A 57,671-nucleotide genomic window follows, 5' to 3' on the forward strand; every position below is an offset into this window, starting at 1 on the left:
TTTAGCAAAAAATAATTCATAGTAATCACCCTTTTTAGTGAAGTCATTTTTAATAGAATTTATATATTTATCTATGGAAGCTGTATTTTGAAATGTATTTTCAGCTATGGATTGAATGTATTCTTTATAAGGAATATTAAAATCAGGAACTCTTGCAGAAACTGTTTCTAGAAAAGGTTTTTGCGCTATATATGAAAAAAGCAATGCAGGAATTAAAAGATTTCCTCCAGTATTATATCTCAAATCGATTACAAGGTTCTTAGCATTTTTATTTTTTATTTCGTCAAAAATAGTTTTAAAATATTCGTTAAAATCGTCATACTCACCTTTGAAAGAGTTTAATTGAAGATAATATGCAGACCCGTCTTCAAAATATTGAGTATTAGCAACATTATCTAACCCATTTCTTTGTAGTGGAAAAACCATACTATCATTAAATAATTTAACTCTTTCTTCTACAGTTAATGGCGATAATACTGTTTTTTGTATGGTTTTACTTTCTGGACTTTGATAAACTATCTCAAAATTATCTACTTTTCCAAATTCTATAAAGTAATGAATGTCGAATTGCATTTCTATTGATCGTTTTGAAACAGCATCATTTTCAGGTAACATTATAGATAATATATCATTTGTGTTTACCCCATTGATACTGGAAATAATAGATCCAAAAGGAATACTTAAGTTTTTAGCATTTACAATTAATCGATTCCCTATAATATTAACAGGTAATGGGAAAAGCACTTTTTTATCTTTTATTAAAGACATTATAGCTTCTTCAGGAAGTGAATACATGCCGTGTTCATCCGATTTTGTATCTGCTTCAGATTTAGATAAAAACTTCATAAACTCAAATAAGGTCAACGATTTATCTACTAACTTCTTTGATTGTTCATTAAAAACACTATCAAATTCATTCTTATCGGTTTCATTGAATCTGGGAGATAGCTCTCTAATGATTGTCTTAATAATATTGTAGTCTTCTAATAATATTTCTGTTTTTATTTTTTCTTGAGAAAATAGAACTGAAGATAAAAGTAAAGGTAGGGCGAGTACTAGTTTTTTCATTTTAAATTGAGATTTCGTTTACTGTATCAAGTATAGTGCCATAATTTTATTAAGATAAAAAAGAATTGTACCCGAGAAGGCTTAAAGTTTAATGTTATTAATTTTATATGCTTATTTTTCTTTTTTGATTTATAAGTTAACATGTTTAGAATTAAAATAATAACAATTCTATTTAAGTTTCGTTTTACCTTTTGAGTTGGTTTGCGAAAATCTGATATTAAAAATTAACTACACTACTCAAAGCATCATCTGCTTCTTTATGAATAAAATTAGCTTGATAGTTCAATGTGGTTTTTAAATCGCTATGGCGATACAGTTTTTGCAACATTAAAGGATGAATGGTATCACCAGCTATATTTCCGAAGGTATGTCTCGCAATATGCATTGTGATTTTCTTGTCTATTTTTGCCTTTTTAGCAATAGACTTTAGATTATCATTAAATTTCTTGTTAGCTGTCTTTCTTTTGTTATAAACATCTTTGGCATTATCGAGATTTGCTTTTTTCAGTTCAGGAAAAACAAAATCTGTTGCATATCTTTTATCTTTTCTGTAGTAGTCTAAAATTTTGAAAACCTTATCAGGTATTTTTAATGACAATAATTTTGAATTCTTATTCATTCTATAATGCAACCTTTTATCATAAATGTCAGACCACTTTGTTAACAATACATCGGTAACTCTCATTCCGGCAAAATTAAAACTGAAGAGCCAAACATTTCGCGTATGCACCTCGCTTAATGTCAAATTTTCAAGAGCTTCTATAGCTCTTACTTCAATAATATTCAGACCAACCTTACTCGTTTCTGGAAACTTAATTTTAATCTTGTCGCCGCCAAAAGGATATAATTCCCTACTAACTATCTTTAGCTTTATGGCTCTATTAAATAATAAGCGAATGAGAACTAAGACATTCATTATTGATGTTTCTGAGAGTCCGTGATTAGACTTCAAATATAGCATCAGCTTTTTAAGAAAGCGTTCATCTATTTCCTGAAATGCGAGCTGTTTTGATTTATTGAATTTTATGATATAGCTAATCAAAGCACTATCAGTTGATAGACGATTCAATTTTTTGCCAATTTCCAATTCGTCAAGATGCTCTTGAGCTAGTTCAAAAAAGGTAGAAGAATTTCCCGACGCATAAATCTCTTTTTTGATTTGATTGGCAGACGCATCTTTATATTCGGATTGCAAGTCAATCAGTGCTTTGTTTGCATTTGAGAGTTCTTTTGATAGCAGTTTATTTAAACTATCAGCATTTGGATTAGATTTTCTTACTCGAATATTTTTTTCGTCCCAATCTTCTAAATCGATATAATGACCAACGTATTGATATGTTGAACGACGATTTTTTGTGATTCGAATAGCTAATGGATAGAGTCCTTTACTGTTCGGTTTTTTGCGAAGAACTATCTTGGCGTTTGATGACATAATTGACCTATTTTGAGTACGAAAGTCAAATCAGGTACAACATAGGTACAACATTGTGATTTTTGCTTAGCTTTTGATTTATACCTTTGATAAAGGTACGAAATTATTGGGCTTTTTAGGTACAACATAGGTACAACAAATGTTGGTATTAACTGATATTAATTGACTTTAAATAAAATGATTAAAAACATAAATCATTGAAAATGAGTTATTTTGTGTTTTATTGGTGCAATATATACCAGACTTAGGATCTGGTGCCGTGAGGTGTGAGAGTTCGAGTCTCTCCGCCCGTACTAATTTAAAGATAAAACCTTAATTCGTTTAGAATTAAGGTTTTTTGTTTTTAATACTGTAAAAACTAACTATTTCGGTTTTATTAATAACCTTTAGTTATGCAGTTGTGTTAGTTGAATTTTTTTATAACTGAGTCTCTTAGGTGTTAATATTTTAAATACCTTTAGCAGAAAAAGATACTTTTATTTTGATAACTACACTACTTATAATTTTATATGTAGCTATTATTGCTACAGTTGCTGTTATTATTATTAATACTTCAACACCACCAAAAGCAATAGCTTATCTATTTTTGCTGATTCTGTTTCCTGTAGGAGGTATTATTATTTATTTAATGGTTGGAATAAACCATAGAACGTATAAGTTATATAATAAAAAGTTAGAAGTAGACAAAAACATTTTCTTCGACCTTAAAGAGAAGCTAAAAAAGTATAATGAAAAAATACTATCAACGTCTAAAAGCCATTTAGGACATTTTTATAATCTGACGAAGTTTATACATAAAGAAAATATTTTAACTAGTAATAACAAAGTTAATTTACTAATAAACGGGGAACGTAAGTTTCCAGAAGTTATAAAAGTATTAAAAGCTGCAAAAAATCATATACATATAGAATATTATATTTTTCAAAATGATACTATTGGTAAGCAAATAGGAGATGTTTTAAAAGAAAAGGCTAAAGAAGGAGTTAAAGTACGTTTTATTTATGATGATTTTGGAAGTAAAGATATTCGTAAATCGTTTGTGAAGTCTTTAATTGATAGTGGGGTGGAGGCGTACCCTTTTTATAAAATTAAATGGTTATTGTTAGCTAATAGAATTAATTATAGAAATCATAGAAAAATAATTGTAGTTGATGGAAAAGTTGGTTTTGTAGGAGGTGTTAATGTTTCTGAAAGGTATGTTAATCCTAATAAATTTAATTGTTATTGGAGAGATACACATATTAAAATAGAAGGACTCGCTGTTTTAAACTTACAACGAGTTTTTTTAGCGGATTGGAATTTTTGTGCTAATCAAAATGTTATTATAGAGGAAGAGCTTTTTCCAGCGGGAGATCAAGTAAAAACAAATGAACATAAGCAATTAGTTCAAGTAATTTCTAGTGGACCAGATTCTGATCATCCAGACATTATGTATGCACTTATTCAAGCAATACTGTTATCAAAAAAAGAAATATTAATTACTACTCCATACTTTGTGCCCAGAGCTTCTTTTTTAGATGCTCTTAAAATAGCTAGTTTAAGTGGAGTTACGATAAAATTATTGGTGCCAAGTGTTTCAGATTCGAAATTAGTAAACGGAGTGTCGAATTCTTTTTATAAAGAAGTATTAGAAATAGGAGTAGAGGTGTATAGATATAAGAAAGGGTTTGTACATGCAAAGACGATGGTGTTTGACGAGTTGGTTTGTTCTGTAGGAACAGCAAATTTAGATGAACGTAGTTTTGATTTAAATTTTGAAATTAACGCATTAGTTTATGATAAACATTTTGCAAGTCAGTTGAAAAATGCTTTTATGGAAGATTTAAAAAACAGTGAGAAAATAGACTTACATCAATGGAATAATAGACCTGTTTTAATACGTTTTACAGAGAGATTAGCTAGATTGTTAGCTCCTATTTTGTAGTGAAATTTAATAAAAACAGCAGTAAAACTTCTCAAGGATAAGAAGTTTTACTGCTGTATATCCAACAAAAAGAGCTTTCTTAAATTATTTTATTCTTTAATTATAAACATGGATCTACGGTTGAGTTGATGTTCGTCTTCACTACACGTAGTTTGGTTATTACATTTGTTAATAAGTTCCGATTCTCCATATCCTTTTGCAGTTAACCTTGTTATACCAATTCCTTTTTTTAGAAACCAATCTAATGTAGCTTGTGCTCTGTTTTCAGATAATTTCGAATTGTATAAATCATTACCTCTAGAATCGGTATGAGATTCAATATGGATTTTTAAAGTAGGATATTCTTTTAATGCGGTCAGAATTTTAGCTAATTCAATTTCAGCATCTGGACGAATATTAGATTTATCATAATCGAAATAGATAGGCTGTAATGTTAATCTACACCCTAAATCATTTGGAGGACAAGGGTCAGAGAGCTCTAAAGCTAAAGGCATGTTTAGCTTAATAGGCATTTTTATAGTTTTCGGGTTATTTGGGGTTTCTATAACTTTTTCTTTCGGGTGGTATTTTTCTTTCTTAGCCCTCAAAGTATACTGTTCTTGACAGTTTAATAGAAAAGTAAAGGTAGCATCGTTACCAACAGTAACTGTTTTTACTTCTTTATTGTTACTATCAATCAAAGTAACTTCTGCATTTGGAATTAATTCACCAGTATTTTTATCCATTACAGGTCCTTGAATTGTAATTTCACAACGTTCCCAAATTTGATAAATATCGTCACTTTTACTACCTTCTTTACCATCACGATTAGATGTAAAATACCCTATTCTATCTTCTTTTATAATGAAGCCAAAATCGTCTTTTGAGCTATTTATAGGTTCTCCAAAAGTAGATATTTCACCATGAGAATCTTTTGTTAGTTTTGTTACAAAAATATCTAAGCCTCCCATACCTGATGAATGCCCATCACTAGAAAAATACAAATCGTTATCGTCACTTACAAAAGGGAAAGTTTCCCTTTCAACAGTGTTAATCTTGTTACCAAGGTTTATAGGATTTGTATAAATGTCTTCTCCTAAAATTTTGACATACCAAATATCGGACATTCCTAAGCTACCAGGCATATCTGATGAAAAGTAGAGTTTGTCTTCTTCAGGGTTAAGGGCTGGATGTCCAACAGAGTAATTATCGTTGTTAAAAGGAAGTTCTTGTATATTTCCCCAAGTATTACCTTTTTTAGTGGCTTTATATATTTTGAGTCTAACAACATGATTTTTATCTTTTTTCTTTTTACCATTTAAATAATTATTCCTAGTAAAATACATAGTGTTTCCATCTTTTGTAAAAATAGCGGTAGATTCATGGTAAGGTGAGTTAATACTTCTGTTAAAAGCTTTTACTTTACCAAAGTTCATATCCTTATCTAAAGGAACTTGATATAAGTTAAGAAAAGGTTGTTTATCCCATCCAGCAAGCTCGGTAGGATGTTCTTTTGATAAAGTTGGATCTTTTCTGCTTGAAGCAAAAACAATATTATTGCCATAAAAGGCTGGACCAAAATCTGAATACTCTGTATTAACAGGAATTTTCTCTATTTCAAAAAGTTTATCCTGAACACCTTTTTTAAATAAAGTGTCAGCAACATTTCTATAGGATTCTAAAGGGATGGCTTTACCTCCTTTTAATCTATAAATTTCCATGAGCTTTTCAGCCTCTTCAGGTTGATTAATGCTTTTTAAGCATTGAGCTGCTCTAAAATAATCAACTGTAAGGGCTTCATTTGGAAATCGGTCTATTAAATTGTAATACCATTTTGCAGCACTTGAATAATTACTATTAAAATAGTACGTATTTCCCAGTTTTCTATAAATTTCAGCTGATCCATAGTCTTCTTCAACGACTTTTAAATAGATTTTTTGTGCATCTATAAAATCATACGTATTGTATTTGATGTTTGCCTTTTCAACTAGTGCAATTTGAGTAAAAGCGTTTGTATTTGTTAAGGCAGTTAAAAAATAGAATATTAAATAATGCTTTTTCATGATATTAAGAGTTTAAAAGAATCTTGGTGTTAGTATACGTTCAGGGTTATTAAAGATGTCAAATCTTAAAAAGAATTCATAAGAACCATTACTATGGTCTTCGATATCTGTAGTTTGAAAATCATATCCCATTCCTAAGAATAACTGATTAGTTATTTGAAATCCTGCCATGGCGCTAATTGCAGCATCCCATCGATAAGAGGCTCCAAGGGTAAATTTATTGTTGAAAAGAAAATTTGCAGATAAATCGGCTTGCAGAGGAGATCCATTAACCCACTTAAACATAGTTGCAGGCTTGAGTTTTAGGTTTTCACTAATATCAAAAACATAACCCGCTATAAAGAAGTAATGTAAACGTTCTATGGCTATGGCATCTTCATTGTTGTTATTGACGCTATCTGAATTATAATGTTTTGAATTGAAAAAATTAGGTACTGATAATCCAAGATAGAGTCTGTCGTTATTATAGTAAATACCTGCACCTATTTGAGGTTGTACTTTTTTGTCAATGTTTTCTGCAAATTGCCAATCGTTTTCATCATATATGTTTAGTTTTGAGTAATCTACGTCTAGTATACTCAGTCCTCCTTTAATACCAAACGATATTCTTGAACGACCTGATAAAAGTAATGAGTATGCATAATCTATTGTAATACCTGTTTCGTTAGAAGGACCTATTTTATCATTAATAATAGAAAGTCCTATTGCGTTTCGTTTTAAGGTACCCAAAGGCATATTAAAAGTAAAAGTTCCGGTATTTGGAGCTCCATCAAATCCAGCCCATTGTGTTCTGTATAGTAACCCTAAACCAAGAGCATTTTTTGAACCAATATAACCCGGGTTTACAACTTGGGTGTTATACATGTATTGTGTATACTGTGGGTCTTGTTGAGAAAAACACACATTTACACTAATAATTATTAATAGTAATATAGAATAATGTTTCATTAGGTTTAGTGGTTTTTAGTTTCTTTTTAGATATAAATATCCTTTATCAGTCATGGCTTCTTGATCGGAGTTCCATCGTGTTAGTATATAGAAATAGGTACCTGTGGGTAGTTTTTGATCTTTACTAACTGTTGTACGTCCTTCAGAGATTCCTCTAAATAAATTTCCGTTAATTCCATAAGCATCAGTTTGATAAACTAAAACACCCCATCTATTAAAAACTTTTAAATTATTGTTAGGATAATTTTCAATACCATTAATGCGGAAGAAATCATTAGCCCCATCTTCATCTGGAGAAACAGCATTAAAAATTTCAAAAGGAATTTCTTCGACGGGTAGGTCTGTTATTGTAGGATCATCTGGATCACCATCATTGTCAATATCAATATCATCTAAATTATTTGGGTCGTCAGAAGTATCAGTTACAGAACCTCCTGAAGAGTCTTCAGCTGTAACCAATGCTTGATTGGTAACAGACTCGTTTGTTAAGTCTTGTTCAGTTATAACATAAATAGCAGTAAAGGTTGTACTATCAACTTCGCCAGGTAATAGTTGAGGAATGGTGCTACCGTTAATTGTAATTCCAGGTAAGTTATCTTGTAAAGTAATATTATATAAAACTGAATCTCCAGTATTGTATATGATAAAACTATATGTTATGGTTTCTCCAACATTAGCATATCCATTTCCATTAGCATCATTAAAGGTGCTTACTTTTTCAAGAGAAATACTGTTATTAGGTTGACACAGTGTAGTTTGGGTTTGATCGTCTTCAAGAATACTATTGTCATCAGATAAATCACTTACATTGTTACCACTAATACTTGTACCTGTAACAGTTGCTTGATTACTAACTGAACCATTATCAATATCAGATTGTGTAATAGTGTAACTAGCAGAATAACTCCATGTTTCATTTATATCAAGTTGGTTGTTGCTATTGATATCACCTGAGGCAAGGGTAATTGCCCCGCCTAACATTGGGTCAGTTAGGATCACATTTGTAATAGTAGTGTTTCCTGTGTTTGTAAGAGTGAAATTATAAGTTATTGTTTCTCCTACATCGCTACAACCATCAGTGTCTTCATCATTGAAAGTAGCAGTTTTAATTAAGGCAATTCCATCAGACTGACATAGATTGGTTTGTGTTTGGTCATCTTCAAGAGTACTATTGTCATCAGATAAATCACTTACATTGTTACCACTAATACTCGTACCTGTAACTGTTGCTTGATTACTAACAGATCCGTTATCAATATTTGCTTGAGTAATTGTGTAATTAGCAGAATAACTCCAAGTTTCATTAATGTCAAGTTGGTTGTCACTATCGGTATCACCTGAGGCAAGAGTAATTGTACCACCAAGCATTGGATCAGTAAGAACTACGTTGGTAATGGTAGTGTTTCCTGTGTTTGTAAGGGTAAAACTATAGGTAATGGTTTCTCCGACATCGCTACATCCATCTGTGTTTTCATCATTGAAAGTAGCCGTTTTAATAAGAGCAATACTATCTGATTGACACAGTGTAGTTTGTGTTTGGCCATCTTCAAGTATACTATCATTATCAGATAAGTCGCTTACATTGTTGCCACTAATACTTGTACCCGTAACTGTTGCTTGATTGGTCACTGAACCATTATCAATATTTGCTTGAGTAATTGTGTAATTGGCAGTATAACTCCAAGTTTCATTAATGTCAAGTTGGTTGTCACTATCGGTATCGCCTGAGGCAAGGGTAATTGTACCACCAAGCATTGGATCAGTAAGAACTACGTTGGTAATAGTAGTGTTTCCTGTGTTTGTAAGTGTGAAGTTGTAGGTTATCGTTTCTCCTACATCGCTACAACCATCACTGTCTTCATCATTAAAAATAGCCGTTTTTATAAGTGCAATACTATCGGATTGACACACTGTATTTTGTGTTGGGTCGTCTTCAAGCACACTATCATTATCAGATAAGTCTGTAACAACGACAGCTTGCGATGACTCTCCGCTTGCGGTAGCTTGATTCGTAATTGACCCGTTATCAATATTGGTTTGAGTTATGGCATAATCAGCTGTATAAATCCATATTTCACCTACATCAAGTGTGTTGTTTGTGTTCAGGTCTCCTGAATCTAATGTAACAGGTCCGCCTAATAAAGGATCATTTACAGTTACATTAATTAAACCAGTATTACCTTGATTTGTAACCGTCATTGTGTAGGTTATTGTTTCTCCGACATTGCTACAACCATCTGAGTTTTCATCATTAAAAGTGGCTGTTTTAACAATAGCAATGTCTGGTGCTTGACATAAATCAATCGTAGTGATATCATCTTCCAGGATACTATTGTCATCAGATTGATCACTAACTGTACCTCCAGAAACAGTACTAGCTTGGGCTGTAGCTTGATTTTGAACAAAAGTGTTTGTAATATCTAGCGGAGTAACAATATAAGAACCTGTATATATCCAAATTTCATCAACATCTAACTCATTGTCAGAGTCAGTATCTCCTGAGCTGTAAGAAACTGTAAGTAAAGGGTCGGTTACAACTATTGAGTTTAGTGTTGTGTTTCCTGTATTTATAACAGAAAGGGTAAAAGTTATTGTTTCTCCGTTATCGCTACAACCATCACCATTTTCATCATTAATGGTTCCTTGCTTAATAAGTGCAATACCTTCATTTTGACATAAATTGGTTACTGTAGGGTCGTCTTCTAGAGTACTGTTGTCATCAGACAAGTCGCTTACGTTAGTTCCTCCTGTACTTACTCCTGTTACAGTGGCTTGACCAGTAACAGAGCCATTGTCAATATCGTCTTGAGTGATAATATAGTCTAATGAGTATATCCATGTTTCATCAACATCTAGTTCGTTATCGCCATCAGTATCACCAGACTCTAATGTTAAAGGAGATGGAGAAATAGGGTCGGTTAATTCAACGTTTGTAATACTTACATTACCAGTATTGGTTACGGTATACGTATATGTAATTGTTTCACCTGGATTTGCGCATCCGTCACTGTCTGTATCATTAAAAATACCTTGTTTTAATAAAGCAATGCCTGCTTGTTGGCAAAAGGTTGAGTTAGTAGCATCTATATATCCACCGTAAACTTCAATTGAATTTACAGCGGCAACTAATGAGTTTACTGTTAATTGGATTTCGTCAAAACCTGTACTAGTATCAAAAGCTACAACGTAAAAACTATCTGTACTAGTAGGAGTAATATTAACTAGCCCTAGTGCTTCAAGAGCTAACAAATTATTTGCTGTTTGTTGTTCTTGTTGAACACCGTCAAGATAAGTTATGATGGTGAGTGTGTTTAATAAGTCTGCTTGAAGTAAGTCGTTTGTATCTCTAATTACAAATCCAGCTTGTGTGCCAGCAGGGTAATCAACAAGTACATCTTGAACTGAAATAGAAGCATTTCCTGCTACACCAGCCACAATGTTTATAAGCGCATAATCAGAATTGTCTTCAGATATAACATTTACAGCATTATCAACTTCACAAGCGATACAAGCAACACCGTCGGTTCCTGTATTTTCGTTGTTAATAATAACCGAACTACTAGGATTTGATATTACGTAAGGTTCATCACAATTAATTATTCCTGGACAGAAAGATTGAAGTACCATTCCGTAAATTCTGGTACTACCTAAATCTAATGAAAGAGTTTGTGTCATAGAAAGTTGTACTTCATCAAAAGGAGCGGTAGTAATAAACCCTAATCTTACAGATTCACTTCCTGTTAATAATAATCCAGAATATACAGGAAGTAATTCAGTTGTGCTTGTTTTAGATTCAACAAGTGTTCCGTTTAAATAAGTTGAAATGGTTATAGCATCAAACAATTGAGTGTTTAAAAGTGTAGTATTTTCAATATCAAAACCAGCAAAAGTATTTGCGGTGTAATCGGTAATTTCATTTTTATAGGCTATAGTAGCTGTACCTGCAACACCTGCTAATAAATCTATAGAAGCATAGTTTGAAGTATCAGAATCAATAGCATTATTAACGTTGTTAACACTTCCTAGTGTTAAAAGTCCTCCAGTTCCTGTGTGTTCCTCTACAGCTCTTACAGGAAAGTTTGGCTTAGTTAGTTGTGTAGCGGTGTTACAGGCTAATTCAGGACCTTCACAAAATCTATTTGTTACAGCAGCATAAACATTAGTTGTTGAAGCAACTCCTGCTAAACTTGAAATAGAGATTTCAACAGCATCATAATTCATAGAGGTGTAAAAGCCGACATAAAATTGATCTTGACCTAAAATAGGACTGTCTAAAGCAAGTAAAGAAGTACTTGTGTTAGTTTCTTGTTGTACACCATCAAGATAGGTTGTTATTGTAATAGCATTTAAAAGATCGGCTTGAAGAATGGAAGTGTTTTCTATTAAGAAACCTGCATAGCCACCCGATTCGATAAACTCGCTAGCTGTATTGTCAGTTACAGTTAATGTATGTGTTACTCCAAGACCAATAAGTGTTGATACAGAAGCAAAGTTAGAAAAATCTGTGTCTATAATATTGCTAGCATCTGAAATACCACAACCTATTACACAGAGTCCAGAAGTGTTTTCATCTACTGTTAAATCTGTAAAATTATCATTTGTTATTGCTACAGGATTTTCTGTATTACAGGGAACAGGGTATTGTACGCCATCTGTATAAATGATATACTCTGTTGTAGATTGACATCCGTTAGCATCTGTTACTGTTACATTGTAACTTCCTTGAGTTAATCCAGAAATAGAAGAAGATGTTTGGCCTCCGGGGTTCCACAAATAAGAGTAAGGAGGAGTTCCTCCAGATACGGATAAAGAAATATTCCCATCTGAAGCTCCGATAGAAGTTTCTTTTATTGTGTTACCTGATATTTTTATGGAATTGTCTACATAACTACCATAAACCTCAATGCTATTAATAGTAGCAGCGAGTGAACTAACTGTAAGTTGAATTTCATCATATTCAAGTGAAGTAGAAAAGCCAACCAAATAAAAACCATTAGTTGTAGAAGGAGTTATATTTATTAAACCTAATGCTTCGAGAGCTAATAAATTGTTTCCAGATTGTGTTTCTTGTACTGAACCATCTAAATAAGTTGTTATGGTTATAGAATTTAATAAATCTAATTGTAAAAGGTCATTTGTATCCCTAATAACAAAACCAGCAGCGCTTCCAGAAGGAAAGTTACTTAGAACATTTTCAACTGAAATAGAAGCTGTACTTGCAACACCAGCAGTTATATTTATCATAGCAAAGTCAGATTCACTTTCGCTAATAACATTTGTTGCGTTATCTACTTCACAAGCTACACAAGCTACTCCGTTTACACCAGTGTTTGTGTTATTAATTATTACAGGTTGAGAAGGATTGTTTAATAAAGTAGCAGTATCACAGTTTAAATTCCCTTCGCTAAAAGTTTCTAATATAAGACCATAAACTCGAGTACTCCCTAAGTCTAAAGTAAGAGTTTGTTGAATGGATAATTGAGCTTCATCAAAAGGTAATGAAGTAACAAAACCTACTTGAGAGCGTTCAGTACCAGTAAATAATAAACCACTGTCTACCGATAATAATTCAGAGCTACCTGTTTTTACTTCCTGTTGAACACCATCTAAATAAGTTGTTATGGTAATTTCATCAAGTAGTTCAAGATTTAAAACAGAAGCATTTTCAATGTCAAAGCCTACATACGTTTGTGCAGGATAATTTGTCAGCTCATCTTTTATAGAAATACTTCCAGTAGCTATAACACCTAAAGTAAAATCAATACTAGCGTATGAGTTGCTATTAGAGTCTACCGCAGCATTAGTATTGGTTACGCTACCAACATTTAAAACACCTCCCATTCCAGTATGTTCGTCAACTACACGAGCAGGAAAATCAGGTTTATTAATCAAAGTAGGAGTATTGGGTTCTAAATTAGGGCCAACACAAAAACTATTAGTAACCGGATAATAAATATTAGTACTAGAAGCAATACCTGCTAAACTAGCTATTGAAACTTCAATGCTATCGTAGTCTAAAGTAGTGTAAAACCCCGCGTAGAATTGATCATTATTTAATAGAGAACTACCAAGTGTTACTAACGAAGCTCCTGAATTAGTTTCTTGAGGAACACCGTTTAGGTAGGTTCTTATGGTAATAGCTCCTAGTAAATCTATTTGAGCAACAGAGCCATTTTCTATTAAAAAACCGGCATAGCTTCCTCCTTCAAAAAATTCATCCGTGGTATTATCTGTTACTGTTATTGTATGAGTTACACCTAAACCTAAAAGTGTAGAAATAGTAGTGTAGTTTGAAAGATTTGTGTCTGTCAAATTGTTGAGGTTTGAAATACCGCAACTCAATAAACAAAGTCCACTAGTATTTTCAGTTACAGTTAAATCAGTGAAACTAGATGAAGAGATAGCAACAGGAGCATCGGTATTACAGGGAACAGTAATAGGAGGAGAATAATTAATATTATTATTACTCGAATTTTCTTTTTTGACAAAAGAGGATAATACTAAGAGCAATAATATTAATTCAACAAATTTGAATCTTTTATAATTTTTTAGTAAGAGTAAATACGTTAGAGTAATTCTTTTCATAATAGTTGATTAGTTAGGTGTTATAAATAACTATCAAGCTTTAATTAGTGGTTGGTAAGCAAGGATAGTATTATGCGATTTGTAGTTTAGTAAACATGTTTAGTTTTTATTTACTAATACAACAAATAGTAATTCAGGTTTCTTTTTACAGAGCTATTAATAATTCTAAATAATAATTACTTATGAATTTCAGGTTAATGAAAATCTTAAAAGTAACTGTATAGTTAATTATTAGTATAGCAGTATGTGGAATACGGATTAAGGAAAAACTAATAGTTTAATTATAGCTAACCTTTTGAATAAGAAAAAAAATAAATAATCATAACACGAGAGACTTAAATTAAAAATAGCTTAAACATATTCTCAGTAAAACTTAAAAAAGCTTACCTAGTTTACAACAGTTAATAATGCATTATTAACAGTCAACAGTATTTTAACTTTAAGGGGAGAAAAAATTATAACTTTTAATTACATTATAATAAATTTCTTTTAGATCTTTTGTGAAGATAGTGAAAAAAATATTATAAACAAAAGAAAAAGAGCTTGTTAGTAGCTTTTGTAAGCTTTGAAAATAGAGATGATAGAATAAAGGAAAGTGTATTAAGAATGTATTAACATTTTTTTAACTTCGATTAGTTCGGTTTGTTCCGAACTGAGGTTATTTTTGCATGGCAAATTTTTTATGGAGATGAATCAAGTAGAAAAGAAAAAATGTGAATTGGTAGAGAAATTGGGAATTTTTTTAGAAAAAAAAGAACAGTTAGCCCCAGTTGCAGCAAGAATACTTTCACATATTATTTTAACAGGAAAACAAGGAGCAACCTTTGAAGATTTAGTATCTGGTCTTTGTGCTAGTAAAAGCACAATTTCAACACATCTTAATCATTTACAAGGTTTAAAACAAGTGAGTTACTTTACAAAAACAGGTGATAGAAAAAAATACTTTATTCTAAATAGCGATACAATGCTAAAAGGAATAAGTAATATGATAGAAGAGTGGGAAGGAGAAAAAGAACTACACATAGAAGTTAAAGAATACAAAGAAGACATTAACAAAACTCTAAAAGAAGAAGATAGATTTGATCTTGATTTCCACGATAGTTTTATTGAGTTTTTAGATGGAGCAATTGCGTCTGTAACTAAATTAAAAGAAAAAATTATAAACCACAAACAATAACTATATATACATAAAATGAAATATCAACACATATACGGTATTGCTATTCTTAGCATTGTTGCATTATTTTTTACAAGTTGTGAAAAACAACAACAAAAACAACAACAAATGCCAACGCTACCTTTTCCAGTAGTAAAGGTTGCAAAAAAATCAATAACAAATTACCAACAATATCCTGTAACTATTGAAGGAGAAGTAAATAGTGAAATAAGACCTAAAGTTTCTGGATATGTAAAAAACGTTTTGGTAAAAGAAGGTCAAAAGGTTAAACAAGGACAATTGTTGTTTAAGTTAGAAACGCAATCATTAAGTCAAGATGCTGAAGCGGCAAAAGCAGTTGTAAACACAGCACAAGTAGAAGTTAATAAGCTAAAACCATTAGTAGAAAAAAATATTATTAGTCCAGTACAATTAGAAACGGCAAAAGCTAATTTGGCACAGGCTAAAAGTACATATAATAGTGTTATAGCTAATATTAACTACGCAAATATAAAAAGTCCTGTAAACGGGTTTGTAGGTTCAATTAATTATAGAAAAGGTGCTTTGGTAAGTGCACAAAGTGCAATGCCACTTACAAAAGTAGCTTCTATAAAAAATGTATATGCATATTTTTCTATGAATGAAAAAGAGTTTTTAAACTTTATCTCTTCCGCTGAAGGAGAGACAATGGATGAGAAAATAAAAAAGTTACCACCAGTAAAATTATTATTAGCTAATGGTAAAGAGTATGAGCAAACAGGAGCCATTGAAACCATTGCTGGTGATATAAATCAGCAAACAGGAACTATCAGTTTTAGAGCAAAATTTGATAATAAAGCAGGTTTGCTACGTAATGGAAGTAGTGGTACAATTTTAATACCTCAAGAGCATAATGATGCGTTGGTTATACCATCAGAATCTACATTTGAGCGTCAAGGTAAGGTATATGTTTATATCGTAAATAATGATTCTTTGGCAGAAAAAACTATTGAAGTTGAAGCCCAAATAGGAAAGCTTTATGTAGTAAAATCAGGGTTAACAACAGAACAAACAATCTTAGCTAAAGGCTTAAATAAAGTTCGATCTGGAGCAAAAATAAAACCTATTCCTACGCCTTTAGATAGCATAGTAAATTCATTCGATACGGTATTTAAATAATTAATAAAACCAGTTATGTTACAAAAATTTATAGAGCGTCCGGTACTCTCTACAGTAATTTCTATTATTATAGTAATATTAGGAGTACTGTCATTAACACAATTACCGGTAACGCAATATCCAGATATTGCACCACCAACGGTGCAGGTTACTGCTTCTTATCCAGGAGCTAGTGCCGAAACAATTTTAGAAAGTGTTATTGTTCCTATAGAAGAACAAATAAACGGAGTAGAAGGAATGACCTACATGACTTCTACTGCAAGTAATACAGGTACAGCAAGTATTCAAGTTTTCTTTGAACAGGGATATGATCCAGATATTGCAGCTGTAAACGTACAAAACAGAGTCGCTAGAGCCAATGCGTTATTACCTTCTGAGGTAACAAGAGCAGGAGTTATTACAGCAAAACAACAAAACTCAGCATTATTATATGCTGCAGTTTACTCTACAAATCCTGAGTATGATGATGTTTTTATTCAAAATTACTTAAATATAAACGTAAAACCAGAATTACAACGTGTATCAGGGGTAGGAGCAGTAAACGTGTTTGGGGCAAAAGACTATTCGATGCGAGTGTGGTTAGACCCAGCAAAAATGGCATCTTATAAGTTAGAACCTAGAGAAGTAATTGCAGCGATTAATGAACAAAGTTTAGAGGCAGCAGCTGGGTCTTTAGGACAAAACTCAGGAGAGTCTTTTGAATATGTAATTAAATATAAAGGACGATACAAAACTGCAAAAGAATACGAAAACGTTGTTGTAAAAGCTCTAGGGAATGGGCAGTTTTTACGTGTTAAAGATGTAGCAAAAGTAGAGCTAGATGCATTTTCATATTCGTCATTATCACGTACAAACGGGAATCCAGCACTTAACTTTGGTGTTTTTCAAACACCTGGATCTAATGCACAAGAAATTATTGAAAACATCTATGTAAAACTAGAAGATTTAAAGAAAGATTTTCCTGAAGGATTAGATTACATTATTAATTATGATACCAATAAATTCTTAACAGCATCTGTAAACAAAGTAAAAAGTACTTTAATAGAAGCCTTTTTATTAGTGTTTGTAGTAGTATTTATCTTCTTACAAGATTTTAAGTCTACCTTAATACCCGCAATAGCGGTTCCAGTATCAATTATTGGTACCTTCTTTTTCTTAAATCTATTTGGGTATTCTATTAACTTATTAACCCTATTCGCTTTAATTTTAGCAATTGGAATTGTGGTAGATGATGCTATTGTAGTAGTAGAGGCGGTGCATGCTAAACTGGAAGATGGAGCAGAAAGTGCAAAAAAAGCATCAATTTCAGCGATGAGTGAAATCAGTGGTGCTATTGTGTCTATTACGTTAGTAATGGTGGCGGTTTTTGTACCAATTACGTTTATACAAGGTCCATCAGGAGTATTCTATGAGCAATTTGGGGTGACACTAATGGTTGCTATTTTAATTTCAGCAGTAAACGCACTAACACTAACACCAGCTTTAAGCGCATTACTATTAAAACCACATAACGATACTCACAAGAAAAAAGGACTATTACAGCGATTTTATGATGCATTTAATGCAGGATTTAATGCGGTAACTAATAAATATACTAAATCTTTAGGGTTTTTAGTAAAGCACAAATGGGTAACAGCAGGTATTTTAGGGTTAAGTGTTTTGGCTATTGTATGGGCAAGTAATACGATACCTACAGGATTTGTACCTTCGGAAGATAGAGGTGTAGTCTTTATGAATGCTGAATTACCTGCAGGTTCTTCCTTAGACAGATCGTATAAAGTAACAGAAAAGTTATATGAAAGTATTAAAGAAATAGAAGGAATCAAAGGGGCATCGTTTATTAGTGGAAGAAACTTTTTCTCAGGAGAAGGAAGTTCGTACGCAATGGGCTTTATTATTCTGGAAGATTGGAGTGAAAGAGAAAGTGATGCTGAATCAGTTAAAAGTATAGTAGGTCAACTTTTTGGTAAAGCAGCTATGATACCAGATGCAAACATTATTTTCTTTACCCCACCAAGTGTACCAGGTTTTGGTAGTGCAGACGGTTTTGAAATGAGATTACTAGATCGTGCAGCCAAACCATTAACAGAAATGGATGCAACAGCCAAACAATTTGTTGGTTTGTTAAATCAACAACCAGAAATAGCGTTTGCTTCTAACTCTTTTGACACTGGATTCCCTCAGTTAGAACTAGATATAAATGTAGAAAGAGCTAAAGAAGCAGGAGTATCAACAAGTGCTATCCTTTCAGCTTTACAAGGATATATTGGAGGAAATTATGCAGCTGACTTTAGTAGGTTTGGAAAACAATTTAGAGTTTTCGTACAATCGTTGCCTGAAGACAGAATAAATGAAGAAAGTTTAAATAGCATGTTTATAAAAACACCAAGTGGAGAAATGACACCAATCTCTCAATTTGTTAGTTTAGAACGTGTATATGGACCACAAACAGTTAATCGTTTCAACCTGTTCAATTCAGTAACAGTAAATGGAGGAATCACACCAGGATTCAGTACAGGAGACGCAATTACTAAAATAAATAGTTTAGCAGAAAATAATTTACCAGAAGGATATAGTGTTGCTTATTCTGGAATCACTAGAGAAGAGATAGCATCATCAGGACAATCTACCATTATTTTTATGATTAGTATTCTGTTTGTGTATTTCTTATTAGCAGCACAATACGAGAGTTACCTATTACCACTATCAGTAATTTTATCATTACCAATTGGGGTAGCAGGAGCATATTATACAACATATTTAGCAGGGTTAGAAAATAACATCTATTTCCAAATAGCTTTAATTATGTTACTAGGATTGTTGGCTAAGAATGCGATTCTTATTGTAGAGTTCGCAATACAGCGTCGTAAGCAAGGAAATAGCTTATACGATGCTGCTATTGAGGGAGCAAAAGTACGTTTAAGACCTATTTTAATGACTTCTTTTGCCTTTATTCTAGGGTTATTACCATTAGTGTTAGCAAAAGGAGTAGGAGCAGAAGGGAATAATTCTATCGGTACCGGTGCTGCAGGAGGATTATTAATTGGTACTTTAATAGGGGTATTTGTTATTCCTGTATTATTTGTAATATTCCAATGGTTACAAGAAAAAGTATCAAGTAAACCAGCTGTTGTTGAAATTAAAGAAGATTAATTATGAAATTTATTTTAAATAAAACTTTGGTTGTAGTCATTATGGCTACAACCCTACAAAGTTGTTTCGTAGCGAAGGATTATGTGCGACCTGAGTTAAAAGAAACAGAACATTTGTATAGAACAGATAATTTACCAAAAGACAGTATCTCAATGGCAGATGTGTCTTGGAAAGATATGTTTACTGATGCTCATTTGAAAGAATACATTGATGAAGGACTTCAGAATAACTTAGATATCCGTGTAGCCATACAACAAATGGCTGCTGCTGAAGCTTACATGAAACAAGGTAAAGCAGGGTATTTACCTACTTTAAGTGTAGGAGCAAAAGCTACACATCAAGAATTAGCAAAAAACAGTCAGTTTGGATCTTTTTTTAATGGTAGTATAGATCAATATGAAATTACAGGAAACCTTTCTTGGGAAGCTGATATATGGGGTAAAATACGAAGTAATAAACGAGCAGGAAAAGCAGCGTATTTACAAAGTGTAGCTGCTCACCAAGCAGTAAAAACTCAATTAGTTTCAGCAATAGCAACTACCTATTATCAGTTAGTAGCTTTAGATGCTCAATTAGAAATTACTGAACAAACTATTGAAACCAGAGAGAGTAGTGTAAATACTATTAAAGCTTTAAAAGAAGCAGGTCAGGTTAATCAAGTAGCTGTAGACCAAAATATAGCACAATATAACAATGCAAAAGCGTTAAAGGTAGATTTAGAAGCTTCTATTTTTAAAACAGAAAATGCCTTAAACTTGCTATTAGGAAGAACATCAGTAGTTGTTAAAAGAAGTAAACTTTCACAACAAGAGTTAGATGTTACTATAAAACTAGGTGTTCCTACTATTTTGTTAAGAAACAGGCCAGATGTAATGGCTGCTGAATATGGATTAATTAATGCTTTTGAAATGACAAATGTTGCTAAAAGTAATTTCTATCCATCGTTAACATTAACTGCAACAGGTGGTTTTCAGAGTTTAGATTTAGATGAATTACTAAGTGCCAATTCCTTATTTGCTAATATTATAGGAGGCTTAACACAGCCTATCTTTAATCAAAGAAAAATAAAAACGCAGCACGATGTAGCTAAGGTACAACAAGAACAAGCATTGTTAAGTTTCAAAAAGACTTTGTTAACAGCAGGGAATGAGGTTTCAAATGCACTTTTCGATTATAATGCTGAAACCGAGAAATTTGAATACAGACAAAATGAGGTTGAAGCTTTACGAAGAGCAGAAACTAACTCTGAGGAATTGTTAAAAAATGGGTATGCAAATTATCTTGATTTATTAACAGCAAGAGAAAGATTTTTGAACGCAGAAATAAACGTTATAAATAACAAATTAAATCAATTATTAAGTACAGTAAATATATATAAAGCTTTAGGAGGAGGATGGAAATAAAGTAGGGTTGATTATGAATAATAGGGAAAAACTTATCAATGTTGCAAAAGAAAAATTTATAGCATTTGGTAGTAAGCATACTACAATGGATGAAATAGCTGAGTTACTTGGAATTTCAAAAAAAACTATTTATGCATGCTTTTCTTCAAAAGAAGAATTGATAATTGAAAGTATCAAAGAATTAATAAATGAATTTAAAATTGATATAGAACCTATTTTAAAATCTGATAAATCAGCATTAAATAAAATAATAGAAATATATGAGGTAATTTTTAAATACGTAATAAAGTTTAAACCTTCTTTTATTTTTGGATTAAAAAAATACTATCCCAATGCCTATGATGCCTATATAGAAGTAACGAAGAATGTTGTATCTAAAGATGTGATAAATTTACTAGAAGAGGCTAAAGTAAACGGAGAAATAAGGAAAGATGTAGATCTTGAGCTATTTAGTAAATTGTATCTAAGTAATTTAGAAGGGAGGTTGTTTAATGCTGACAACTTATTTAAAAATTACCCAAGAGAAGTCTTACTTGAATATATGATTATAAATAATTTAAACTCTTTAAAGCCTAGCAAATAAGAACATAAATTTTTGTGGTTTTTGATGAAAAGTGTCGTGTAGTATGTTATCATATCTACAAGACACTTTTTTGTATTGAAAAAATGATTTATAGATGGAAAAAGAAAAAGTATTTTTGACGTATTTTTGTAATAAAGTAACAGAAATTGTTAAAAAAAATAACTACATATTTATTACTTAGTATTACAACTTTGTTTTATAGCCAGGATAAAACAGGATTGCAGTTCTTAAATATTCAAAAAAAAGCAGAGAATTATTTAGAAAAACTACAAGAAAATTATACAGAAGGAAATTATAAGCTTCATAAAGTTTATAGTGACTCTTTATACAATATATCTAAAAAGAATAACCTGAAAGCATTACAAGTAAAAGCAATGGTTAACCAGGCAATAAGCTTAAACATGCAAACAAAATATGTAGAAGGTATAGCACTGTATAAAGAGGCATTAGCTATTGCTAAAACGATACCAGAAAGCAAACAAGCTGAAACTGTTGTGTTAGTTAACTTAGGAAATATATATAATAATGTAGAACTTTATGAAAAGAGTATAGAAACCATGAAGATGGTGCTAAAGCAAGCAGCCTATACTGAAAAACCAAAGTTAATAAAAATGGCTGCGTTGAACGGATTATCGATAAGTTATTCAGCTTTAAATAAAGAAGAAAAATCATTACTATATGCAGAACAAGTAAAAGAAATAGGAGAAGAAACAGGTAATGAAAATATCATTTTAACATCCTTAAACCATATTAGTAGTTCCTATTATAAATTAGGAGCGTATCAAAAATCTATTGAAACAGCAAACAAAGCAACAAAATACAAGTCTTTTGAGAAAAATACTAGGGTAAAAGCATGGCTTTTAGTTAATTTAGGAGTCGCAAATTTAAAACTAGAGTTTTATAGTGAAGCAGAAAAATACTTAAAACAAGCGTTAAGCATAGCTTCTGAAAAAAGCATAGAAGAAATTGAAATGATATGTTATGAAAACTTGACTATGATATATCAAAAATTAAACAAAACGACAGCTTACTTAAATACAGAAAAGAAATATAATGAGAGTCGAATAAATTTTCTTAAGAATCAAAAAAAAGCGATAACAGAAGAGCTAAAGGCAGAAATTAAAGCAAAAGAAGAAACTATTTCAGCACAAGAAAATACAGAAGCTTTACTCTCAGACCAACAAAAAACAACCTTGTGGTTTAGTGTGTTATGTATGATTGGTTTAGGTGGGTTATTTTGGATTTATATAAAAAAGAATGAAGAAGAAAGTGCTATTGAAGAAATAAAAGAGCAAACAAAAGAAGTAAAAGTAATCCAAGAAAAATATAAAAATTCTTCATTATCAAAAGAAGATAGAAGCTCTTACAAACAAAAAATATTAAAGGAAATTGAAGAAGAAAAAATATACTTAAACCATAACTTAACTCAAGCAAGTTTTGCTAAAAAATTATCACTAAGCAGTCATCATTTGTCTGAAGTGTTTTCGTTTGAATTTGACAAGAATTTTTATCAACTCATCAATTCATATCGAATTAAAGAAGCCAAGAAAATGTTACAATTATCTACAAGCAAAGACCACAAAATACTCGCTGTTGCTTACGATTCTGGTTTCAAAAGTAAAACTACTTTCAACCGCGTGTTTAAAGAACAAACAGGTTATACCCCATCAGAGTATCGAAAAAAACTAATAAATTAGGTTCCACTCTATAGAATGATACTTCTATAACAATCAACGGTTATATCTTGCGCCTCATTACTTAATATAAACGATATTATTAAGTAATACTTAGCTTTTATTTTATATATGAAGATTCAGTTTGAGTTGGTAATATCACCAAACAAACAACACCTATCAAACCAATATTTAATGGCTGGGTAGTTCTTACTTTATGTAGTATGTAAAAAAGCTTGATTAAAATAGAAGTGTTAAAAATTATATTAAAAAGAATGAAGGCATTAATAGGTAAATTTTTAAGAAGTGGTTTAGTAGTACTTTTTTTAATTTTAAGTAGTCAATTGTTTTCGCAGTCGTTCACTTCTTTATGGAACACGGCAAATATTAGTACTGGCTCTTCTGGAGTTAATGAAATAAGCATCCCAACGAATTCAGCTTACACGTATTCATACACCGTTGATTGGGGTGATGGAAATATTGATTCAAACGTAACAGGAGACATTACCCATACCTATGCCGCACAAGGAACTTATACAGTTAAGATAGATGGTACGTTTCCAGCAATCTATTTTAACAATGCTGGAGACGTTGACAAAATTATCGAGATCTTGTCTTGGGGTACTATTCAATGGCAAAGTATGGAAAGCGCATTTTATGGATGTTCAAATCTAAATTTTGATGCTATTACTCCACCAGATTTAAGTCAAGCTACTAGCCTACAAAATGCTTTTAGAGATTGCTCATTGTTTAATGGTATTATGAATAATTGGGATGTAAGCACCATAACTAATATTTCAGGGTTATTTATGAATTGCGAAATTTTTAATAGACCTTTAGATCAATGGGACACATCTAGTATAATAGACATGTCTTACACTTTTTATAATGCAAGGGAATTCAACGAACCATTAGATAACTGGAACACATCAGCAGTAACTACTTTAGAAAACTTTTTATATAGAGCCCGTAAGTTCAATCAAAATATTAATAACTGGAATGTAGCTAATGTTGTTAATATGGAAGCAGCCTTTTACGATACAAGTGCATATAATCAGCCAATGAATAATTGGAATGTTGGTAATGTTACCAATATGAATAACACATTTAAAGGCTCTAATTTTAATAGCCCAATAGACAACTGGAATGTAAGTAATGTTACAACAATGGAGGGAATGTTTAGTCAAGCTAAATTCAACCAACCTATAAATACATGGAATGTTAGTAATGTTACAAATATGTCTAGGCTATTTTTTAGAAACAGAACCTTTAATCAACCTTTAAATAACTGGGATGTTAGTAATGTAACAAACATGTCGGGTATGTTTGATGGATGGGCTTGGGGAGCAGTTTTTAATCAACCCATAGGTAACTGGGATGTTAGTAATGTTACTGATATGAGTTACATGTTCCGAGATAACTCAGGCTTTAATCAAGGTATAGGAACTTGGAATGTAAGTAATGTTGTTACCATGAGAGGAATGTTTGAAGGCGCCACTGTTTTTAATCGAGATATTAGTTTGTGGAATGTTAGCAAGGTTACCAATGTAGAAAGTATGTTTGAAAGAACAGAAGCTTTCAATCAACCATTGAATACTTGGGATGTGAGCAATATTACTAATATACGCAACATATTTCAACGAGCAGAAGCTTTTAACCAACCTTTAAATACTTGGGATGTAAGTAATATCACTGATTTTCAATATATGTTTGATAGAGCTACGTCCTTTAACCAAGATATAAGCAGTTGGCAAACAGGAAATGCTAGAAACATGTCTTATATGTTTAATCAAGCTACTTCATTTAACCAAGACATAGGAGTCTGGGATATATCTAGTGTTACAAACATGACAAACATGTTATCGAATAGCGGTATTTCTCAAGAAAACTATGATAATATTCTTATAGCCTGGAATGCTCAAACAGTTCAAAATAATGTTGATTTAGGGGCGACGAATCTAAATTATTGTGATGCATTAAACCAAAGACAAAGTTTAATTGATAATAACGGGTGGACTATATCAGGAGATATTGTAAACTGTTCTTATGTATTATGTACTCAAATAACCATGCCGCAAGATGGAGATACACAAGTGCCTGCAAACAGTGATATTCGTTGGAATCCAGCTCCTAATGCTACAGGATATAGAATTAGTGTAAGAAGAGAAAACGGAGCGACTTCACAGGTTATATATAATAATGAAGATGTAGGAAATGTTGTAGGAGTAGATTTTACCAACGAATTTATAGCAGGAGATACTGTATATGTAACAGTTGTCCCGTATAACGCAGAAGGACCAGCTACAGGTTGCCAAGAAATTAGTTTTACAGTAATAGAAAGTTGGGTAAATAGCCCAGATGCATTCAAGCTTACTTATGACACAAGCATACAAGTATTAAGTTATACTAGCCCTACGAATCAATTAGAAATAGAAACAAATTCAGGCTACCCGAACTATCTTACTTATAACTATTCTATAGATTGGGGAGATGGACAGTACGATCATAATGTAACAGGGAATATTACACACACATATCTTACCCCAGGTATTTATACCGTAAGTATTATAGGCGTTTTTCCTTCTCCTAAGCATGAGTATGTAGGTGATTCTCATAAATTATTATCTATAGACCAGTGGGGTAATCAAGTTTGGGAAAGTATGAACGAAGCTTTTTATGGTTGTGGAAATATGGAGTACAATGCTACAGATATTCCTAATCTTAGCAATGTAATAGATATGGAAAGAATGTTTAGCTCATGTAGAAAATTTAATGGAAACATAAATAATTGGAATGTAGGTAGTGTAACTAACATGCGTGGTATGTTTAGTGGAACTTCAATTTATAACCAACCACTTAATAATTGGGATGTAAGTAATGTTACTAATATGAACTACATGTTTGGTAGTGCCATAGAGTTTAATCAAGACATAGGAAATTGGAATACAAGAAATGTTGCAGATATGGGAGGGATGTTCCAAAATGCAGAAGTATTTGATCAGAATATTAATAATTGGAATGTGAGTAGTGTTACAGATATGAGTAGCATGTTTGAAAGAGCAGAAGCATTTAACCAACCACTTAATAATTGGGATGTCAGTAATGTTACCAATATGTCTGAAATGTTTAATGGTTTTATTTCAAACATGGCTTTTAACCAAAATATTGATAATTGGAATGTAAGTAATGTTACAGATATGTCTGAAATGTTCCAGAGATGTGTTGATTTTAACGAACCTTTAAACTCTTGGAATGTAGGTGCTGTTACAAACATGACTTCGATGTTTGAAGGCGCTTCTTCTTTTAATCAAGCCCTAAGTAATTGGAATGTTTCTTCAGTAACCAACATGGAGAGCATGTTTCAGAGTGCTAGCGCATTTGATCAGAACATAAATAGCTGGAATGTAACCAATGTAACCAACATGAGTTTAATGTTTTACAATGCTCAAATGTATAACCAACCGTTAAATTCTTGGGATGTAAACTCAGTAGTTAATATGTCAGGTATGTTCCGAAGAGCAGAAGCATTTAATCAGCCATTAAACTCTTGGGATGTAAGTGCTGTTGCTAACATGAGTCAAATGTTTCAAGAAGCCACAGTTTTCAACCAACCATTAAATTCTTGGAATGTAAGTTCAGTAACCTTAATGCCTTCGATGTTTGAAGAAGCTATTGCTTTTAATAGTCCGTTGGAAAACTGGAATGTTTCTGTAGTAACAAACTTTGAAGCAATGTTTAAAAAAGCAGAAATATTTAACCAACCCTTAGGGAATTGGAATACAGGCGAAGCACAAACAATGGCTGAAATGTTTCATGGGGCGTCTAAATTTAATCAAGATATTAATAATTGGAATGTATCTTTTGTAACCACTATGCAAGAAATGTTTCGAGGAGCAACGTCTTTTAATAGACCATTAGATTCTTGGAATGTAGCATCGGTAACTAATATGCAAGGCATGTTTCAAACAGCAATAGCTTTTGATGGTGCTATTGGAAGTTGGAATATTAGGAGAGTAACCACCATGCAAGACATGTTTAATGGTGCAACAAACTTTAATCAACCAATGAATAATTGGAGGCCAACAGCAGTAACGAACATGGATAGAATGTTTCAAGGTGCAAGTTTGTTTAATCAACCTTTAAACCAATGGTTATTAAATACGATATCGATGAACGCTATGTTTAATAACGCTACAGTTTTTAATCAAGATTTAGGTGATTGGAATATTAGTGGCGTAACCAACATGCAAAATATGTTAGATAATACAGCTCTTACTAGAGTGAATTACGACAATACGCTTATTGCATGGTCTGAACAAACACTAACACCTGGAATAAATCTAGGAGCTAACACTCTTCCCTATTGTGATGCTGTAGAAGAAAGACAATCAATGATTGATAGTTTTGGATGGTCTTTTACGGGTGATGTTTTAGATTGTCCTATTCCAGAATGTACACAGTTAATAGCGCCTTTAAATGGAGCAACAGATGTTCCTGTAAATACCAATTTAACTTGGGAACCTGTTTTGTATGCACGTGAATATGCTTTAACAATTAGAATTGAACCTTCAGGAATGATAATAAACGAAACTGTTGTAAATGCTACCACTTATGAATTTGCTACAGATTTTTCAGGAGGAGAAATAGTTTATGTTACTATTGTACCTTCAAACGAAAATGGAGATGCAGTAGGACCTTGTGCAGAAGAAAGCTTTACGGTGTCTACAACTCCATCAACAGTACCAGATTGTACCAGCTTAACCTTACCACTTGCTGGTGGTACAGATATATCTGTAAGTACAAACTTAGAATGGAATGTTATAAGTAATGCAGATGGATACAGGCTTACAGTAGGAACTACTTCAGGTGGAATAGATATTCTTAATAGTATTGATGTAGGTAATAGTACAACATACGATTTACCTGTAGATTTACCAGAAGACACCGATATTTTTGTAACTATAACTCCTTATAACGATAAAGGAGATGCAACAAGTTGTGGAGAAGAGTCTTTTAAAACAGAGTTTATTCCAGTAGTACCTAGTTGTACAAGTTTAGTGAATCCTATAAATGGATCAACGAATGTTCCGTTGAATACTGATATTTCTTGGAATGAAATTACAGAAGCAACCGGGTATTTAGTAAGTGTAGGAACTACTCAAGGAGGGATAGAGGTTATGAATAGTATTGATGTAGGAAACATAACAACTTATAGTTTTACTCAAGACTTACAAGCAAATAGAATACATTATGTTCGTATAATTCCATACAATGATGTAGGAGACGCTACAGGTTGTGTAGAAGAAAGTTTTACTACTGGAGATGCAGTGGTAAGTGTACCAAACTGTACCACAATAACAGTTCCAAGTAACGGAGCAACGAATGTTAGTGTTAGTACAGGAATTACTTGGAACGCAGTAGCTGATACAGATGGGTATTATATATCAATCGGAACAACCTCAGGCGGAACTGATATTGTGAACAACGAATCAGTAGTAGGAACGAGCTATACTTTAGCTAGTGATTTACCAGAGAACACGACAATTTATGTATCAGTAATTCCATACAATTCGGTAGGAAGTGCTACAGGGTGTTCAGAAATTAGCTTTACTACTGAAATAGTACCAACCGCACCGAATTGTACCACAGTCACAGTTCCAACCAATGGAACAACAAATGTTAGTGTTAGTACAGGAATTAGTTGGGATGCAGTAGCAGATGCTGACGGATATTACCTATCAATTGGAACAACTTCAGGCGGAACTGATATTGTAAACAACGAATCAGTAGTAGGAACGAGCTATACTTTAGCTAGTAATTTACCAGAGAATACAACAATTTATGTATCGGTAATTTCATACAATTCGGTAGGAAGTGCTACAGGATGTTCTGAAATTAGCTTTACTACGGAAATAGTACCAACCACACCGAGTTGTACCACAATTACAGTTCCAAGTGATGGAGGAACTAATGTAGCAGTCGATACAAATATTACTTGGAACGCAGTAGCTGATACAGATGGGTTTTATATATCAATCGGAACAACCTCAGGCGGAACTGATATTGTGAACAACGAATCAGTAGTAGGAACGAGCTATACTTTAGCTAGTAATTTACCAGAGAACACGACAATTTATGTATCGGTAATTCCATACAATTCGGTAGGAAGTGCTACAGGATGTTCTGAAATTAGCTTTACTACAGAAATAGTACCAACCTCACCAAATTGTACAACAATAACAGTTCCAAGTAATGGAGCAACGAATGTTAGTGTTAGTACAGGAATTAGTTGGGATGCAGTAGTAGATGCCGATGGATATTATGTATCAATCGGAACAACCTCTGGTGGAACCGATATTGTAAACAACGAATCAGTAGTAGGAACGAGCTATACTTTAGCTAGTAATTTACCAGAGAATACAACAATTTATGTATCGGTAATTCCATACAATTCGGTAGGAAGTGCTACAGGATGTTCTGAAATTAGTTTTACTACGGAAATAGTACCAACCACACCGAGTTGTACCACAATTACAGTTCCAAGTGATGGAGGAACTAATGTAGCAGTCGATACAAATATTACTTGGGACGCAGTAGCTGATACAGATGGGTATTACCTGTCAATTGGAACAACTTCAGGTGGAACCGATATTGTAAACAATGAGCTAGTGATAGGAACAACATACAATCCTACGAGCGATTTACCAGAGAATACAACAATTTATGTATCAGTATTACCATATAAGTCGGGGGGCTTAGCAACGGGCTGTGGTGAAGTTCGTTTTACCACAGAAACCGTTGCAATTATACCAAACTGCACCACAATCACAGTTCCAACTAATAAAGCAACAAATGTTAGTGTTAGTACTGGAATTACTTGGGACACTGTTTCAGATGCCGATGGGTATTACCTGTCAATTGGAACAACTTCAGGTGGAACCGATATTGTAAACAACGAGTCAGTAACAGGAACGAATTATACTTTAACTAGTGATTTACCAGAGAACACCATAGTTTATGTATTAGTAACTCCATACAACTCGCTAGGAAGTGCTAATGGGTGTTCTGAAATTAGTTTTAGAACTGAAGCAAGCTTAGTAGGGGAAACCAAATACGGTTTTTCTCCAAATGGTGATGGAGTAAATGACTTTTGGGAAATAAAGGGAATTGAAGAACATCCTAATAATATAGTAGCTGTTTTTAATAGGTGGGGAGATATGGTTTTTCAGATGAAAGAATATGATAATCAATTTAATGTTTTTAGAGGCGTAGCCAATAAGCTAACGGGTATGGGAGGTGATAAGTTACCAGCAGGGACATACTTTTTCAGTATAAAAATTTCAACAGAAGGGAAATTAAAAGAAACAAAAGGGTTTTTAGTTTTAAAAAGATAAGATGAAAGAGATAAGGAACTATATTTTACTGTTTATTTTTATGATGGTACTTCAAAATAATTGGGGACAACAAACAGCTTTGTATCCAGAGTATAATTATAATCCGTTTATTATAAACTCTGCCTATACGGGAATGTCTGATGGAGCAGAAATTACACTTAGTAATTATGGCTATATAAATAGTATTGAAGGAAGTCCCAGAACATTGTCATTAAGCTTTCATACTCCGATTGCAAGAAAAAAAATGGGGATAGGTGGGGCTATTATACGAGATAAAATAGGAGTAAGTACTTATACAAATGCGTATGCTTCATATTCATATAAAATATTTTTTGATACGGAGATTGATAGACCTTATTGGCAACATTATAACGAACATGTAATATCGTTTGGACTAACAGCAGGAGTACAACAGTTTCATGAGAATCTGTTAGAGTTAGGTATTACAGACGATATAGAATTTTCTGAAAACATGAATGTAACAGTACCAACCGTAGGTATTGGATTTTTATACAATCATGCAGATTTTTATGCAGGAATTTCGTTGCCAAATCTTTTAGGCGATAAATTAGCGTCTAGAGATGATTTAAATATATCAAACCCTATTTACGGTTATTTCGGGTATCGTTTTTTTACCAATCGATTTGAGGAAGTAATGATTAAACCTAGTGTTTTCTTAAAGTATGAAGGTGGAGCACCTATGCAGATTGACGCAAATGTTGCTGTTAACTATAAAAACAAATTTGAAATCGGTACGGGCTATAGAAGTAGCTCCTCAATTAATTTTTTAGCAGGTATTTATGCTCTAAAAAACTTAAAATTTGTGTACTTCTACAATGCAGCATTTAGTGATTCTGTGTTAGGAAATAGCCATGGAGTTATTCTTTCGTATGTTTTTGAGAAAAAGCGCAGGTATTAAAAAGGAATGTTGGAATTACCTAAAGCTCCAATTTTTATAATTAGCAGAAGCCTCTAGTTGGTTTTCAATAGTATCAGGTAATTCAGGGAAGAAATCAATACCTGTTTTTTGTTCTAATTCATCAATAGAAACTACAAAATCAGATAGCGGTTTGTTACTTTCTTTATGTGGAAGTAAAAAGGCAATGGCTTTAATTTCAGGCTGAGTATAATCTAGTAAAACCTTATAAAAATAATTAGGAACACTTACTTTTTCCTTTCCTATAGTTTTCAAGTTAGGTTCTAAAACACCACCAGTAACAACATACAAGTGATTATATTTTTTAGCCCAATAACGAGTTTTTTGCTCTAGTTTATTCCAAATACCAGCATTAAACTCATGGTTTTGAGGAGAAATGTTTGAAGTGTAAAAAGTTTCATCATGAGCACTTTTAGAGGCACGTCTATCACCAGCAGGACATAAGTGCCCTTTGTCATAACCAGATCTTTTATAATTTCTCCAATCTGCAGATTTTGTATTCACTTTGGGGTCTACAATAAAAAATGGACGTTTACGGTTGGTATAAACAATATCACTTTTATCTAAAGGATAAGCAACCCATTCAGCTTGCTCATGCTTTTCACTATACGATAACTGGTAGCCATTATGTTTTATAATGACTCCAGTTGTTGAGGTAGGAAAGTAATTGAAGTTATTAGTTTTATTACTGGCTGTTTCTGTTGTAGGTTCAGAAGAGTTCTTAGCTTTTTCTTTTTGTTGTAACCAATAACCTACAAGTAAAGCAACAATGGTAATAACAACCTTTATTTTCCTTGAAGTACTCATTTAATTACTTAAAACGATTTCTTTAAAATCTTCAGTTTTTTCAACTTCGTTAAAAATCTCTTGAAATTTAACAGGAGGTACTGTTAATTTACGCTTAACCAAATCTAACCAAGCACCATAAACAGTGATAATTGCAGAAAGTTTACCTGCTTGATTAAAAACTTCATGTTGAATTTTCCAACGTTCACCTTTTCCGGATAAACCAGTAACTTTTAAGTTTACAGTTATGTCTTCTCCCATGTGTATTTCACGTAAAAACTTGGTGTTTTCTTCAAATAAAATAGGACCAACTTTTTCCTTAGTAAAATCTTGAACAGTTACATTATGCTCTTTAAAAAAACGTAAACGTAATTCAGCAGCGTAATCATTGTATGCGGTATGACGCATGTGTATGTTGGCATCAAAATCTGCCCATCTTGTTTTAAACTCAACACTAAAACTCATATCAAAAAAATTTAAGAAAGCGAATTTACAAATTTTAAGCTTTCACATCTAAAGCATCACGAAGTGTATTTCCAATTAACATAAATGCCATTACTAAACTCATAATTGCTAATCCTGGAATCAATGCTAAAAATGGTTTGCCCAAAATGATATAATTATAATGATTTTTAATCATAGCACCCCAAGAGGGAGTAGGAGGTTGGGCTCCAATACCTAAAAAACTCAGTCCGCTTTCAATTAAAATAGCAGCTGCAAAATTTGCGGCGGAAATTACAATTATAGGAGCTAAAATATTAGGTAAAATATGTTTGAAAATAATTCTAAAATCAGAAAAACCTAAAGCTTTGGCAGCTTCCACATATTGCTGCTGTTTAGTAGTGATTACTTGACCCCGAACTACACGAGCAACCTCTACCCACATAGTTAATCCCACTGCAATAAAAACTTGCCAAAAACCTTTACCCAAAGCCAAAGTAATAGCGATTACTAATAAAAGTGTTGGAATGGACCAAGTGATATTGATAACCCACATAATAAAATCATCAATTTTTCCACCAAAATAACCAGCAATAGCGCCAATAGGAATTCCTATTAAAAGCGAAATAAACACAGCTATAAATCCAATAAAAAATGAAATTCTAGCACCAATCAACAACCTGCTTAATAAATCACGACCATATTTATCAGTTCCTAAATAAAATGTTTTTTGTTGAATGTATTGTTCAAAGGAAACAGGAAACTCTTTTGGTAAACCATCGGAGTATTTAATAGCTTCTAACTGATTGTTTTTAACAGAAAATGACTTTATAGGTATTTCTGTTAATGAATTTTGCTTTCCTTCCATAAAAATAGAAAACCACGATTGTTGGTTTTTTACTTCTGAAGGAATGCTTAATAGTTGCACAGAAAAACCAGGAGGTTTCGAGTGAATTTCTAAATGCATTTGATTGGCAGAGTTACTGTTGTCTGGAGCTAAAACATAACAAAAAACAGCAATAAACCCGCATAAAATAATATATCCAAAACTAAACATACCTGTTTTACTATGTTTAAATTTTTGGATAGCTATTTGCCATAAAGATGTACCTGTATTATTATTCACTCTTTTGTATTTCTTTCAAGTTATTGATGTCAATACTTGATGGATTTTGAAAAACTTCCAAATCAAAATATTTTACAGAAGCTAAAATATGATCAAAAATGTTTGCCATAACACGTTCGTAATCTACCCAATTTTTTTCTCTACTAAAGGCATAAATTTCTAGTGGAATTCCGTTAGGAGTTGGCTCTAACTGACGAGACATTAACAACATATCTTGATTTATTTTTGGATGATTTTCAATGTATTTATCCAAGTAAATTCTAAAAGACCCAAAATTGGTTAAGTTTCTACCGTTTAATATTACAGATTTGTCAATATTGTTTTCTTCGTTGTATTTTTTTACTTCCTTGCTACTTTTTTCAATATAGTCAGAAATTAACTCAATCTTTTTAAAGCGCTCAATATCTTCATCGGTAAGAAAGTGAATGCTATTTATTTTAATTAAAATTGATCGTTTTATACGTCTACCACCTGAAGTATTCATTGTTCTCCAGTTCTTAAAAGAATCGGATGTTAAATAATACGTAGGAATGCTAGATATTGTATTATCAAAATTTCTAATAATTACAGAGGTAAGGTTAATTTCAACTACATCACCATCAGCGCCATATTTTTCCATGGTAATCCAATCTCCAATTCTAACAGTATCATTTACTGCTACTTGAATGCTTGATACAAAACCAAGAATGGTATCCTTAAAAATTAATAATAATACTGCTGAAAAAGCACCTAATGCAGTTAAGAATCTAATTAAAGGTTTTCCAGTTAATACAGAAAAAGATGATATAGCAGCAATAAGCCACATGATTACCATGAAAATTTGCACATAGCTCTCTAAGGGTTTGTCTTTGAAAGCATTTGTGGTACGAAGAAAATCTTTAACACTTAGTAGAATACTACGTATAAACCAAATAATAGCAAAAATAATGGCAATAGTAGCAATACGTTCAGCGTAGGTAAACAGATTAGGGAAATCGACTAAAATATCTTTTAAAAAATTAAAAACAATAGTAAGAATAACAATTCTTGAAAGGTTTAAAAAGGTTTTGTTTTTAATAAGCATATCATCAAAACTAGTTGATGTTTTAGCTGCCATTTTATTAACTGTTCTTTTTCCAACGTATCTAAAAACTTTGAATAAGATATAACCTAAAATTCCAAACACAATAAGATTTGCAAATAAATTTAGGTATGTAGCTAATGTTTCTGAAAGTGAAAGCTGTTCTTTAAAAATTTTATAAAAAAACTTGTTTAACATAAAGTAATATTCGTTTAAAATTTGCTGATTTCTTCACCTATTTGTAAGTCAAATTTTTTTCTAAACCAATATATAACAACATACAAAACAGGAGTGTCAAGAGCTGCTATAATGACTTTAAATAAAAAACCGCTAAGTAAAAGGCTACCAAAAATACTCCAAGGAAGTATTTTAAAAGAACTCAATAAAAATAATACGGTAAAAGTATCTATAAATTGTGACAAAAAGGTAGAAAAATTATTGCGAAGCCATAAATGTTTTCCTTTAGTTAATTTTTTCCAAAAATGAAAAATTCGAATGTCTATAAACTGAGCAGCTAAGTAAGCTAGCATAGAAGCTAGTACAGCAAAAGGAGAAAGCCCAAAAACTTTGGTAAAAGTTTCGTCGCCAATGGGAGAGTTATTAATTGCAGGAGCATAATCAGCTACTAAAATAATTAACATAGAAAAAAAGGAAGCAAAAATTCCTGCTACAACAACTCTGTTGGCCTTTTTCTTACCATAAATTTCAGAAAGAATATCTGTAATTAAAAAAGTAATAGGATATGGAAGTATTCCAACAGATACTTCAAAACGAAATAAATTAAAGGGTTCCCAATAAAAAAACTTCTGAAAAATAAGGTTTGAAGTTACAAGAGAGGCTATAAATAACGAAGCTAAAACTAGGTAAATAAGTTGTGCTTGAGATTTTTGTTGTACAGTCATAAAACGAAGATAGTAATTTTAAAAGTTGTATGTTTGCAAGGTTAAATAAACAACAAAACAAACAAATGAAAGCGTATATTTTTCCAGGTCAAGGAGCACAATTTACAGGAATGGGGTTAGACTTATATGAAAACTCTCCATTAGCTCAAGAACTTTTTGAAAAAGCAAATAATATATTAGGTTTTAGTATTACTGACGTAATGTTTGAAGGTAGTGCTGAAGAATTAAAACAAACCAAAGTAACACAACCAGCTATTTTTTTACACTCAGTAATTTTAGCTAAGGTTTTAGGAGACGATTTTAAACCAGAAATGGTTGCTGGTCACTCTTTAGGAGAATTATCAGCGTTAGTAGCTAATGGTGTATTGTCTTTTGAAGACGGATTAAAACTAGTTTCTAAACGTGCTTTAGCAATGCAAAAAGCATGTGAAATTCAACCGTCTACTATGGCTGCTGTATTAGGATTAGAAGATGCTGTAGTTGAAGAAGTTTGTGCTTCGATTGATGGAGTTGTGGTAGCAGCAAACTATAATTGTCCAGGACAATTAGTAATCTCTGGAGAAATTGAAGCTGTTGAAAAAGCTTGTGAAGTATTAAAAGAAAAAGGCGCTAAAAGGGCATTACTTTTACCTGTAGGAGGAGCATTTCATTCACCAATGATGGAACCAGCTCGTGAGGAGTTAGCTGCAGCTATTGAAGAAACTACATTTAACGAACCTATGTGTCCAGTATACCAAAATGTGGTAGCGAAAGCAGTAACAAACCCTGCTGAAATTAAAGAAAACTTAATAGCGCAATTAACAGCGCCAGTAAGATGGACACAATGTGTGCAAGCAATGATAGCTGATGGTGGTGCTGAGTTTGTTGAAGTAGGTCCTGGTAAAGTGTTACAAGGATTAATGCGTAAAATTGATAGAAGTGTAGCTGCTAGTGGTGCTTCTTTAGCATAAATAGTAAAAACAGATAGTATAGAAAATCCCGTTCTTTTGGAACGGGATTTTTGTTTTGTGAAAAAGAAAATTGTTATCTAGCTAAAACACAATCTTCACAATCTTTAACTTCACCATAATAGGTTTCTCTGTATTTGTGTACTGTTTCCAGAGGTATAATATTTAAAAACATTTTTTTAATGTAGGTAACATTAGTATGAAGTTTACCCATTTTTCTTGAAAATCGTTTTTCCAAACGTGTTTCTCTTTTAATTTTAATCAATTTCATTATTCTAGTATCATTTAATTAGAGTACAAAGCTAATAAGCTTAAAGCGTGATGTCAATTAATAATCGTTAAAACATTAAAAATCAACTAATAAATATGTGTTGTTAAATTTAGAGTGTATTATTTTAAGAATATGATAATAGGAAGTAGAAACAATTCACAAATTAGAGGTGTAAAAAAGCTTTTTTTTGCTAAAATGAATAAAAAATCACTCAAAAATGATTAAAAACAACCAAAAATGAGTGATTTTTTGTCTTTTTATATAAGAAATCTTAGCTTCTGATATCTAAGGTTTGGGATATTTGTGCTTTTTTTGGAGCTAAAAGAATTAAATAAATTAATAAGATTACTCCTAACAATAAAAAATCAGGTTTTAAAATTAAAATCAAAAAACAAGCACCTTCAATAATAGCCCATCTAGCTATAGAAGCAGACTGATAAATAGCAAGTTTCTCTTCATTACTAGCATCCTTTTGAATGTTTCTCAACATGTTTTTAAAGATGAAGTTACTAGCAACATAAGCTATTGCAGGAATAAATGCATAGAACAAAGATGAGTCATCAATCACCATGTCAAACATGGTCTTGAAATTACCTAAAAATGTAAAAGCAAGAGTAATTCCAGCAATTAAGGCAAGGTGAATAATTTTTAAAGTTTTAATTTTTTGATTCATAAGATTTCAATCCAAGTTATTGAATAAAATCATTTACAGTTTTAGAGATAAATGCTAGCTGCTCTTCATCTAATTCTGTATGCATTGGCAATGAAATAACTTCATCTATTAATTGATTGGTAACAGTGAAGTCATCTTCATTATATCTATCATCTTGATATGCTTTTTGAGCATGTAACGGAACAGGATAATAAATAGCATTTGGAATTCCGTTATCTAGTAAATGTTGGTGTAACTCATTACGTTTTCCGTTAGTAATTCTCAATGTATACTGATGGAAAACATGCGTTGTAAAATCGCTAATAGTTGGTGTGATAATATTTGGGTTGTTAGCAAATGAGTTTGAATAATATTCAGCAGCTTTTCTACGGGCATCACAATAGCTATCTAATAAAGGTAACTTAGCTTTTAATACAGCCGCTTGAATAGAATCTAAACGAGAGTTTACTCCAACTACATCATGGTAGTAGCGTTTGTACATTCCGTGATTAACCATTCCGCGAAGTGTATGTGCTAATTCATCATCATTGGTAAAAATAGCTCCACCATCACCATAGCAACCTAAGTTTTTAGAAGGGAAGAAAGAGGTAGTACCAACATCACCAATAGTTCCTGCTTTCTTCTTCGTTCCGTTAGAAAAAGTATAATCTGCTCCAATAGCTTGAGCATTATCTTCTATTACTAATAAGTTATGTTCTTTAGCAATTTCTAAAATAGCTTCCATATTAGCACATTGTCCGAATAAATGAACAGGAACAATAGCTTTTGTTTTAGGGGTAATTGACTTTTTTAGAGCTTCAATGTCAATATTAAAAGTGTCAGGTTCAACATCAACTAAAACAGGAGTTAATTTTAATAAACCGATAACCTCAACAGTTGCAGCAAATGTAAAATCAGCTGTAATCACCTCGTCACCTGGCTTTAAACCTAAGCCCATCATAGCTATTTGTAACGCGTCAGTACCGTTAGCACACGGAATCACATGTTTAACACCTAAATAATTCTCTAAATCTGCTTGGAATCCATGAACATATGGTCCGTTAATATATGCTGAAGAATTTAAAACTTCTTGAATAGAAGTATCAACTGTCTCTTTTATTTTTTGATATTGACTTTGTAAGTCAACCATTTGAATTTTTCTCATTTTGACATGATTTTATAAACATCAAAAATACAAACTATCTTTGATTGTTACGAGGTCTTTAGGCAAAATAATATCTATTAATAATTCAAAATTTAACAGATATATTTAAAACAAGAAAGACGAAGTATCGTTATTTTTACCAAAGATTATTAATTAATGAAAGAATCTAAACGTAAAATAGCTTTTAAGGTTTTAGTGGGTTATGCTACCCTAGCGATTTTAGCGGTTATTTCAGGAATCTTGTTGTTTTCTGAAATAAAAACATACATAGAGATACAAAAACAAGGAGTTTCTGATAGGAATAATATTATACAAACAGGAGGGTTAATTGCTGATATATATGAAAATGAAAATTTAGGGAGAGCCGCCATTCAGTTAAATTCTTATAAACGATATAATGAATATGTTACCGAGAATAAATTATTGTTGAAAAAAATTGACTCACTTAACTTCATAGCAAAAGACGTATCTAAAACATTTATTTTAGACAGTGTTAAGCTGGTTTTAAATAAAAAACGAAAAAACATAACAAGTTTAAGAAGGTTAAACCAAAGGAATGCTTCAGAAAAATCAATAGATGAGGCTATAGACAAGCTAGGGTCTATAGATTCTTTATTAGGCAAAGGTTCAGTAAAAGATCTTGTAGATAATCCAGATGTTTTTAATAAGAAAACAGGATTAAGTTTAGAAAAGTATTTACGCCTGTTTGATAATGAAGAAGAAGAAGGAGAAGAAAAGCCTGTTAATGTTGAAGAACAAAAGAAAATTGACTCATTAGTTTCTGCATCTAAAGAAATACTTCAAAAAGCGCAGAGAGAAACAGTTATTAAACGTAGATTTTTGAGAATAAAAGAGAGAGAATTAATAGAAAATGATATTATAATTTCAAGAAAATTACGAGAGGTTTTAAATGTACTAGAAAAAGATGTTATTGTTAATGCTAACATAGCTCATAAAAAACATGAAGAAACGTTAGAACGTAGTAGAAACATAATTCTATTAGCAGCTGGAGTAGGTTTTGTAATAATTATACTTTTTTCAATAATAATATTAAATGATTTTTGGAGGAGTCAACATTATAGGCAAGAATTAGAAAGTGCAAATGCAGTTACTTCTTCACTTTTAAAAAGTAGGGAGCAACTAATATCCATGGTAAGTCATGATTTAAGAACTCCTTTAAGCACAATTACCGGTTTTAGCGAGTTATTACAAAAATCAATTACTAGTACTAAAGAGAAAAATTATGTGGTGCATATACAAAATGCATCGGTTTACATGGGACAGCTTGTCGGCGATCTTTTAGAATTTTCTAAATTAGAGAATAGTAAAATAACTATTGAAACTATTCCTTTCGATTTAAAAAGAAATATAGAGGAAGTAGCTAATAGCGCTAAAAGCCTTGTTCAAAATAAACCAATTTCAATAAATGTAAATCATGATGAAAATATAAATTCATTAATTGTTAGTGATCCTTTTAGAATAAAACAAATACTATATAATTTAGTAACTAACGCATGTAAGTTTACAAAAGAAGGTTCAATAACAATAAAAAGTAAGTTAAGAAGCGTAAAAGAAAAAAAATATATAGAGATTAGAGTGATTGATACTGGAGTTGGAATTGGAAAAGATGAACAAGAAAAAGTTTTTAAAGAATTTACGCAAGCACATGAAAAAGAGAATAGGCAAAATGGATTTGGGTTAGGTTTGACCATTTCTAGAAGACTAGCAGAACTTTTGGGAGGATCTTTAACTTTACAAAGTAGTTTAGGAAAAGGCAGTATATTTTCGTTGTTCGTGCCTATTACTTTTGCTGAAGAAAAATCAAATATAAAAGAGATAAGTTCACAAAATAAAAGCCTTAATATTAGTGCTATAATAGTTGAGGATGATGCTTCTTTGAGAATACTTTTGAAAAATGTTTTAGAAGAATTAGGAATAGCGGTAACTTCTTTTAGTAATGCGCAAGAGGCACTAAGTAGAATAGATAATATTATCTATGATTTAGTGCTTACAGATATACAACTTCCTAAAATGAATGGTATTCATTTTATGGAAACCTTAAAAAAACACAAATCTTACACAGGTCAGCCCATTATAGCAATGACAGGGAGAGCAAATTTATCGGAGAATGAATATGTTAAAAATGGTTTTTCAGATGCCATAATAAAACCATTTCACGCTAAAAAATTGGAAGAAATTTTACAGCGATTTTTTGATTTAAAAGCCCAGGAAAAAGATGTGGTTATTAGTAAGATTGACAACGAAATAACAACAAATAGCTTTGATATTACTTCCTTGAAAACATTTTTGAATAATGACGAAGTAGAGATAAAGAAAATATTAAAATCTTTTTTAAAAGATACCGGAGAGAATTTATTGCTATTAAAAGAGTTAGTGAATAATAATGATGTACAGGGGTTTAATGACGTTAGTCATAAAATGTTGGGAATGTTTAGGCAATTAAAAGCTACTAGGGTAATAACTTTTTTAGAAGAATTTGAGGTTAGTAAAGAGATAAACAAAACCTCTTGGAAAGATTTTGAAAAAGAATTAGAAATCTTTTTAGTAGAAATAAAAAAGTATCTCAACTAATATTATGCTCTTTCAGTTTATTATACAAAGTCTTTCTAGTAATATTTAAAAGCTTTGCAGCTTTAGTTTTGTTGTTTTTAGCCTCATGTAAAGCCCTAATAATAAGTTTTTTTTCATTTTCCTTGGTAGAAAATTCATTAGGGATGCTGTATTGATCTTCAGTGTTTTTTAATTCTTCAGGCAACACTTCTTTTTCTATAATTTCTGTCTGAGATAAAAGTGTAGCTCTTTTGATAACATTAGATAACTCTCGTAAGTTCCCTGGCCAGTTATATTGTTGAAATAAAGTTAGTACTTCATGAGAAAAGCCAACGATTGATTTATTGAGTTGTTTGTTGGCTTTTTCTAAAAAGAAATCGGCATAAAGAATTAAATCGTCTTTTCTATCATTTAGATTAGGGACTTTAATAGAAAACTCATTTAAACGATGGTATAAATCTTCTCTAAAATTACCTTTTTCAACAGCTGATAATAAATCTTCATTAGTGGCAGTAATTAAACGAATATCTACCATAATTTCCTTACTGCTTCCCACAGGTTTAATCTTTCTTTCTTGTAAAGCACGTAAAAGTTGTACCTGACTTTCGTAATTTAAATTTCCAACTTCATCTAAAAAAAGAGTACCTCCATTCGCTGCTTCAAAATGTCCTATTTTATCATTTATAGCTCCTGTAAATGATCCTTTTTGATGTCCAAAAAATTCACTTGAGGCAATCTCTTTAGGTATAGCTCCGCAATCCACGGCAATAAAAGGCTTATCTTTACGTAAGCTTTGAGTATGAATTGTACTAGCTACAACTTCTTTACCTGTGCCACTTTCACCTGTAATAAGAACAGACATGTCAGTTGGAGCTACTAAATGGATGTGTTCATAAAGGCTTTTAGAAGCTGCGCTTATACCGGTAACGATATGAGAATTAGAAACTTTTTTATCTTCTTTTTTAGGTTCAGTAATTTGTTCGGTTTTAACTTCCAGAGCATTATTAATTACTTCTAAAACTTCATCAGGATTAAAAGGTTTAGAAATATAATCAAAAGCACCTTGTTTCATAGCTTGAACGGCTGTTGATACTTCAGCATAACTCGTCATTAAAACAACAGGGATGTCGCTATCAGTGTTTTTACTTTGCTTTAATAAATCAATACCATTACCGTCAGGAAGGCGTAAATCAGTAAAAATCAAATTATATGAATTTTCTTTCAATAGAGTAGAGGCATTTTTAATTGTATAACTAACCTCGACAACATATTTGTGTCGTTCTAAAAAATGTTTTAACATGTTAGAAAATGTAACATCGTCTTCTACCAATAAGATATTTTTCATAAAAAAGGTTGCTCTAAATTGTTTAGATAAAAATTCTCTGTAAAAATAAAAAGAGCGTTTTATATGAAAACGCTCTTTTGCTAATAAAATTGAGGAGGGAAATAAAAAAATTACTTTTTAGTATTGTTTACTTCTTTTTCATTTAACAAATTACCTTCTTTATCAATGTAAATAGTCTTCTTGGTGCTTCCTTCACTAACCTCTAGTTTGTACTGCTCTTTTTCATTAATAAAAGCTTTACTTAAGGTAGCCTTAGGGAAACTTTCTTTAATAGAGTTAACCAACGCTGCTGGTAATTTATCTAAAGATATTTCTTGGAATCCATCAGCTACAACTGTGTGAATTGGAGTAATAGGTTTAAGAGTGTTGTTTACTGTTGCGTAAGTTGAAACACCTGTTAAAATTGCTACTGCTAAGATTAATTTTTTCATGATATTAAGTTTTTAAGTTATAATTATTTATTGTTGTAATACTACAAGGGAAATTTATGTGTTTACTTTACCTCTTTAGCGTCTAACCAGTTTCCGTCTTTGTCGGCGAAAACGGTTTTGTTGCCATTTTCTAAAGAAATTTCTAACTTGTATTGTTCTTTACTGTTTACAAAAGCTTTTCCTAGTGTACCTTTAGGAAAACTCTCTTTTACAGCATTCACTACAGCTGAAGGTAATTTATCTAAAGATATTTCTTGAAATCCGTTCTCTACAACTGTATGAATTGGAGTAATAGGTGTAAGAGTGTTATTTACTGTTGCATAAGTTGAAACACCTGTTAAAATTGCTACTGCTAAGATTAATTTTTTCATGATATTAAGTTTTTAAGTTATAATTATTTATTGTTGTAATACTACAAGGGAAATTTATGTGTTTACTTTACTTCTTTAGCGTCTAACCAGTTTCCGTCTTTGTCGGCGAAAACGGTTTTGTTGCCATTTTCTAAAGAAATTTCTAACTTGTATTGTTCTTTACTGTTTACAAAAGCTTTTCCTAGTGTACCTTTAGGAAAACTCTCTTTTACAGCATTCACTACAGCTGAAGGTAACTTATCTAAAGATATTTCTTGAAATCCGTTCTTTACAACTGTATGAGTTGGAGTAATAGGTGTAAGAGTGTTATTTACTGTTGCATAAGTTGAAGCTCCTGCTAAAATCGCTACTGCTAAAATTAAATTTTTCATGATATTAAGTTTTTAAGTTATTTACATATTTGTTTATTGTATAGAAATAAATATGCCATCGACTTTAATTAAATCTTTAAAAACTTTAACGTATTGATTTTTAATAGTATATTGTTTTTTTAGGTTTGGGCAGATAATAGCTTTATGTGTAAAAAGTGTATAAGTAAAGAGTAGAAGTGTGTAAAAATTACACTATTTACCCAAAAAGAGGAGCAATAAATAAATCTGTTATCTTTGAAGAAAATCATCCCTAATGAAGTTATTAAAAAAGTCTTTAAAAATTGTTCTGCTACTTTTAGTGGTATTAAGTGTTGGAATTTGGCTATTTACAAAAACTCTGCATCCAACTTATAAAGGAGAGTTAGAACTTAACTCAATTTCAGATAAAGTTACAGTGTATTATGATGAGGTTGGAGTGCCGCATATCAACGCACAAAATCAACTAGATGCTTATACTGCTTTAGGATATGTACATGCACAAGATAGATTGTGGCAAATGGAGCTTATCAGAAGAATTTCAGCTGGAAGATTAGCAGAAGTTTTTGGAAAAGATTTGGTAAGAGTAGATAAGTTTTTCTCTGGATTAGGAATTGAAGAAGCTGCTGAAAAAACAATTCAAGAATTAGATAAAAATTCAGAAACGTATAAATTAACGGAAGCATATTTAAATGGGGTTAATCAGTTCATAGAAGAAGGAGCAACGCCCTTAGAATTTTATTTAGTAGGATTGGATAAAGAAAATTATACAATTAAAGATGTGTATAATGTTTTTGGTTATATGGCATTTAGTTTTGCAATTGCCCATAAAACTGATCCGTTGTTAACTGAAGTAAAAGAAAAGTTAGGTGAGTCTTATGTAAATGAGTTGTTGAATTCTTTCGATAAAAATTTAACACTGAATAAGACAACTAATAAAGGTACAATTAAAGCAGAGATGTCTATAGCGGTAAGCAAGATTGTAGATCAGTTGCCAGTTGCACCTTTTATAGGAAGTAACTCTTGGGTAATTGCACCACCTAAAGCCAAAAACGGTAAGGTAATTTTTGCGAACGATCCACATATCGCATTTTCTCAACCATCTGTTTGGTATCAAAATCATATAAAAACTCCAGACTTTGAAATCTACGGATTTAATCTGGCTTTGATGCCATTTCCGTTGTTAGGACACAATAAAGAGTATGCTTACGGATTAACAATGTTAGCAAATGACGATTTGAACTTTTATATAGAAGAAAACAATCCAGAAAATTCAATGGAGTACAAAACACCTAATGGATACCAGAAATATGAGTTATGGAACAAGCGTATAAAGGTTAAAGGAGGAAAAGATACTACATATCAAGTTAAAGTTAGTAAACATGGTCCGATTATGAACGGATTAATAGAGCATGTAATAGATGAAAGACCAATTGCAATGAATTGGATTTATACGCAGTTGCCTAATCAATTGTTAGAAGCGTCACACAAAATGTCACATGCAAATTCATTAGAAGACTTTAAAACAGGAACAGCAAAAATTCATGCACCAGGATTAAATGTAATGTATGGAGATGCGAAAGGAAATGTAGGTTGGTTTGCATCAGCTAAACTATATAAGTTAAGAGATAGCCTATCTTCTAAAGTGTATTTAAACGGAGCTTCTGGTAAGGATGAAATTGTAGAATATTTAGACTTTAAAGAAAATCCGCAAGCGGAAAACCCTAGTTGGAATTATGTGTATTCTGCCAATAATCAACCTGATTCCGTGAGAGGGAAGTTGTATCCTGGATATTATCAACCAGAAGATAGAGCAAAACGAATTGTTCAGTTATTAGATCCTAAAAACGATTTTACGAAAGAGGATGTAGCTGAAATGATTTATGATGTTACTTCACCTGTTGTGCCGGAAATAGGAAGAGAGTTGTTAGCAAGTGTAGATAAGTCGTCATTATCTCCTTCGGCTAAAAAAGCATATTCGGTGTTAGAAAAGTGGAATGGAGAATATTTAAAAACCAACGTAGCTCCGACTATTTATAATCGATTTTTGTATGAATTCTTAACTGCTACTTATAAAGATGAGTTAGGAGATAGCTTTCAGTTGTTTATTGATACGCAATTACAAGATCAAGTATTAGCACAACAAGCTAAAAGAGAGCAATCGGTTTGGTGGGATGATATCTCAACAACAGATAAAGTTGAAACTAGAAATGAAATAATTACCACAGCTTTTCAAAAATCCATCACATTTTTACAAAATCAATTAGGAGAGAATGTAGATAATTGGATGTGGAATCGCGTGATTTCAGTGGAATACGAACACGCTATTGGTAAAGCAGGTGGGGTATTACGTAAATTCTTTAATGTAGGTCCGTTTGAAACCATTGGAGGAAATGAAGTGATAAACAATCAGATTTTTAAATTAGATAGCACAGGTGTGTATAAAATTCATGGTGGACCATCAACACGTAGAGTCATTGATTTTTCTGATGTAGAGAATAGCATTGCGATTTTACCAACAGGGCAGTCAGGTAATGTGTTTAGCCCATATTACAAAGACCAAGCTCAAAAATATGTAGATGGTGAGTTTGTAAAAATGAATCTTAATGAAGCAGACGCAAAGAAGAGTGAAAATAAATTGGTGTTTTTACCGAAGAAATAAAAGTACCTCTTTATAGGGGTCCATTTTTTTTGTGAAACTCAGAGGTACATTTGTAGGTATTAGTTAGTAGTCTAAATAGTTTGTTGTTGAGTAAAACTAAATCAGCAGTTAAATCCATGATTTTTATATCATCAACTTTAAATAAACTAGTGACTAAAAACTCAGTTTTTTTTGACTTGTGAGCCCCTAACTCATTTCTGATAAATTTGAATGTAGAAATATTTTCTTTTTTAAATTGACTAATTTCTTTATTCAAGGCTTTGGCGTCTTCAGCTAATTTATGAAAGCTGTTTTTTGTTAGTTCTTTTGTTAACTTGTTGCCAAGTAAAAAGTTTACGTCTGATAAGTACTCAAATACTATTGTAGATGAGATTCTTGAGTAAAATTTCTTTTCCATTTCAGATGTAGCTTTTTTATAATTTAATATCAAAATGGATAAATCGCTTTGTACAATTTTTGAATGTATTGATAATTCAGCCAAGGCAATGTATTTGTTAGATTTTTTTGCTTGTAGACCTTTCAACATTGCATAGTCATTCAATATAGATTCAGGAATTTGATTATTTACACTGTTTTTTAATTTGTCTAAGATTTAAAATAGCTAAAAGATATTAATTAAACTTCTTTATAAACCTCCTCAAAAGGAATTCTAAAACGTTCTCCATATACACCTTCTGGTTTACGAATACCACAAGAAACAATCATATTAATTTCTGCACTAAAAGGTAACCCTAGCAAACGTTTTACACGCCAAGTATCAGAACCTTCCATAGGGCAGGTATCGTATCCTTCAGCAGTCATTGAGAGCATGAATGTTTGTGCTGCTAATCCACAGGTTTTATGTACAACTACGCGCATATCACTATTGCGAACTTCACGGTATATAGGACGGAAAAGACCGACAATAAGAATCATTAAGTATTTAAGATAACCAAAAATTCCGAAGATGTCAAAGTAGGTAAACGGAATCAATTTTCCGTAATAGTTACGCGCTACTTTTTCTCTACTTCGCTGTTCCGATTTCGGATTGTTTTTTCCAAAAACTCTATCCATAAAAGCTAAGTTAGCTTTAGCACGTTTGCGCCATAAATCTTTACGAACCACAAAAACTACTAGTTGTTGTGCAGTTTTAGCTGCATTTTGATTAAAACATAAAGGAGCTATTTTTTCAATAGTTTCTTTTGTGGTAATATGATAAAACTCCCATAGTTGCATGTTACTACTGGTAGGAGCTAAACTAGCTTGTTCTAAACATTTTTTTACAACAGCAGTGTCTATCGTTTTTTCAGGATCGTATACTCTTACTGAACGACGATAGTTAACTGCTTCTGATACGGTTTTTTCACTCATTTATATAGGTGTCTTGATTCTTGTGTCTATTTGTCTTTTATCTAATTTATCCTAGTTTCATTAAGGTTTTTAATTGCTGTAATTTTCCTTTGTATGGAGCATATCGAGTAGGAACATCTAACCAAGTTCCGCGAGAAACCACTCCTTTATGATGAGAAAACGTATCAAAAGTTTTTTTTCCATGATAACTGCCTATACCGCTTTCACCCACGCCACCAAAAGGCAACCTATGATTAGCAAAATGCACAGTGGTATCGTTTATGGTTCCGCCTCCAAATGAATAACGTTGAATCATCTTTTTAGCAAATGAATTTCTATTGGTGAAAACATATAAAGCTAAAGGCTTATCATATTTAGCGGTAATTTTTTCAATGTCAGCTTCATTTTCGTAAGAAATTAGTGGGAAAATAGGACCGAAAATCTCTCCTTTCATTACTTCACTATCCAAACTAGGTTCGTTAATTAATGTTGGGGCAATGTAGCGATCGTCTCTATCAGTTTGTCCGCCAATCACACACTTTTCATTTTCTAGCATCAAAGCTAGCCTATCAAAGTTTTTAGTGTTTACTATGCGTGAGAAATCTGGAGAGTTTTGAGGGTTTTTTCCGTAAGTTCTAAAAATTTCATCTTTAAATTGTTGTATAAATTGCTCTTTTACTGATTTGTGTATCAATAAATAATCAGGAGCAATACAAGTTTGCCCACCGTTAATGAATTTTCCCCAAACCAAACGTTTTGCAGTCAATTTAATATTGGCAGTTTCGTCAACAATACATGGACTTTTTCCGCCCAATTCTAAAGTGACAGGTGTTAAATAATTGGCAGCAGCTTTGGCTACAATTTTACCCACGGGAACACTCCCAGTAAAGAAAATATAATCCCAGCGTTGTGCTAATAACTCTGTAGAAATAGGTACTCCACCTTCTACGACGGCAACGTGATTTTTATCAAAAACAGCTTCAATAATTTCTTTGGTAATCTTACTCGTATGAGGTGTCAACTCTGAAGGTTTTAAAACAACTGTATTTCCTGCTGCAATAGCACCTAGTAGAGGGGCAAATGCGAGTTGATAAGGATAATTCCATGGGGCGATGATAATTACAGTTCCGTAAGGTTCTTTATAAATTTTTGCAGAGGAAGGAAAATTTAATAATGAAGGTAATACACGTTTAGGTTTGCTCCAGGAATGAATGTTCTTTATTGCCATTTTTAATTCGGCTAAAACGATAGAAGTCTCAGTCATGACTGCTTCGTATTCTGGTTTTTTAAAGTCATCATGTAATGCTTTTATGATGTCTTTTTCTCTTGTAATAAGCTCTTTTTGTAATTTTTTTAAGGCGCTTTTTCTAAAAGAAATATCTTTGGTTTGTTGAGTAGCAAAATAGTTTTTTTGCGACTGAACCAATTCGGGAATATTCATAAGCTATAAGTCTTGTATTTTTTTATTCATTATTGAAAACCATAATGGAGGAACCAAGGCTACCAGCATCATACCCGGGTATCCTGTTGGCATTTGTGGACTCTCTGGTAATGATTTTAAGAGCTGATAATGTTTGCTTCCGTTATAGTGATGGTCAGAGTGACGGGATAAATTAAACAACATTAACATACCAATTCTGTGATCAGAATTCCATGAATGCGTTCTTTTTACACGCTCATAACGACCTTTTTCATTCTGTTTACGTAGTAGTCCATAATGTTCTATATAGTTTACAGTTTCAAGTAATAAAATTCCAAAAACAGCAGCGGTGATAAAAGCTAGTAATGCTTTTAATCCGAATAAAAAGAAAATACCAGCTAATAAAAGAATGTTACAGAGTGTGTAAATGAGCATTCTATTTTGTAAGTGAAACCAGCTTCTTTCTGATTTTTTTAAACGTGTATTTTCCACTTCCCAAGCTTGATAATAGCTTTGAAAATGAGAACGAATCCAAAACAGGTAAACAATTTCATTTCTTCTTGCAGTTGCGGCGTCTTTTGGAGTGGCTACATTAAAATGATGTCCTGCATTATGGTAGGGTAGAAAGTGGGTGTTTAATGAAGTTAGTAGTAAAATTTCTCCTAAAAGCTCATCAAAACGGTTGTTTCTATGTCCTAACTCATGCCCAACATTAATACCAATAACGCCACATAGCAAGCCCATAGCTGAGATTTTTCCTATATATTCTAAGATAGTTAATTGTGTGTCTTTCATTATCCATAAAAACCACACTAGGAAAACTAATTGAATAGGTACCATTGCGTATAGAATATAGGTGTAGAGTCTATTTTCTTTTTCTTGCGCTTCTTGTTCTTTATTGAAATTATTTTTATCAGGTTTAAAAAGTAATTCGAGAAGAGGAACTAAGCCGAAGAAAACAAGTAAAGGTAAAAGTGTTAACCATCCCATATTTGTAAACGAAATGTAAACAGTGATAGGGAGTGTTAAAATCGTTAAAAATTTAAGAGCTTTCATCTTGGGTGAAATTTGTCTAAATATACAAATTACAAACAAGCATCCCAAACGGGGTCAGAAGGAGTTGGAGCGGTAACCTTAATAGGTTCTTTGCTAACAGGGTGTGTAAATTGAATTTTTCGAGCATGTAAATGAATACTTCCGTCTTTGTTGCTTCTTTTAGCACCGTATTTTAAATCTCCTTTTATAGTAGAGCCAATGTTAGAAAGTTGTACGCGAATTTGATGGTGACGTCCAGTTTCCAAGTCGACCTCTAATAATGAATAATTATCTAGTTTTTTAAGCGTTTTGTAGTGAAGTATAGCTTTTTTACTTCCGTTAACCTCTTTAGTGTAAGCGGTCGATTTGTTATTTTTTGGATTCTTTTTTAAGTAATTTGTTAAGGTATCGGTTGCTTTTTTAGGTTGCTGTTGAACCACTGCCCAGTATGTTTTTTTAATGGTTTTGTCACGTAACATTTTATTTAGTCGTTCTAAGGCTTTTGAAGTACGTGCGTAGATAACGATACCTGTAGTAGGGCGATCTAGCCTGTGAACGGTTCCTAAAAATACGTTTCCAGGTTTGTTGTATTTATCTTTAATATATTCTTTAACAACATCTAAAAGTGGTTTGTCGCCTGTTTTGTCACCTTGCACTATATCACCAGCCCGCTTATTAATCACTATAATGTGATTGTCTTCATGTAAAACTTGTAAGTTTTCTTTTGTAGAGTGCATTATTAATACTTCCCTTAAGGTATGGTGAAAATTATTTAAAATTCTCCGCTACATCTTCGTTAACTTGATCAATAAAGTTTAAAAACTCATCTCGCCCCATTCCTGTAGAAGATGAGGTAACAAAAGAAATTGGTAATTCCTCCCAGTAATTTAATAATTTCTTTTTGTAAGTGGTAATTTGTTTGTTGAGTTTAGAGCTCCCTAGTTTATCAGCTTTGGTAAAAACAATACAAAACGGAATGCGGTTTTCACCTAAAAACTGCATGAATTCCAAATCTATTTTTTGTGGATCGTGGCGAGAATCGATTAAAACAAAAGTACAAACCAGCTGTTCACGTTCTTTAAAATAGTTTTCAATAAAAAATTGAAAAATTTGACGCTTTTTTTTAGAAACCTGTGCATAACCATATCCAGGAAGATCTACTAAAAACCATTCGTTATTAATTTTAAAATGGTTAATAAGTTGTGTCTTCCCTGGTTTACCAGAGGTTTTTGCCAAATCTTTACGCTCCATCAACATATTGATTAATGAAGATTTTCCGACATTTGATCGACCTATAAAAGCGTACTCAGGTATTCTGTCTTTAGGAGCCTTGGTAACATTGCTGTTACTCATTACAAATTCAGCAGATTTTATTTTCATACTATAATTAAGCTAGTTTAGCTGTTATATTTCGCGTTTAGAAAGCCACCCTTCTAAAATTTTATTAAATTCTTCTGGTGTTTCCATCATAGCTGCATGTCCGCATTTGTCAATCCAGAATAAATCGGCATCAGGTAAAAGTTTTTTGAAGTCTTCAGCAACTTCAGGTGGAGTAACACTGTCTTGTTTTCCCCAAATTAAACAGGTAGGTTGTTTCATGTTGGGTAAATCTTTAGCCATGTTATGACGAATGGCACTTTTAGCAATGGCTAGTGTTCTAATCAATGTATTTCTATCATTTATAACATCGTACACTTGATCAACAAGTTCGTCTGTAGCAATAGCTTTATCGTAAAAAACATCTTGCGCTTTTTTTCTAACAAACTCTTTGTCTCCTCTCTTAGGGTAGCTATCACCCATTGAGTTTTCGTACAAACCTGAGCTACCAGTTAAAACTAATGCTTTAACATCTTCAGAATAGTGTTTTGTATAGTATAAAGCTATATGTCCGCCTAGAGAATTTCCTAATAGAGTAACATTTTTAAGCCCTTTATACTCTATGAAATCATGTAAAAACTTGGCTAAATTTTTTACATTAGTTTTAAGGAGGGGTAATGTGTATAAGGGTAACTCTGGTATAAAAACTTGATATCCTTTTTTTGAAAGATGATTAAAAGTGGAACCAAAATTACTAAGAGCTCCCATTAACCCGTGAAGAATGATAATTGGGCTTCCTTCTCCTGCTTCAGCATATGTAAATTTGTCTTCTTTCTTTAAAAATTCAGTCATATATGTTTTTGATTTGACTTAACCACAAATGTAGTTCTTTTTTATCACTTTTTCATTTTTATTATTTACTGTGTAGGCGAGTCTTTTAAGTGGTTTATTTTGAGTTTTTTATCTCCAGAAGTAAAACTTATCAACAAAGTGGTAAAAAGTGGTAAAAAGTGGTAAATATTTTTTATTTTTGATGCAAACTATAGATTCTTTACGTGGTAAGTTTAATTGGAACATATGAGTGCAAGGTAGATGCTAAAGGGAGGTTGATGATGTCGTCAGCGTTCAAGAAGCAATTGTCTTCTGTGTTGCAAGAAGGGTTTGTGATTAAACGTTCTGTTTTTCAGTCTTGTCTGGAGTTGTATCCAATGCAAGAATGGAATCTGGTAATGGCAAAAATCAATAAACTAAATCGATTTGTAAAGAAAAATAATGATTTTATCAGAAGGTTTACTGCCGGTGTGAAAATGGTGGATGTAGATGCTTCAGGGAGAGTCTTGATTCCGAAAGATTTATGTCAGTTTGCGGGTATTGAAAAGCAAGTGGTGCTCTCTTCTGCAGTGAATATTATTGAAATTTGGGATAAGGATAAGTACGAAAAAGTAATTGATGATGCTGTTGTTGATTTTGCTGAGTTAGCAGAAGAAGTAATGGGTAATACGGAAGTAGATGAGTTATCATAATCCAGTTTTATTGAAAGAAAGTGTTGATGCACTTAGTATAAAGGAAGATGGAGTTTATGTGGATGTTACCTTTGGAGGAGGGGGGCATTCTAGAGAAATATTAAGTCGATTAGGTGAAAAAGGAAGATTGTTTGCCTTTGATCAAGATCCTGATGCGCAACAAAATAAAATTGACGATCCGCGTTTTGTGTTGATTGGAGAGAATTTTCGATTCATATCGAGGTTTTTGCGCTTTTATGGTGTTAGGAAAGTAGATGGGGTGCTGGCTGATTTAGGAGTGTCTTCACATCAGTTTGATGAAGCAGAAAGAGGTTTTTCTACTCGTTTTGATGCAGATTTGGACATGCGAATGGATCAGAAATCTGAATTATCAGGAAAAAAAATAATCAATACCTATAGTGAGGAAGATTTGGCGGATGTGTTGTTTTTGTATGGAGAATTGCGGAATGCGCGAACCTTGGCGAAAACTATTGTTGAGGCAAGAGTTGATAGAGAAATTAAAACGAGCTTTGAGTTAAAAGAAGTGTTGCGAAAATTTCTTCCGAAAGCAAAAGAACATAAAATACTAGCGCAAATTTTTCAAGCAATACGAATAGAAGTGAATCAGGAGTTGGAGGTGTTGAAAGAATTTTTGCAGCAAATCCCAGACTTGTTAAATGAAGAAGGTAGATTGAGTGTGATCTCATATCATTCTTTAGAAGATAGGTTGGTGAAACGATTTATAAGGACCGGATTGTTTAGTGGTGAACCAGAAAAAGATTTTTATGGTAATACCAGTGAACCACTTAAAAAAGTTGGTAAAATGATTGTGCCAACAAAAGAGGAGATAAAAGAAAATAATAGAGCACGTAGTGCGAAACTAAGAATAGCAACATTAAAGTAATGTCAATAGTAAGAAAGGGTATATACGATCTTTTAAGAGGTAGTTTTCTTACGGATGAAAGCTCGTTTAAGAATTGGCGAATTTTGATTTTTACAGTTGTTTTACTATTAGTGATGATCTATAGTTCGCATAGTGCCGATGCAAAAGTGGTGCAAATAGCAGTGCTTAATAAGAAGAAAAGAGAGTTGCGGGCTGAAGATGTGGACACGAGTACTCAATTAATGCGAATGAAGTTAGAGAGTAGTATTCGAGATAAAGTAAAAAACAAAGGGTTGTACCCTGCAAAAAAACCGCCCCAAAAAATAAAAGTAACATATAATAAAGAGTAATATAAAATGGTAGTAAAAAAAGGCATATTAAACAAACTCTACGTGATTGTTGTTTTAATGACGCTTTTCTTTGTAGTTATCATTTTTAGACTTTTTAAACTTCAATATGTAGAAGGAGATAAGTATAGGAATCTTTCTGAAGAAGAAACAGTTAAAAACGATACTATTTTTGCAAATAGGGGAAATGTGTATGCGGCAGATGGAAATTTGTTGGCAACCTCTATGTCAAAATTTACCATTCGAATGGATGTGGTGGCGGTAGATTCTGAGATTTTTGAAAAAAATATCCGAGCACTTTCTGAGTCGCTTTCTGGATTGTTAGGGAAATCAGCTAGTTACTATCAAAAGAAGTTGCGTAATGCAAAAAAACGTAGAAACCGATATTTGTTAATAGCCCGTAATGTAGGATATAATGATTATGTGAAAATGAAAAGCTTTCCCATTTTTAATAGAGGGGTGTATCGAGGAGGCTTTATCGCGGAACAAAAAACAGTGAGAGTTCACCCAATAGGAAAAATAGCTGAACGTACAATTGGTTACGATGATTACAGAGGTGGGGCAGGAATTGAAGGTGCTTTTGCGGATTATATGCAAGGTGAAAACGGTTGGCGTTTAAAACAAAAGATAGCTAAAGGGCAATGGAAGCCTATTAATGATGTAAATGAGAAGGAGCCTGTAGATGGAAGTGATGTAATTACTACAATAGATGTAAATGTTCAAGATATAACGCATCATGCTCTGTTAAGACAGATGGAGTATTTTGAAGCAGATCATGGTTGTGCTGTAGTGATGGAAGTGGAAACAGGAGAGATTAAAGCGATTTCTAATTTAGGGAGGACTTCTAAAGGGAGGTATTACGAAAAAAGAAACTATGCTGTTTGGGAGAGTCACGAGCCTGGGTCAACTTTTAAGTTAGCTAGCTTAATGGTGGCTTTAGAAGATAAAGTTGTAGATACTTCAACTGTGGTAGATTGTGAAAAAGGAAGAATTTATATTAATAATCGTAAAGTAGAAGATAGTAAAAGAGGAGGGTACGGAAAAATATCATTAGGAAGGGTATTTGAGGTTTCTTCAAATGTTGGAATTGTGAAAACAATACAAAAGTACTACGATAAAAATCCTAAAAAATTCACGGATAGAATTAAGTCTTTTGGGTTGGATCAATTAACAGGTGTTAAAATCAAAGGAGAAGGAAAGCCTTATATACCAGAACCAACAGAGAAAAGTTGGAGCCCTATTTCATTAGAGTGGATGGCTTGGGGTTATGGGGTTTCTCTTACGCCGTTACAAACACTAGCGTTTTACAATGCAGTCGCAAATGACGGAAAGTTGGTAAAGCCATATTTTGTAAAAGAGCTAAGAGTAGGAGGTAAAGTTGAAGAAAGCTTTGGAACAGAAGTAGTAAAAGAAAAAATAGCATCACAAGAAACCTTAGATAAGGTACGAAAAGTGATGGAAAATACTATAAAATACGGAACAGGTAAAGGAATTTATTCACCAAACTTTTCTATGGCAGGAAAAACAGGAACGGCAAAAAAATACATTCCTAGAACTAAAAATGCTAAGGGAGAATATGAAGGAGGGTATTATTCAAATCAAAAGTATGTGGCTTCTTTTGCAGGTTTCTTTCCCGCAGATGAACCAAAATACTCTTGCATTGTAGTAGTTCATAGTCCTAAAAAAGAAAAAGGATATTACGGGGCTACGGTTGCTGCTCCTATATTTAAAGAAATAGCTCAAAAAATTTATACGTCAACAGCAATTAATAATCAGCTTGTTTCTGATGATATTTCAGAAGAGGTTCTTGAAAGGGAGTATCAAGAATACTATCAAAAACTAAGGAAGTATAAAACAATTATGCCTAAAGTTTTAGGTATGAGTGGAATGGATGCAATTGCATTATTAGAGAATATGGGGTTAAAAGTTAAATTTTCAGGAGTAGGAAAAGTAACAGAACAGTCCATAGATAGGGGGCAAAAAGTCTCAAAAGGTGCAACGATATATTTAAAATTATCATAGTTGAAGAAATTAAAAGACATATTATATAAGGTAGCGGTAAAAGAAGTTTACGGAAGCACTGATGTTGATATAAACAATATTCAGTTTGATAGTAGACAAGTGCAGGAAGAAGATGTTTTTGTAGCTCAAAAAGGAGTGACAGTAGACGGGCATCAGTTTATAGCGAAAGCAGTATCGTTGGGTGCTAAGACTGTTATCTGTGAGTCTTTACCAGACATTAAAAATGAAGAGGTTACTTATGTAAAAGTAGAAGATTCTAATACGGCATTAGCAATAATAGCAGCAAATTATTATAACAACCCGTCAAAAAGCTTGCAGTTAGTAGGAGTAACAGGAACAAATGGTAAAACTACAATTGCAAGCTTATTGTACCAACTGTTTAAAAAAGCAGGATATAAAGTGGGGTTGTTATCAACTGTGCGAGTAATGATTGATGAAGAAGAATATAAAGCAACACATACAACACCAAATTCAGTAGCAATAAATCAGTATTTATCAAAAATGGTAGAAGCTGGAGTTGATTATTGTTTTATGGAGGTAAGTTCTCATGGAATACATCAAAAACGTACTGAAGGCTTAGAGTTTGCAGGAGGAGTGTTTACAAACTTATCGCATGATCATTTAGATTATCATGAAACATTTGCAGAGTATCGTGATGTAAAAAAATTGTTTTTTGATTCGTTACCAAAAACAGCATTTGCTTTGGTGAATTTAGATGATAAAAACGGACAAATAATGTTGCAAAACACAAAGGCGAATAAACAAACTTATGCGCTTAAAACAATCGGAGATTTTAAAGCAAAAGTGTTAGAAAAACGTCTTTCAGGAACTTTGTTAACAATCAATGGAGTAGAAGTTTGGACGAAGTTAATAGGGGAATTTAATGCGTACAACTTGTTAGCTATTTATGGAGTAGCAGAGTTGTTGGGACTAGAGAAAATAGAAATTTTACGTATTGTAAGTGAGTTGGAAAGTGTGAGTGGAAGATTTCAATATACAGTTTCTGATGAGGGAGTTACAGCAATAGTAGATTATGCACATACACCAGACGCACTAAAAAATGTATTACAAACTATTAATGATATCCGAACAGGAAATGAAACTGTGATTACAGTTGTAGGTTGTGGTGGAGATAGAGATATAACAAAGCGTCCAAAAATGGCATTAATTGCTTCTCAATTAAGTGATCAAGTTGTTTTTACTTCAGATAACCCTAGAACAGAAGACCCTCAATCGATAATTGATGAAATGGAAACTGGAGTTGCGGCAGAAAATTATAAAAA

General features: G+C 32.3%; 41 protein-coding genes (2 of these 41 only partly in view). 17 read left to right on the top strand and 24 right to left on the bottom strand.

Annotated features, from left to right (window positions below; all coding sequences use genetic code 11):
• Together MHM83_RS05105 and MHM83_RS05110 are read right to left on the bottom strand one after the other, a co-directional pair.
• On the bottom strand, positions 1 to 1,068 hold the 5' portion of the coding sequence (locus MHM83_RS05105; RefSeq protein WP_159612759.1) for a S41 family peptidase. It extends 378 nt beyond the left edge of the window; 1,068 of the gene's 1,446 nt are visible here — the first part of the coding sequence; the start codon lies at positions 1,066 to 1,068; its stop codon lies beyond the left edge, outside the window.
• Positions 1,069 to 1,285: 217 nt separating this feature from the next.
• Entirely contained in the window at positions 1,286 to 2,500 is a 1,215-nt protein-coding gene (locus MHM83_RS05110) for a site-specific integrase (RefSeq protein WP_159612757.1), read from the bottom strand.
• Positions 2,501 to 2,981: 481 nt separating this feature from the next.
• On the opposite strand from MHM83_RS05110, the gene cls reads away from it, so the two are divergent.
• Positions 2,982 to 4,424 carry a cardiolipin synthase gene (gene cls, locus MHM83_RS05115; protein ID WP_239178656.1) on the top strand — a complete coding sequence of 481 codons (1,443 nt, stop codon included), beginning with the start codon at positions 2,982 to 2,984 and terminating at the stop codon, positions 4,422 to 4,424.
• An 89-nt stretch (positions 4,425 to 4,513) separates the two neighbouring features.
• Here cls and MHM83_RS05120 read toward each other — a convergent pair whose 3' ends face one another.
• From MHM83_RS05120 to MHM83_RS05130, 3 genes are read right to left on the bottom strand one after another with little or no spacing between them, the layout of a single operon-like run.
• Positions 4,514 to 6,466, bottom strand: coding sequence for an OmpA family protein (locus tag MHM83_RS05120; RefSeq protein WP_239178658.1), 1,953 nt, complete (start codon positions 6,464 to 6,466; stop codon positions 4,514 to 4,516).
• A 12-nt stretch (positions 6,467 to 6,478) separates the two neighbouring features.
• Positions 6,479 to 7,414 (bottom strand): PorP/SprF family type IX secretion system membrane protein, encoded by a 936-nt coding sequence (locus tag MHM83_RS05125; protein WP_047790750.1) that lies wholly within the window; start codon positions 7,412 to 7,414, stop codon positions 6,479 to 6,481.
• A gap of 15 nt (positions 7,415 to 7,429) precedes the next feature.
• Positions 7,430 to 13,999 carry a DUF7507 domain-containing protein gene (locus tag MHM83_RS05130; RefSeq protein WP_239178660.1) on the bottom strand — a complete coding sequence of 2,190 codons (6,570 nt, stop codon included), beginning with the start codon at positions 13,997 to 13,999 and terminating at the stop codon, positions 7,430 to 7,432.
• 688 nt (positions 14,000 to 14,687) lie between these two features.
• Between MHM83_RS05130 and MHM83_RS05135 the strand changes: the two genes are divergently transcribed.
• From MHM83_RS05135 to MHM83_RS05170, 8 genes are all read left to right on the top strand, one after another.
• Positions 14,688 to 15,176 carry a GbsR/MarR family transcriptional regulator gene (locus tag MHM83_RS05135; protein ID WP_047790747.1) on the top strand — a complete coding sequence of 163 codons (489 nt, stop codon included), beginning with the start codon at positions 14,688 to 14,690 and terminating at the stop codon, positions 15,174 to 15,176.
• Positions 15,177 to 15,191: 15 nt separating this feature from the next.
• On the top strand, positions 15,192 to 16,313 hold the full coding sequence (locus MHM83_RS05140) for an efflux RND transporter periplasmic adaptor subunit (protein WP_047790746.1): 1,122 nt from the start codon (positions 15,192 to 15,194) through the stop codon (positions 16,311 to 16,313).
• A 15-nt stretch (positions 16,314 to 16,328) separates the two neighbouring features.
• A complete protein-coding gene (locus MHM83_RS05145; protein WP_047790745.1) occupies positions 16,329 to 19,466 on the top strand; it encodes an efflux RND transporter permease subunit in 3,138 nt (1,045 codons plus the stop codon).
• A 2-nt stretch (positions 19,467 to 19,468) separates the two neighbouring features.
• Positions 19,469 to 20,869: an efflux transporter outer membrane subunit gene (locus MHM83_RS05150; RefSeq protein WP_239178662.1), complete on the top strand. Its 1,401-nt coding sequence runs from the start codon at positions 19,469 to 19,471 to the stop codon at positions 20,867 to 20,869.
• A 13-nt stretch (positions 20,870 to 20,882) separates the two neighbouring features.
• On the top strand, positions 20,883 to 21,452 hold the full coding sequence (locus tag MHM83_RS05155; RefSeq protein WP_073184201.1) for a TetR/AcrR family transcriptional regulator: 570 nt from the start codon (positions 20,883 to 20,885) through the stop codon (positions 21,450 to 21,452).
• Between the two features lie 146 nt (positions 21,453 to 21,598).
• The gene (locus MHM83_RS05160; protein WP_239178664.1) at positions 21,599 to 23,149 is read left to right on the top strand and encodes an AraC family transcriptional regulator; all 1,551 of its coding nucleotides are present in this window, start codon (positions 21,599 to 21,601) and stop codon (positions 23,147 to 23,149) included.
• Positions 23,150 to 23,400: 251 nt separating this feature from the next.
• Positions 23,401 to 30,519, top strand: a complete 7,119-nt coding sequence (locus MHM83_RS05165; protein ID WP_239178666.1) for a BspA family leucine-rich repeat surface protein — start codon at positions 23,401 to 23,403, stop codon at positions 30,517 to 30,519.
• A gap of 1 nt (position 30,520) precedes the next feature.
• Positions 30,521 to 31,438, top strand: coding sequence for a PorP/SprF family type IX secretion system membrane protein (locus MHM83_RS05170; protein WP_239178668.1), 918 nt, complete (start codon positions 30,521 to 30,523; stop codon positions 31,436 to 31,438).
• A gap of 15 nt (positions 31,439 to 31,453) precedes the next feature.
• Here MHM83_RS05170 and MHM83_RS05175 read toward each other — a convergent pair whose 3' ends face one another.
• From MHM83_RS05175 to MHM83_RS05195, 5 genes are read right to left on the bottom strand one after another with little or no spacing between them, the layout of a single operon-like run.
• On the bottom strand, positions 31,454 to 32,263 hold the full coding sequence (locus tag MHM83_RS05175; RefSeq protein ID WP_239178671.1) for a DNA/RNA non-specific endonuclease: 810 nt from the start codon (positions 32,261 to 32,263) through the stop codon (positions 31,454 to 31,456).
• On the bottom strand, positions 32,264 to 32,707 hold the full coding sequence (locus tag MHM83_RS05180) for an acyl-CoA thioesterase (RefSeq protein WP_047790796.1): 444 nt from the start codon (positions 32,705 to 32,707) through the stop codon (positions 32,264 to 32,266).
• Positions 32,708 to 32,741: 34 nt separating this feature from the next.
• Positions 32,742 to 33,809, bottom strand: coding sequence for an ABC transporter permease (locus tag MHM83_RS05185; RefSeq protein ID WP_239178673.1), 1,068 nt, complete (start codon positions 33,807 to 33,809; stop codon positions 32,742 to 32,744).
• Complete coding sequence (locus MHM83_RS05190; protein WP_073184214.1) at positions 33,802 to 35,067, bottom strand: mechanosensitive ion channel family protein; 1,266 nt, start codon at positions 35,065 to 35,067, stop codon at positions 33,802 to 33,804. The genes MHM83_RS05185 and MHM83_RS05190 overlap by 8 nt, the downstream gene beginning before the upstream one ends.
• A gap of 14 nt (positions 35,068 to 35,081) precedes the next feature.
• The gene (locus MHM83_RS05195) at positions 35,082 to 35,771 is read right to left on the bottom strand and encodes a queuosine precursor transporter (RefSeq protein WP_159494767.1); all 690 of its coding nucleotides are present in this window, start codon (positions 35,769 to 35,771) and stop codon (positions 35,082 to 35,084) included.
• A gap of 65 nt (positions 35,772 to 35,836) precedes the next feature.
• On the opposite strand from MHM83_RS05195, the gene fabD reads away from it, so the two are divergent.
• Positions 35,837 to 36,721, top strand: a complete 885-nt coding sequence (fabD, locus tag MHM83_RS05200) for an ACP S-malonyltransferase (protein WP_239178675.1) — start codon at positions 35,837 to 35,839, stop codon at positions 36,719 to 36,721.
• A gap of 73 nt (positions 36,722 to 36,794) precedes the next feature.
• On the opposite strand, the gene MHM83_RS05205 is transcribed toward fabD, so the two are convergent.
• The 3 genes from MHM83_RS05205 to MHM83_RS05215 all read right to left on the bottom strand — a co-directional run bounded on the left by MHM83_RS05205 (position 36,795) and on the right by MHM83_RS05215 (position 38,806).
• Positions 36,795 to 36,989 (bottom strand): hypothetical protein, encoded by a 195-nt coding sequence (locus tag MHM83_RS05205; protein WP_073184218.1) that lies wholly within the window; start codon positions 36,987 to 36,989, stop codon positions 36,795 to 36,797.
• A gap of 271 nt (positions 36,990 to 37,260) precedes the next feature.
• The gene (locus tag MHM83_RS05210; protein ID WP_073184231.1) at positions 37,261 to 37,662 is read right to left on the bottom strand and encodes a hypothetical protein; all 402 of its coding nucleotides are present in this window, start codon (positions 37,660 to 37,662) and stop codon (positions 37,261 to 37,263) included.
• A 16-nt stretch (positions 37,663 to 37,678) separates the two neighbouring features.
• Positions 37,679 to 38,806 (bottom strand): DegT/DnrJ/EryC1/StrS family aminotransferase, encoded by a 1,128-nt coding sequence (locus MHM83_RS05215; RefSeq protein ID WP_239178677.1) that lies wholly within the window; start codon positions 38,804 to 38,806, stop codon positions 37,679 to 37,681.
• A gap of 156 nt (positions 38,807 to 38,962) precedes the next feature.
• Between MHM83_RS05215 and MHM83_RS05220 the strand changes: the two genes are divergently transcribed.
• The gene (locus MHM83_RS05220; RefSeq protein ID WP_239178679.1) at positions 38,963 to 41,398 is read left to right on the top strand and encodes an ATP-binding protein; all 2,436 of its coding nucleotides are present in this window, start codon (positions 38,963 to 38,965) and stop codon (positions 41,396 to 41,398) included.
• Here the strand turns inward: MHM83_RS05220 and MHM83_RS05225 are convergent.
• The 4 genes from MHM83_RS05225 to MHM83_RS05240 form a co-directional block, all read right to left on the bottom strand.
• The gene (locus MHM83_RS05225; protein ID WP_159615090.1) at positions 41,391 to 42,722 is read right to left on the bottom strand and encodes a sigma-54-dependent transcriptional regulator; all 1,332 of its coding nucleotides are present in this window, start codon (positions 42,720 to 42,722) and stop codon (positions 41,391 to 41,393) included. The genes MHM83_RS05220 and MHM83_RS05225 overlap by 8 nt on opposite strands.
• A 110-nt stretch (positions 42,723 to 42,832) precedes the next feature.
• Entirely contained in the window at positions 42,833 to 43,153 is a 321-nt protein-coding gene (locus MHM83_RS05230; protein ID WP_239178681.1) for a hypothetical protein, read from the bottom strand.
• Between the two features lie 62 nt (positions 43,154 to 43,215).
• Complete coding sequence (locus tag MHM83_RS05235; RefSeq protein WP_073184239.1) at positions 43,216 to 43,524, bottom strand: hypothetical protein; 309 nt, start codon at positions 43,522 to 43,524, stop codon at positions 43,216 to 43,218.
• Positions 43,525 to 43,586: 62 nt separating this feature from the next.
• The gene (locus MHM83_RS05240) at positions 43,587 to 43,895 is read right to left on the bottom strand and encodes a hypothetical protein (protein WP_073184241.1); all 309 of its coding nucleotides are present in this window, start codon (positions 43,893 to 43,895) and stop codon (positions 43,587 to 43,589) included.
• A 253-nt stretch (positions 43,896 to 44,148) separates the two neighbouring features.
• Here MHM83_RS05240 and MHM83_RS05245 point away from each other — a divergent pair, with 253 nt between their 5' ends.
• The gene (locus tag MHM83_RS05245) at positions 44,149 to 46,533 is read left to right on the top strand and encodes a penicillin acylase family protein (protein ID WP_239178683.1); all 2,385 of its coding nucleotides are present in this window, start codon (positions 44,149 to 44,151) and stop codon (positions 46,531 to 46,533) included.
• A gap of 10 nt (positions 46,534 to 46,543) precedes the next feature.
• Here MHM83_RS05245 and MHM83_RS05250 read toward each other — a convergent pair whose 3' ends face one another.
• The 7 genes from MHM83_RS05250 to MHM83_RS05280 all read right to left on the bottom strand — a co-directional run bounded on the left by MHM83_RS05250 (position 46,544) and on the right by MHM83_RS05280 (position 52,486).
• Entirely contained in the window at positions 46,544 to 47,059 is a 516-nt protein-coding gene (locus MHM83_RS05250) for a hypothetical protein (RefSeq protein ID WP_239178684.1), read from the bottom strand.
• Between the two features lie 89 nt (positions 47,060 to 47,148).
• Positions 47,149 to 47,883 carry a nitroreductase family protein gene (locus tag MHM83_RS05255; RefSeq protein ID WP_239178685.1) on the bottom strand — a complete coding sequence of 245 codons (735 nt, stop codon included), beginning with the start codon at positions 47,881 to 47,883 and terminating at the stop codon, positions 47,149 to 47,151.
• Between the two features lie 46 nt (positions 47,884 to 47,929).
• Positions 47,930 to 49,303 (bottom strand): aldehyde dehydrogenase, encoded by a 1,374-nt coding sequence (locus MHM83_RS05260; protein ID WP_239178686.1) that lies wholly within the window; start codon positions 49,301 to 49,303, stop codon positions 47,930 to 47,932.
• A 3-nt stretch (positions 49,304 to 49,306) separates the two neighbouring features.
• Positions 49,307 to 50,338 carry an alkane 1-monooxygenase gene (locus tag MHM83_RS05265; RefSeq protein ID WP_239178687.1) on the bottom strand — a complete coding sequence of 344 codons (1,032 nt, stop codon included), beginning with the start codon at positions 50,336 to 50,338 and terminating at the stop codon, positions 49,307 to 49,309.
• Positions 50,339 to 50,367: 29 nt separating this feature from the next.
• Positions 50,368 to 51,054, bottom strand: a complete 687-nt coding sequence (locus MHM83_RS05270) for an RluA family pseudouridine synthase (RefSeq protein WP_073184252.1) — start codon at positions 51,052 to 51,054, stop codon at positions 50,368 to 50,370.
• 31 nt (positions 51,055 to 51,085) lie between these two features.
• Positions 51,086 to 51,697: a ribosome biogenesis GTP-binding protein YihA/YsxC gene (yihA, locus tag MHM83_RS05275; RefSeq protein WP_073184254.1), complete on the bottom strand. Its 612-nt coding sequence runs from the start codon at positions 51,695 to 51,697 to the stop codon at positions 51,086 to 51,088.
• A gap of 24 nt (positions 51,698 to 51,721) precedes the next feature.
• Positions 51,722 to 52,486: an alpha/beta fold hydrolase gene (locus MHM83_RS05280; RefSeq protein ID WP_073184256.1), complete on the bottom strand. Its 765-nt coding sequence runs from the start codon at positions 52,484 to 52,486 to the stop codon at positions 51,722 to 51,724.
• A gap of 203 nt (positions 52,487 to 52,689) precedes the next feature.
• Here MHM83_RS05280 and mraZ point away from each other — a divergent pair, with 203 nt between their 5' ends.
• The 5 genes in view from mraZ to MHM83_RS05305 are tightly spaced (at most 6 nt apart) and all read left to right on the top strand, a layout consistent with a single transcriptional unit that may run on beyond the window.
• Positions 52,690 to 53,157, top strand: a complete 468-nt coding sequence (gene mraZ, locus MHM83_RS05285) for a division/cell wall cluster transcriptional repressor MraZ (RefSeq protein ID WP_073184258.1) — start codon at positions 52,690 to 52,692, stop codon at positions 53,155 to 53,157.
• Positions 53,144 to 54,040, top strand: a complete 897-nt coding sequence (gene rsmH / locus MHM83_RS05290; RefSeq protein WP_239178688.1) for a 16S rRNA (cytosine(1402)-N(4))-methyltransferase RsmH — start codon at positions 53,144 to 53,146, stop codon at positions 54,038 to 54,040. The genes mraZ and rsmH overlap by 14 nt, the downstream gene beginning before the upstream one ends.
• Positions 54,040 to 54,369: an FtsL-like putative cell division protein gene (locus MHM83_RS05295; protein ID WP_047790362.1), complete on the top strand. Its 330-nt coding sequence runs from the start codon at positions 54,040 to 54,042 to the stop codon at positions 54,367 to 54,369. The genes rsmH and MHM83_RS05295 overlap by 1 nt, the downstream gene beginning before the upstream one ends.
• A gap of 6 nt (positions 54,370 to 54,375) precedes the next feature.
• Positions 54,376 to 56,388 carry a penicillin-binding protein gene (locus MHM83_RS05300; protein WP_239178689.1) on the top strand — a complete coding sequence of 671 codons (2,013 nt, stop codon included), beginning with the start codon at positions 54,376 to 54,378 and terminating at the stop codon, positions 56,386 to 56,388.
• A protein-coding gene (locus tag MHM83_RS05305; RefSeq protein WP_239178691.1) for a UDP-N-acetylmuramoyl-L-alanyl-D-glutamate--2,6-diaminopimelate ligase crosses the window boundary here: on the top strand, positions 56,389 to 57,671 show its 5' portion. The gene runs 184 nt beyond the window's last position; the window shows 1,283 of its 1,467 coding nt (coding positions 1-1,283); its start codon is at positions 56,389 to 56,391; the stop codon falls past the right edge of the window.

It is taken from the genome of Tenacibaculum sp. Mcav3-52 (assembly GCF_022347665.1).
Classification (GTDB): Bacteria; Bacteroidota; Bacteroidia; order Flavobacteriales; family Flavobacteriaceae; genus Polaribacter; species Polaribacter mesophilus.

Coding starts and splice junctions, on each gene's coding strand:
- MHM83_RS05110 (WP_159612757.1), bottom strand. CDS start 2,500: ATGTCATCAAACGCCAAGATAGTTCTTCGCAAAAAACCGAACAGTAAA.
- MHM83_RS05120 (WP_239178658.1), bottom strand. CDS start 6,466: ATGAAAAAGCATTATTTAATATTCTATTTTTTAACTGCCTTAACAAAT.
- MHM83_RS05125 (WP_047790750.1), bottom strand. CDS start 7,414: ATGAAACATTATTCTATATTACTATTAATAATTATTAGTGTAAATGTG.
- MHM83_RS05130 (WP_239178660.1), bottom strand. CDS start 13,999: ATGAAAAGAATTACTCTAACGTATTTACTCTTACTAAAAAATTATAAA.
- MHM83_RS05135 (WP_047790747.1), top strand. CDS start 14,688: ATGAATCAAGTAGAAAAGAAAAAATGTGAATTGGTAGAGAAATTGGGA.
- MHM83_RS05140 (WP_047790746.1), top strand. CDS start 15,192: ATGAAATATCAACACATATACGGTATTGCTATTCTTAGCATTGTTGCA.
- MHM83_RS05145 (WP_047790745.1), top strand. CDS start 16,329: ATGTTACAAAAATTTATAGAGCGTCCGGTACTCTCTACAGTAATTTCT.
- MHM83_RS05150 (WP_239178662.1), top strand. CDS start 19,469: ATGAAATTTATTTTAAATAAAACTTTGGTTGTAGTCATTATGGCTACA.
- MHM83_RS05155 (WP_073184201.1), top strand. CDS start 20,883: ATGAATAATAGGGAAAAACTTATCAATGTTGCAAAAGAAAAATTTATA.
- MHM83_RS05165 (WP_239178666.1), top strand. CDS start 23,401: ATGAAGGCATTAATAGGTAAATTTTTAAGAAGTGGTTTAGTAGTACTT.
- MHM83_RS05170 (WP_239178668.1), top strand. CDS start 30,521: ATGAAAGAGATAAGGAACTATATTTTACTGTTTATTTTTATGATGGTA.
- MHM83_RS05175 (WP_239178671.1), bottom strand. CDS start 32,263: ATGAGTACTTCAAGGAAAATAAAGGTTGTTATTACCATTGTTGCTTTA.
- MHM83_RS05180 (WP_047790796.1), bottom strand. CDS start 32,707: ATGAGTTTTAGTGTTGAGTTTAAAACAAGATGGGCAGATTTTGATGCC.
- MHM83_RS05190 (WP_073184214.1), bottom strand. CDS start 35,067: ATGTTAAACAAGTTTTTTTATAAAATTTTTAAAGAACAGCTTTCACTT.
- MHM83_RS05195 (WP_159494767.1), bottom strand. CDS start 35,771: ATGACTGTACAACAAAAATCTCAAGCACAACTTATTTACCTAGTTTTA.
- fabD (WP_239178675.1), top strand. CDS start 35,837: ATGAAAGCGTATATTTTTCCAGGTCAAGGAGCACAATTTACAGGAATG.
- MHM83_RS05205 (WP_073184218.1), bottom strand. CDS start 36,989: ATGAAATTGATTAAAATTAAAAGAGAAACACGTTTGGAAAAACGATTT.
- MHM83_RS05210 (WP_073184231.1), bottom strand. CDS start 37,662: ATGAATCAAAAAATTAAAACTTTAAAAATTATTCACCTTGCCTTAATT.
- MHM83_RS05215 (WP_239178677.1), bottom strand. CDS start 38,806: ATGAGAAAAATTCAAATGGTTGACTTACAAAGTCAATATCAAAAAATA.
- MHM83_RS05220 (WP_239178679.1), top strand. CDS start 38,963: ATGAAAGAATCTAAACGTAAAATAGCTTTTAAGGTTTTAGTGGGTTAT.
- MHM83_RS05225 (WP_159615090.1), bottom strand. CDS start 42,722: ATGAAAAATATCTTATTGGTAGAAGACGATGTTACATTTTCTAACATG.
- MHM83_RS05230 (WP_239178681.1), bottom strand. CDS start 43,153: ATGAAAAAATTAATCTTAGCAGTAGCAATTTTAACAGGTGTTTCAACT.
- MHM83_RS05235 (WP_073184239.1), bottom strand. CDS start 43,524: ATGAAAAAATTAATCTTAGCAGTAGCAATTTTAACAGGTGTTTCAACT.
- MHM83_RS05240 (WP_073184241.1), bottom strand. CDS start 43,895: ATGAAAAATTTAATTTTAGCAGTAGCGATTTTAGCAGGAGCTTCAACT.
- MHM83_RS05245 (WP_239178683.1), top strand. CDS start 44,149: ATGAAGTTATTAAAAAAGTCTTTAAAAATTGTTCTGCTACTTTTAGTG.
- MHM83_RS05250 (WP_239178684.1), bottom strand. CDS start 47,059: ATGTTGAAAGGTCTACAAGCAAAAAAATCTAACAAATACATTGCCTTG.
- MHM83_RS05255 (WP_239178685.1), bottom strand. CDS start 47,883: ATGAGTGAAAAAACCGTATCAGAAGCAGTTAACTATCGTCGTTCAGTA.
- MHM83_RS05260 (WP_239178686.1), bottom strand. CDS start 49,303: ATGAATATTCCCGAATTGGTTCAGTCGCAAAAAAACTATTTTGCTACT.
- MHM83_RS05265 (WP_239178687.1), bottom strand. CDS start 50,338: ATGAAAGCTCTTAAATTTTTAACGATTTTAACACTCCCTATCACTGTT.
- MHM83_RS05270 (WP_073184252.1), bottom strand. CDS start 51,054: ATGCACTCTACAAAAGAAAACTTACAAGTTTTACATGAAGACAATCAC.
- yihA (WP_073184254.1), bottom strand. CDS start 51,697: ATGAAAATAAAATCTGCTGAATTTGTAATGAGTAACAGCAATGTTACC.
- MHM83_RS05280 (WP_073184256.1), bottom strand. CDS start 52,486: ATGACTGAATTTTTAAAGAAAGAAGACAAATTTACATATGCTGAAGCA.
- rsmH (WP_239178688.1), top strand. CDS start 53,144: ATGAGTTATCATAATCCAGTTTTATTGAAAGAAAGTGTTGATGCACTT.
- MHM83_RS05295 (WP_047790362.1), top strand. CDS start 54,040: ATGTCAATAGTAAGAAAGGGTATATACGATCTTTTAAGAGGTAGTTTT.
- MHM83_RS05300 (WP_239178689.1), top strand. CDS start 54,376: ATGGTAGTAAAAAAAGGCATATTAAACAAACTCTACGTGATTGTTGTT.